This window comes from Massilia sp. CFBP9012 (genome assembly GCF_034045115.1).
Taxonomy (GTDB): domain Bacteria; phylum Pseudomonadota; class Gammaproteobacteria; order Burkholderiales; family Burkholderiaceae_D; genus Telluria.
In genome coordinates this window covers 172,495-228,023 of sequence record NZ_JAXCWM010000004.1, presented here as the reverse complement: position 1 = coordinate 228,023, position 55,529 = coordinate 172,495, and the positions used below count along the sequence as shown (strand labels likewise).

General features: G+C 66.2%; 53 protein-coding genes (2 of these 53 only partly in view). 26 read left to right on the top strand and 27 right to left on the bottom strand.

The genetic code is table 11. The features are described from left to right. Together ugpQ and SOM61_RS08095 are read right to left on the bottom strand one after the other, a co-directional pair. A protein-coding gene (gene ugpQ / locus SOM61_RS08100) for a glycerophosphodiester phosphodiesterase (protein ID WP_320473790.1) crosses the window boundary here: on the bottom strand, positions 1-360 show its 5' portion. Its footprint begins 393 nt before the window's first position; 360 of the gene's 753 nt are visible here — the first part of the coding sequence; its start codon is at positions 358-360; the stop codon falls past the left edge of the window. A gap of 31 nt (positions 361-391) precedes the next feature. After that, positions 392-736: a DUF1294 domain-containing protein gene (locus tag SOM61_RS08095; protein WP_320473607.1), complete on the bottom strand. Its 345-nt coding sequence runs from the start codon at positions 734-736 to the stop codon at positions 392-394. Between the two features lie 697 nt (positions 737-1,433). Between SOM61_RS08095 and SOM61_RS08090 the strand changes: the two genes are divergently transcribed. Then, complete coding sequence (locus SOM61_RS08090) at positions 1,434-1,874, top strand: DUF3597 domain-containing protein (protein WP_320473789.1); 441 nt, start codon at positions 1,434-1,436, stop codon at positions 1,872-1,874. A gap of 326 nt (positions 1,875-2,200) precedes the next feature. On the opposite strand, the gene SOM61_RS08085 is transcribed toward SOM61_RS08090, so the two are convergent. After that, positions 2,201-3,250 (bottom strand): zinc ribbon domain-containing protein, encoded by a 1,050-nt coding sequence (locus SOM61_RS08085; RefSeq protein WP_320473606.1) that lies wholly within the window; start codon positions 3,248-3,250, stop codon positions 2,201-2,203. 116 nt (positions 3,251-3,366) lie between these two features. Beyond that, positions 3,367-4,404 carry a tryptophan--tRNA ligase gene (trpS, locus tag SOM61_RS08080; RefSeq protein ID WP_320473605.1) on the bottom strand — a complete coding sequence of 346 codons (1,038 nt, stop codon included), beginning with the start codon at positions 4,402-4,404 and terminating at the stop codon, positions 3,367-3,369. A 303-nt stretch (positions 4,405-4,707) separates the two neighbouring features. Between trpS and SOM61_RS08075 the strand changes: the two genes are divergently transcribed. Then, a complete protein-coding gene (locus SOM61_RS08075; protein ID WP_320473604.1) occupies positions 4,708-7,026 on the top strand; it encodes a family 1 glycosylhydrolase in 2,319 nt (772 codons plus the stop codon). A 109-nt stretch (positions 7,027-7,135) separates the two neighbouring features. Further along, entirely contained in the window at positions 7,136-8,389 is a 1,254-nt protein-coding gene (locus tag SOM61_RS08070) for a CaiB/BaiF CoA transferase family protein (RefSeq protein ID WP_320473603.1), read from the top strand. 4 nt (positions 8,390-8,393) lie between these two features. Here the strand turns inward: SOM61_RS08070 and SOM61_RS08065 are convergent, their stop codons facing one another. Both SOM61_RS08065 and SOM61_RS08060 read right to left on the bottom strand, forming a co-directional pair. Continuing rightward, positions 8,394-8,717, bottom strand: coding sequence for a hypothetical protein (locus tag SOM61_RS08065; RefSeq protein ID WP_147933947.1), 324 nt, complete (start codon positions 8,715-8,717; stop codon positions 8,394-8,396). 126 nt (positions 8,718-8,843) lie between these two features. Next, positions 8,844-9,758 carry a LysR substrate-binding domain-containing protein gene (locus SOM61_RS08060; protein WP_320473602.1) on the bottom strand — a complete coding sequence of 305 codons (915 nt, stop codon included), beginning with the start codon at positions 9,756-9,758 and terminating at the stop codon, positions 8,844-8,846. A gap of 104 nt (positions 9,759-9,862) precedes the next feature. Here SOM61_RS08060 and SOM61_RS08055 point away from each other — a divergent pair, with 104 nt between their 5' ends. Both SOM61_RS08055 and SOM61_RS08050 read left to right on the top strand, forming a co-directional pair. Continuing rightward, positions 9,863-11,056 carry an MFS transporter gene (locus SOM61_RS08055; RefSeq protein ID WP_320473601.1) on the top strand — a complete coding sequence of 398 codons (1,194 nt, stop codon included), beginning with the start codon at positions 9,863-9,865 and terminating at the stop codon, positions 11,054-11,056. A gap of 203 nt (positions 11,057-11,259) precedes the next feature. Beyond that, positions 11,260-12,909, top strand: a complete 1,650-nt coding sequence (locus SOM61_RS08050; RefSeq protein ID WP_320473600.1) for a DUF4394 domain-containing protein — start codon at positions 11,260-11,262, stop codon at positions 12,907-12,909. Between the two features lie 30 nt (positions 12,910-12,939). On the opposite strand, the gene SOM61_RS08045 is transcribed toward SOM61_RS08050, so the two are convergent. The 4 genes from SOM61_RS08045 to SOM61_RS08030 form a co-directional block, all read right to left on the bottom strand. Further along, a complete protein-coding gene (locus tag SOM61_RS08045; protein WP_320473599.1) occupies positions 12,940-13,638 on the bottom strand; it encodes an anti-sigma factor in 699 nt (232 codons plus the stop codon). Beyond that, positions 13,635-14,192, bottom strand: coding sequence for a sigma-70 family RNA polymerase sigma factor (locus SOM61_RS08040; RefSeq protein ID WP_320473598.1), 558 nt, complete (start codon positions 14,190-14,192; stop codon positions 13,635-13,637). Before SOM61_RS08040 ends, SOM61_RS08045 begins: the two co-directional genes overlap by 4 nt. A gap of 96 nt (positions 14,193-14,288) precedes the next feature. Continuing rightward, complete coding sequence (locus SOM61_RS08035; protein ID WP_320473597.1) at positions 14,289-16,019, bottom strand: response regulator; 1,731 nt, start codon at positions 16,017-16,019, stop codon at positions 14,289-14,291. Continuing rightward, a complete protein-coding gene (locus tag SOM61_RS08030; RefSeq protein ID WP_320473596.1) occupies positions 16,006-17,484 on the bottom strand; it encodes an ATPase domain-containing protein in 1,479 nt (492 codons plus the stop codon). Before SOM61_RS08030 ends, SOM61_RS08035 begins: the two co-directional genes overlap by 14 nt. Positions 17,485-18,035: 551 nt before the next feature. On the opposite strand from SOM61_RS08030, the gene infA reads away from it, so the two are divergent. The 4 genes from infA to SOM61_RS08010 all read left to right on the top strand — a co-directional run bounded on the left by infA (position 18,036) and on the right by SOM61_RS08010 (position 19,720). Beyond that, on the top strand, positions 18,036-18,305 hold the full coding sequence (infA, locus tag SOM61_RS08025) for a translation initiation factor IF-1 (protein ID WP_123071346.1): 270 nt from the start codon (positions 18,036-18,038) through the stop codon (positions 18,303-18,305). A 177-nt stretch (positions 18,306-18,482) separates the two neighbouring features. Next, positions 18,483-18,725 (top strand): hypothetical protein, encoded by a 243-nt coding sequence (locus SOM61_RS08020; RefSeq protein ID WP_320473595.1) that lies wholly within the window; start codon positions 18,483-18,485, stop codon positions 18,723-18,725. A 111-nt stretch (positions 18,726-18,836) separates the two neighbouring features. Then, complete coding sequence (locus SOM61_RS08015; RefSeq protein ID WP_320473594.1) at positions 18,837-19,163, top strand: hypothetical protein; 327 nt, start codon at positions 18,837-18,839, stop codon at positions 19,161-19,163. Positions 19,164-19,246: 83 nt separating this feature from the next. Continuing rightward, positions 19,247-19,720 (top strand): hypothetical protein, encoded by a 474-nt coding sequence (locus SOM61_RS08010; protein ID WP_320473593.1) that lies wholly within the window; start codon positions 19,247-19,249, stop codon positions 19,718-19,720. A 343-nt stretch (positions 19,721-20,063) separates the two neighbouring features. Here SOM61_RS08010 and SOM61_RS08005 read toward each other — a convergent pair whose 3' ends face one another. The 5 genes from SOM61_RS08005 to SOM61_RS07985 form a co-directional block, all read right to left on the bottom strand. Next, entirely contained in the window at positions 20,064-21,269 is a 1,206-nt protein-coding gene (locus SOM61_RS08005; protein ID WP_320473592.1) for an MFS transporter, read from the bottom strand. Positions 21,270-21,271: 2 nt separating this feature from the next. Continuing rightward, the gene (locus SOM61_RS08000; RefSeq protein ID WP_320473591.1) at positions 21,272-22,150 is read right to left on the bottom strand and encodes a hypothetical protein; all 879 of its coding nucleotides are present in this window, start codon (positions 22,148-22,150) and stop codon (positions 21,272-21,274) included. A 17-nt stretch (positions 22,151-22,167) separates the two neighbouring features. Further along, a complete protein-coding gene (locus tag SOM61_RS07995) occupies positions 22,168-22,953 on the bottom strand; it encodes a hypothetical protein (RefSeq protein WP_320473590.1) in 786 nt (261 codons plus the stop codon). Then, positions 22,943-23,452, bottom strand: coding sequence for a hypothetical protein (locus tag SOM61_RS07990; RefSeq protein WP_123071342.1), 510 nt, complete (start codon positions 23,450-23,452; stop codon positions 22,943-22,945). The genes SOM61_RS07995 and SOM61_RS07990 overlap by 11 nt, the downstream gene beginning before the upstream one ends. Positions 23,453-23,535: 83 nt before the next feature. Then, positions 23,536-23,829: a DnaJ domain-containing protein gene (locus SOM61_RS07985; RefSeq protein ID WP_123071341.1), complete on the bottom strand. Its 294-nt coding sequence runs from the start codon at positions 23,827-23,829 to the stop codon at positions 23,536-23,538. 165 nt (positions 23,830-23,994) lie between these two features. Between SOM61_RS07985 and SOM61_RS07980 the strand changes: the two genes are divergently transcribed. The 4 genes from SOM61_RS07980 (at position 23,995) to SOM61_RS07965 (ending at position 31,192) form a co-directional block, all read left to right on the top strand. Next, positions 23,995-25,749 carry a glutamine--tRNA ligase/YqeY domain fusion protein gene (locus SOM61_RS07980; protein ID WP_320473589.1) on the top strand — a complete coding sequence of 585 codons (1,755 nt, stop codon included), beginning with the start codon at positions 23,995-23,997 and terminating at the stop codon, positions 25,747-25,749. A 163-nt stretch (positions 25,750-25,912) separates the two neighbouring features. Beyond that, positions 25,913-28,117 carry a metallophosphoesterase gene (locus SOM61_RS07975; protein WP_320473588.1) on the top strand — a complete coding sequence of 735 codons (2,205 nt, stop codon included), beginning with the start codon at positions 25,913-25,915 and terminating at the stop codon, positions 28,115-28,117. Positions 28,118-28,328: 211 nt separating this feature from the next. Continuing rightward, a complete protein-coding gene (locus SOM61_RS07970) occupies positions 28,329-30,179 on the top strand; it encodes a sensor histidine kinase (RefSeq protein ID WP_320473587.1) in 1,851 nt (616 codons plus the stop codon). A 74-nt stretch (positions 30,180-30,253) separates the two neighbouring features. Further along, positions 30,254-31,192 carry a glycine-rich domain-containing protein gene (locus tag SOM61_RS07965; RefSeq protein WP_320473586.1) on the top strand — a complete coding sequence of 313 codons (939 nt, stop codon included), beginning with the start codon at positions 30,254-30,256 and terminating at the stop codon, positions 31,190-31,192. Positions 31,193-31,265: 73 nt separating this feature from the next. On the opposite strand, the gene SOM61_RS07960 is transcribed toward SOM61_RS07965, so the two are convergent. Together SOM61_RS07960 and SOM61_RS07955 are read right to left on the bottom strand one after the other, a co-directional pair. Beyond that, positions 31,266-31,538 carry a hypothetical protein gene (locus SOM61_RS07960; protein WP_320473585.1) on the bottom strand — a complete coding sequence of 91 codons (273 nt, stop codon included), beginning with the start codon at positions 31,536-31,538 and terminating at the stop codon, positions 31,266-31,268. 137 nt (positions 31,539-31,675) lie between these two features. Further along, positions 31,676-32,581, bottom strand: a complete 906-nt coding sequence (locus tag SOM61_RS07955) for an NAD(P)H-binding protein (protein WP_320473584.1) — start codon at positions 32,579-32,581, stop codon at positions 31,676-31,678. Between the two features lie 181 nt (positions 32,582-32,762). Here SOM61_RS07955 and SOM61_RS07950 point away from each other — a divergent pair, with 181 nt between their 5' ends. From SOM61_RS07950 to SOM61_RS07940, 3 genes are all read left to right on the top strand, one after another. Then, complete coding sequence (locus tag SOM61_RS07950; protein ID WP_320473583.1) at positions 32,763-33,791, top strand: CDP-6-deoxy-delta-3,4-glucoseen reductase; 1,029 nt, start codon at positions 32,763-32,765, stop codon at positions 33,789-33,791. Between the two features lie 174 nt (positions 33,792-33,965). Then, the gene (locus SOM61_RS07945; RefSeq protein WP_320473582.1) at positions 33,966-35,366 is read left to right on the top strand and encodes an eCIS core domain-containing protein; all 1,401 of its coding nucleotides are present in this window, start codon (positions 33,966-33,968) and stop codon (positions 35,364-35,366) included. Between the two features lie 94 nt (positions 35,367-35,460). Beyond that, the gene (locus SOM61_RS07940) at positions 35,461-36,708 is read left to right on the top strand and encodes an MFS transporter (RefSeq protein ID WP_320473581.1); all 1,248 of its coding nucleotides are present in this window, start codon (positions 35,461-35,463) and stop codon (positions 36,706-36,708) included. Between the two features lie 17 nt (positions 36,709-36,725). On the opposite strand, the gene SOM61_RS07935 is transcribed toward SOM61_RS07940, so the two are convergent. Next, positions 36,726-38,348, bottom strand: coding sequence for a methyl-accepting chemotaxis protein (locus SOM61_RS07935; protein WP_320473580.1), 1,623 nt, complete (start codon positions 38,346-38,348; stop codon positions 36,726-36,728). Positions 38,349-38,658: 310 nt separating this feature from the next. Here SOM61_RS07935 and SOM61_RS07930 point away from each other — a divergent pair, with 310 nt between their 5' ends. After that, positions 38,659-39,036 carry an HPF/RaiA family ribosome-associated protein gene (locus SOM61_RS07930; protein ID WP_147933966.1) on the top strand — a complete coding sequence of 126 codons (378 nt, stop codon included), beginning with the start codon at positions 38,659-38,661 and terminating at the stop codon, positions 39,034-39,036. Positions 39,037-39,076: 40 nt separating this feature from the next. On the opposite strand, the gene SOM61_RS07925 is transcribed toward SOM61_RS07930, so the two are convergent. Further along, complete coding sequence (locus tag SOM61_RS07925) at positions 39,077-39,901, bottom strand: helical backbone metal receptor (RefSeq protein ID WP_320473579.1); 825 nt, start codon at positions 39,899-39,901, stop codon at positions 39,077-39,079. 114 nt (positions 39,902-40,015) lie between these two features. Between SOM61_RS07925 and SOM61_RS07920 the strand changes: the two genes are divergently transcribed. Together SOM61_RS07920 and sbcB are read left to right on the top strand one after the other, a co-directional pair. Continuing rightward, complete coding sequence (locus SOM61_RS07920) at positions 40,016-40,978, top strand: GGDEF domain-containing protein (protein WP_320473578.1); 963 nt, start codon at positions 40,016-40,018, stop codon at positions 40,976-40,978. Between the two features lie 99 nt (positions 40,979-41,077). Next, on the top strand, positions 41,078-42,523 hold the full coding sequence (sbcB, locus tag SOM61_RS07915; protein ID WP_320473577.1) for an exodeoxyribonuclease I: 1,446 nt from the start codon (positions 41,078-41,080) through the stop codon (positions 42,521-42,523). 329 nt (positions 42,524-42,852) lie between these two features. Here sbcB and pyrF read toward each other — a convergent pair whose 3' ends face one another. Then, positions 42,853-43,677 carry an orotidine-5'-phosphate decarboxylase gene (gene pyrF / locus SOM61_RS07910; protein WP_320473576.1) on the bottom strand — a complete coding sequence of 275 codons (825 nt, stop codon included), beginning with the start codon at positions 43,675-43,677 and terminating at the stop codon, positions 42,853-42,855. Positions 43,678-43,826: 149 nt separating this feature from the next. On the opposite strand from pyrF, the gene SOM61_RS07905 reads away from it, so the two are divergent. Genes SOM61_RS07905 through SOM61_RS07895 form a run of 3 tightly spaced genes read left to right on the top strand, consistent with a single transcriptional unit; the run spans position 43,827 to position 45,781 of the window. Then, positions 43,827-44,438, top strand: coding sequence for a LemA family protein (locus SOM61_RS07905; protein ID WP_320473575.1), 612 nt, complete (start codon positions 43,827-43,829; stop codon positions 44,436-44,438). A gap of 6 nt (positions 44,439-44,444) precedes the next feature. After that, positions 44,445-45,269: a TPM domain-containing protein gene (locus SOM61_RS07900; protein WP_320473574.1), complete on the top strand. Its 825-nt coding sequence runs from the start codon at positions 44,445-44,447 to the stop codon at positions 45,267-45,269. Next, positions 45,269-45,781 (top strand): TPM domain-containing protein, encoded by a 513-nt coding sequence (locus SOM61_RS07895; RefSeq protein WP_320473573.1) that lies wholly within the window; start codon positions 45,269-45,271, stop codon positions 45,779-45,781. Before SOM61_RS07900 ends, SOM61_RS07895 begins: the two co-directional genes overlap by 1 nt. On the opposite strand, the gene SOM61_RS07890 is transcribed toward SOM61_RS07895, so the two are convergent. From SOM61_RS07890 to SOM61_RS07870, 5 genes are read right to left on the bottom strand one after another with little or no spacing between them, the layout of a single operon-like run. Next, positions 45,771-46,388, bottom strand: a complete 618-nt coding sequence (locus SOM61_RS07890) for a hypothetical protein (protein WP_320473572.1) — start codon at positions 46,386-46,388, stop codon at positions 45,771-45,773. The two genes, SOM61_RS07895 and SOM61_RS07890, sit on opposite strands and share 11 nt — an antisense overlap. Continuing rightward, positions 46,385-46,885 carry an RNA polymerase sigma factor gene (locus tag SOM61_RS07885; RefSeq protein ID WP_320473571.1) on the bottom strand — a complete coding sequence of 167 codons (501 nt, stop codon included), beginning with the start codon at positions 46,883-46,885 and terminating at the stop codon, positions 46,385-46,387. The genes SOM61_RS07890 and SOM61_RS07885 overlap by 4 nt, the downstream gene beginning before the upstream one ends. After that, positions 46,885-48,063: an ABC transporter permease gene (locus SOM61_RS07880; protein ID WP_320473570.1), complete on the bottom strand. Its 1,179-nt coding sequence runs from the start codon at positions 48,061-48,063 to the stop codon at positions 46,885-46,887. Before SOM61_RS07880 ends, SOM61_RS07885 begins: the two co-directional genes overlap by 1 nt. Then, positions 48,060-48,794, bottom strand: coding sequence for an ABC transporter ATP-binding protein (locus tag SOM61_RS07875; RefSeq protein WP_320473569.1), 735 nt, complete (start codon positions 48,792-48,794; stop codon positions 48,060-48,062). The genes SOM61_RS07880 and SOM61_RS07875 overlap by 4 nt, the downstream gene beginning before the upstream one ends. A 10-nt stretch (positions 48,795-48,804) precedes the next feature. After that, positions 48,805-50,202: an alpha/beta hydrolase gene (locus SOM61_RS07870; protein ID WP_320473568.1), complete on the bottom strand. Its 1,398-nt coding sequence runs from the start codon at positions 50,200-50,202 to the stop codon at positions 48,805-48,807. Between the two features lie 140 nt (positions 50,203-50,342). On the opposite strand from SOM61_RS07870, the gene SOM61_RS07865 reads away from it, so the two are divergent. From SOM61_RS07865 to SOM61_RS07850, 4 genes are all read left to right on the top strand, one after another. Then, positions 50,343-51,110: an SDR family NAD(P)-dependent oxidoreductase gene (locus SOM61_RS07865; protein WP_320473567.1), complete on the top strand. Its 768-nt coding sequence runs from the start codon at positions 50,343-50,345 to the stop codon at positions 51,108-51,110. Between the two features lie 623 nt (positions 51,111-51,733). Further along, complete coding sequence (locus tag SOM61_RS07860; protein WP_320473566.1) at positions 51,734-52,036, top strand: hypothetical protein; 303 nt, start codon at positions 51,734-51,736, stop codon at positions 52,034-52,036. A gap of 81 nt (positions 52,037-52,117) precedes the next feature. Then, positions 52,118-52,531 (top strand): VanZ family protein, encoded by a 414-nt coding sequence (locus tag SOM61_RS07855; protein ID WP_320473565.1) that lies wholly within the window; start codon positions 52,118-52,120, stop codon positions 52,529-52,531. Between the two features lie 159 nt (positions 52,532-52,690). After that, complete coding sequence (locus SOM61_RS07850) at positions 52,691-53,296, top strand: hypothetical protein (RefSeq protein ID WP_320473564.1); 606 nt, start codon at positions 52,691-52,693, stop codon at positions 53,294-53,296. A gap of 63 nt (positions 53,297-53,359) precedes the next feature. Here SOM61_RS07850 and SOM61_RS07845 read toward each other — a convergent pair whose 3' ends face one another. After that, complete coding sequence (locus tag SOM61_RS07845; protein WP_320473563.1) at positions 53,360-55,171, bottom strand: glycoside hydrolase family 2 protein; 1,812 nt, start codon at positions 55,169-55,171, stop codon at positions 53,360-53,362. Beyond that, a protein-coding gene (gene galK, locus SOM61_RS07840) for a galactokinase (protein ID WP_320473562.1) crosses the window boundary here: on the bottom strand, positions 55,158-55,529 show its end. 729 nt of this gene lie beyond the right edge of the window; 372 of the gene's 1,101 nt are visible here — the last part of the coding sequence; its start codon lies beyond the right edge, outside the window; it ends in the stop codon at positions 55,158-55,160. The genes SOM61_RS07845 and galK overlap by 14 nt, the downstream gene beginning before the upstream one ends.

The following is a 55,529-nucleotide window of genomic DNA, read 5'->3' as shown; positions in this document are numbered from 1 at the left end:
GTCGAACCCGGGCGCCGGCTTGATCTCGATATTCATCCACACGCCCTGCTCCTTGCAAAGGCGCGCGAATTCGGTAAACAGCGGCACCGGTTCGCCGGCAAACGCCGGGGCGAACCAGGCGCCGGCATCCATCGCCGCCAGATCGCCGGCATCGTGCTCGAATACGCTGCCCGATCCCTTCACCGTGCGGCCCAGGCCGGGGTCGTGCACCACCACCGGGACACCGTCACGCGCCAGCATGACGTCGAACTCGACCGCACGAAAGCCTGCCTGCATGCCGCAGCGCAGGCCGGCATAGGTGTTCTCGGGCGCCAGGGTGCCGCCGCCACGGTGGGCCAGGATGCGGGGGTAAGGCCAGATGCGGGGCCACATGCGCGCCTCCTGTCGACAATCAGGCCGGCACGCCAAGGCGCCAGGCCAGCCAGGCGAAGGCGCCCAGGTTCAGCGCCACCGTCAGCTGGAATTTGCGCTGGAACGATTGCTTGCTGGTCTTGTGGCGCAACCATTGCTGGGCCAGCAGCGCTCCTGGCCAGCCGCCGACCAGGCCGAGGATCAGCAAGGTGCTCTCCGGCGTGCGCCAGCTGTTCGCGCGCGCCGCCGACTTGTCGATGGCGTAGGCGACAAAGCAGGTCAGGCTGGTCGTCAGGTAGGCGGCGCCGACCAGTTGGGACATATCCCACGCCAGGCTGGCGAACAGGTAAACGACGAGAAAGAGGACGAGCGGCAGGTAAGGCATGGCGCCAGCTTACCGCTCCCGGCCCGCAAATGTCCACTGGGCAAATGCAGCATTTATCGTCGTCCGATGCCGCCCCTGGGTTCGTCATCGAACAGAGCCGACGATACCAAACACCTACGCTGAGTTCTCACAGGTATCACATCACGTAGGAGATGACATGGCTTTCGATTTGGGTAACTTATTGCAGCAATATATCGGCGGCGCCGGCGCCGTCGCCAACAATGGCAAGGCTGCCGACGACTTCGACCAGGTGGCGCAGAACGCGCCCCGCGCCAGCATCGCCCAGGGCATCGCGAGCGCCCTGCGCTCGGACCAGACCCCGCCCTTCCCCCAGATGGTCAGCCAGTTGTTCGGGCAGAGCAATCCCGACCAGCGCGCCGGCATGCTCAACAGCCTGCTGGGCGGCGCGGGTGGCGGCTTGCTCGGCTCCGTGGCCGGCGGCGCATTGGGCAAGATCTTCGGCGGCAACGCGCCATCGAAGGTCACGCCGGAACAGGCGGCGCAAGTCTCGCCTGAGCAAGTGCAAGAACTGGCCGAAAAGGCGCAACAAGAGAATCCCGGCATTGTCGACCGTATGAGCGACTTCTATGCCGAGCATCCAACCTTGATCAAGGCTGCCGGCGGCGCCGCGCTGGCGGTCGCGCTCGGCTATATGGCCAACAATATCCGTAAACAATCACCAGAAAAGGAGGGTCCCGTGGGTATCCTGAGCAATATTTTCCATAAGATTTTCCCAGGTAAGAAAGATGCGGCGCCTGCCGCCGCAACTGCAGCAGCGCCAACTGCGGCTCCTGCCGCTCCGGCCCAGCCGCAAGCAGCGCCGGCGCCGAGCGCACCGGCCGCAGCCCCTGCTGCTCCGGCCGCCGCTGCGCCGGTCCAGCAGGTCGACGTCGAGCAGATCCTGAACGATATGCAGAAGTCGTCCGGCCAGCAGTTGAACTGGCGCACTTCGATCGTCGACCTGCTCAAGCTGCTCGGACTGGACAGCAGCCTGGCGTCGCGCAAGGAACTTGCCGCCGAACTGAACTACACGGGCGATACCAATGACTCGGCCAAGATGAATATCTGGCTACACCGCCAGGTGATGAACAAGCTGGCCGCGAATGGCGGCAAGGTGCCGGCCGACCTGCGCGACTGATAGGCATGCACTTGGACCCCGGCCTGCGCCGGGGCTGTGCTTCGCCCCAGGCCTGCGCCCACTAGCGTCCGGAATAATTTCGGGCGCTTGCAAGAAGCCACTTCATACAACAGACCACGTCGTTCCCGCGAAGGCGGGAACCTAAGTTTGACCGACCAGCAGCTCAAGAAATCACCTTCGGCAAGCGGCAAGATTACGCTAAAGCATGAACATTCTGTGATTCAGCATGGATCCCCGCCTTCGCGGGGATGACGATGCATGCTTTGCGTATAAATATTCCGGACGCTAGTGGGCCTGCGCCGGGGTGACGGTGGATGCGCTGGCGATCAGTCAGCCAAGGTCGTATTGGCCGCCGTCCCGCACGCAAAGCAAAAGCGCGCGAACGCATTCTTGCGAGTCGTGCAAGCGCCGCACCGGTTGAACAGGCCGATGCCGCAGTGTGGGCAGAAGTCGGTCTTGCCATCCTTGAGGTCGACGGCGCGCTCGCAACCGGGGCACACGCTTTTCGCCAGGCGCGCCTGGACGAGGTCGTAACGCATGCCCTGGCGCCGCTCGGCGTCGGGCAGCGCCTCGGCCTGCTTCTGGCGCGCCAGGTAGCCCTGCAACCAGACGATGGCGTAACGTCCTGCGACCACCGTCAGGATGATGCCGACGATGTAGCGCACGTAGCCGCCATAGCTCGGCAGATAGGGCACCAGCTCGAAGAAAAAGGTGAACAGGGCAAAGATGATGAAGCCCCAGGCGAACGGCCAGTCGGCCGTCTTGCGCTTGTGCCTGAACAGCCAGCCGGCCGCCAGCAGCAGCGGCAAGGTCAGTGCCAGGCGGTAGAGAAAGACGCGCAGCTCGCGCGCCTCGATTTCGTCGGCGAAGGCCTGCTGGGCCGGTTCTTGCAGGGCGTCCCAGCGCAGCTTGGCGCGCTCGTGGGCCTGGGTGGCGTCCAGCATGGTCTGCTGTTCGCTTTCTACCGCCGCGAGGGCGGCGCGTTCAGCGCGCTCCAGGGCCTCCAGGCCCTGGGTACGCTTGATCAGTTCGGGGTCTTGCTCGGGCCGTGCGGTGGCCTGCCGGGTCGCCAGCCAGTTGTCGAAGGTCGAGCGCGCCGAGCGCGTATTCGACTGCGCCACCGTGTGCTTCTGGCTGGCCTGCTCGAGGCGCGAGCGCGCGCCGTCGATGCGCGCCTGCTCGCTGGCCATCTCGGTGCGCAGCTTGCCGACCTGGGCCGGGTTCATGAACTCCTCGACCGTCAGCGGCGCTTCGACGTCGCGCAGCTGCTGCACGACCAGGCCGCCAAGGCCGATCAGGAAAGCGGCGAAGACGAAGGCGACGAGCCACAGAGCCCGCTGCATCCATTGTTCGGTCAGGCGCAAGCCTTTGCTCATGAAGCGCTCCTCTGCGATGACAAGCCCGCAGCTTGCCATCGTCGGGAATATCATGCTACTGGCAGTTGACACAGGCCCGCTATGCGCTACTACCAGTATCGCCCTGCGATACTACGTTAGAAGTAGGACAGGCCCAGCGCCTTCTTGACTTCGTCGGTCGTCGCGGCCGCCACTTCGCGCGCCTTGATGGTGCCTTCCTGCAGCATCTTCATCACCTGGGCCGGGTCCTTGGCGAACTCTTCACGACGCGCACGGATCGGCGCCAGCAGGTCTTGCAGGATGCCTTCCAGGCGCTTCTTGACGATACTGTCGCCCAGGCCGCCGCGCTGGTAGTGCGCCTTCATCTCGGCCAGCCCTTCCTTGTCGGTATCGAAGGCATCCAGGTAGGTGAAGGCGACGTTGCCCTCGATATGGCCCGGATCCGACACCTTCAGGTGCAGCGGGTCGGTGTACACGTTCTTGACCGCAGCGCGGATCTCGTCGGCGCTGGCGCCCAGGTTGATGGTGTTGCCGAGCGACTTGCTCATCTTGGCCTTGCCGTCGATGCCCGGCAGGCGGCCGACTTCCGGCACGAAGGCCTTGGCCTCGACCAGGACGTCGCGGCCGACGATGCGGTTGAAGCGGCGCACGATCTCGTTGCACTGCTCGATCATCGGGATCTGGTCTTCGCCCACCGGCACCACGCCGGCCTTGAAGGCGGTGATGTCGGCGGCCTGGCTGGCCGGATAGGTCAGGAAGCCGGCCGGGATGTCGCGCTCGAAGCCGCGCAGGACGATTTCCGCCTTCACGGTCGGGTTGCGCTCGAGGCGCGCCACGGTCACCAGGTTCAGGTAGTAAAAGGTCAGCTCGGTCAGTTCCGGGATCTGCGACTGGATGAAGATCGTGGTCTTGGTCGGGTCGATCCCTACGGCAAGGTAATCGAGCGCCACTTCCACCACGTTCCGGTGTACCTTACTCAGGTCATCCATATTGTCGGTCAGCGCCTGCGAGTCGGCCAGCATGACGAATTGGCGGTACTGGTGCTGGTAGGTCACGCGATCGCGCAGGCTGCCCACGAAGTGACCGAGGTGCAGCGGACCGGTCGGACGGTCGCCGGTCAGGATAATCTGGCTTCCCGGAGCAGGAGCAGTAGCAGGAGTTTGTTGCAGGGTCATCGAGGTTCCTTGGTAGATGCCTCGATCGTCCTGCGTCAATGAATGAACGCCACCCAAATCGAGGCGGCGTTAGCTGGAATGCACATCATTTCCGGGGCCGCGCGCTAGGAGCGGCGCCACCAGGCAAGAATGAGATGTGCTTTCGGAAAGATCATGGACCGCATGGTTGCAGGTTGGCGCGCCGCTGTCAACCGCTACCCGTACCGTGACTCGGCAGGCAAGGCTCTCCCCACGCAGTGTGAACCCCGGTAGCGCCGCATTGTCGACATTTTGTTGCAATAAAATCAAGGATTCAGAACAACCATGAACAAGAGCACGAACAGCCCAGCACACCCCCTCGAACTCTGGGGCGGCCTCGAATGCACGGTCAACCGCGTGCAAGACAGCTATTTCAGCCAGCTGGACCGCAACGGCCACAGCGGGCGCGCCTGCGACATCGAGCGCTTCGCGGCGCTCGGCATCCGCGCCATCCGCTACCCCATCCTGTGGGAACGCACCGCCCCCGACGGCATCGATGGAGCCGACTGGCGCTGGCCGGACGAGCGCCTGGCCGCCCTGCGCGAGGCTGGCGTCACCCCGATCGCCGGGCTGATCCACCATGGCAGCGGTCCGCGCCACACGAGCCTGGTCGATCCCGGTTTTGCGCAAGAGCTGGCCGACTACGCCGGCGCCGTCGCCGCGCGCTATCCCTGGCTCGAGTTCTACACCCCGGTCAACGAGATCTGCACGACGGCGCGCTTCGCCGGCCTGTACGGCGTCTGGTATCCGCACGGCCGCGACGACCGCACCTTCATCGACGCCCTGCTTAACCAGTGCCGCGCCACCGTGCTGTCGATGCGCGCCATCCGCGCCGTCAACCCGGACGCGAAACTGGTGCAGACCGATGACCTCGGCAAGACCTACAGCACGCCGGAGCTCAGCCACGTAGCCGAGTTCTACAACGAGCGCCGCTGGCTGGGCTGGGACCTGCTCTGCGGCATGGTCGGGCCCGGGCACAAGTTGTGGAATTACTTGCTCAAAAGCGGCGCCACAGCCGAAGACCTCCTGTGGTTCCGCGACAATCCCTGCCCGCCCGACCTCATCGGCGTCAATTACTACGTCACCAGCGAGCGCTGGCTGGATCACCGTCCCGAGCGCTTCCCCGAAAACCATCGCGGCATGGCCGACGGCATCCCCTGCGCCGACATCGAAGCCTCGCGCGTGCTGGCCACGCCGACGCCGGGCATCGCCCCGCTGCTGTCCGAGATCTGGGAGCGTTACGGCATCCCGCTGGCCATCACCGAAGCCCATATCGACGCCAACCGCGAAGACCAGATGCGCTGGCTGCTCGAGATCTGGGAAGCGGCCCAGCAGTCGCGCGACAACGGCGTCGACGTGCGCGCGGTCACGGTGTGGGCCCTGCTCGGCTCCTTCGACTGGAACAGCCTGGTGACGGTCGAGCGTGGCTACTACGAACCGGGACCGCTCGACGTGCGCTCGCCGCTGCCGCGGCCGACCGCGCTGGCCCGGATGATGCGAGAACTGTCGGACGGCGCGCCGCTGTCGCACCCGGTGCTGCGCGCCCAGGGCTGGTGGCGCCGGCCGGGCCGCTTCCTGTGCCAGCAGCCGGTGGCCACGCCCGCCGCGCTCACCTCGATCGCGGCCGACGGCCACCGCCTGGTGGGCAGCGACGCCGCGCCGATCCTGATCCTCGGCGCCAGCGGCACCCTGGGCCGCGCCTTCGCCCGCATCTGCGACAAGCGCAACCTGGCCTACAAGCTGCTGTCGCGCCAGGACATGGACATCGCCGATGCCGACTCGGTCGAGCGCGCGCTGGCGCAGCACAAGCCGTGGGCCGTGGTCAATACCTGCGGCTACGTGCGGGTGGACGACGCCGAGCACGAGATGGAGCGCTGCCAGCGCGAAAACACGCACGGCGCCGCCATCCTGGCCGCCGCCTGCGCGCGCCACGACATCCACCTGACCACCTTCTCGAGCGACCTGGTGTTCGACGGCCGCAACGAGCGCCCCTACGTCGAATCCGATACACCGAATCCGCTCAACGTCTACGGCCGCAGCAAGCTCGATGCCGAGCGCGCGGTGCTGGCCAATCATCCGGGCGCACTGGTGGTGCGCACCAGCGCCTTCTTCGGCCCCTGGGACGGACACAACTTCGTGACCCTGGCCCTCGATGCCCTGGAGCGCGGCGACGCCTTCGTGGCGGCCAGCGACCTGACCATCTCGCCGACCTACGTGCCCGACCTGGTGCACGCCTGCCTCGACCTGGCCGTGGACCGCGAAGCCGGCATCTGGCACCTGGCCAACCAGGGCACGCTGACCTGGGCCGAACTGGCGCGGCGCGCGGCCGAATTGGCCGGTGTGGATGCGGCGACGCTGGAAGCCAAGCCGGCCGCCGAGTTCGGCTTCACGGCGGCGCGGCCGGCCTACTCGTCGCTGCACAGCGAGCGTGGCGCGCTGCTGCCGGCGCTGGACGATGCGCTGCGCCGTTATGTCGAGCTGCGCATTGCCGACAAGGCCGAACGCTGCGCGCTGCAGGCGGAGGCTGAAGGCCGGCAGCAGGTGGCCGGTGGGGATACCCAGGCCGAGGCGGACACGATCGCTGCGGCACAGTCCGGGACCTGATCGCCAACGGATGAGGCGCCGCGGCGCCTCGTCGGGATGCGGCTGGCAAGCGCCGTGCTTCTGGATAGCTATAATCAACGCTTTCCGATAGCACAAAAAATATCGAGACATGACGCAATCCAGCCCACCTTCCCCTTCCTTGCCGAAAGCCCTCGGCCACATCCGCGTACTCGACCTGTCGCGCGTGCTGGCCGGCCCCTGGTGTTCGCAAAACCTGGCCGACCTCGGCGCCGACGTGATCAAGATCGAGCGTCCCGGGGCCGGCGACGACACCCGCGCCTGGGGCCCGCCGTATGCGAAGGATGCGCAGGGTAAAGACACGCTGGAAGCCGCCTATTACCTGTCGGCCAACCGCGGCAAGCGCTCGCTCACGGTCGATATCGCGAGCAGCGAAGGCCAGGCCCTGCTGCGCGAGCTGGTGGCCCATTGCGACGTGGTGCTCGAGAACTTCAAGGTCGGCCACCTCAAACGCTATGGCCTCGACTATGCATCGCTCAAGGAAATCAGGCCCGACCTGGTCTACTGCTCGATCACCGGCTTCGGCCAGGACGGTCCGTATGCCCACCGCGCCGGCTACGACTTCCTGATCCAGGGCATGGGCGGCCTGATGTCGGTCACCGGCGAGCGCGACGACCTGCCCGGCGGCGGTCCGCAAAAGGCCGGCGTCGCCCTCACCGACCTGATGACCGGCATGTATGCCACGGTCGCCGTGCTGGCCGCCCTCACCCACCGTGACCGCACCGGCGAAGGCCAGCACATCGACATGGCCCTGCTCGATACGCAGGTGGCGATGCTGGCCAATGTCGGCAGCAATTACCTCAACAGCGGCAAGCCGCCCAGGCGCTGGGGCAATGCCCACGCCAATATCGTGCCCTACCAGACCTTCGCGTGCGCGGACGGCCACCTCATCGTCGCCACCGGCAACGACGGCCAGTACCAGAAATTCGTCGATGCCGGCGGCCGGCCCGAATTGGCGGGCGATCCGCGCTTCGCCACCAATCCGCTGCGCGTGCAGAACCGCGAGCTGCTGGTGCCGCTGCTGGCCGAGATGGTCAAGCGCAAGAAGCGCGACGAATGGATCGCGCTGCTGGAAGAAAAAGGCGTGCCCTGCGGGCCGATCAACGACGTCGGCGAAGTATTCGCCAACGAGCAGGTGGTGGCGCGCGCGATGGCGATCGACCTGCCGCATCCGAGTGCGGGCCAGGTCAAGCTGGTGCGCAATCCGATCCGGATGTCGGCCACGCCGGCAACGAGCGGGATGGCCCCGCCCCTGCTGGGCCAGCACACGATGGAAGTATTGCGCGAAGTGCTGGGCAGGAGCGAGGAAGAGATCGCGGCCTTGCGCGAACGGGGTATTGTCTGAAAGCTTAGTGCAGCTGGTGCTTCAGGTTCGACAGCTCGTCGTGCACGCGCACGATGACGGATTGGACTTGCGGTGATGGACGGGTCGAGGTGCAGACGCGCTTGGCCTCGTCGCCCATGGCTTCCAGGTCGTCGATGGCCTGGATCATGCTCGACTGGTCGTTCGATTGCATGACGCTTTGCGCGCGCCCGGCTTCCTCGGCGATCTTGTGGATGCAGTCGCGGATCTCGCTGGGGACGCTCCCGTCGCTCTGGCAGACTTGCTCGGCCTGGTTTACGACCTGCTGGACGCTTTTAAAACGTTGCTGGATTTCGGCGGTTTGCAGCATGATGCCCTCCTGAAAAATACGTGGAAAAACCACTGGAGCCTTCCAGCTTAGGATGGATCCCTGGTTTATCAAGCATCGATTTCGCCTGTTCCGCGGGACAATGGCGGTGCGTTCCCCTTTGCACTTTTATGTCATCGGCTCCGACAGCGCCGCGCGCAAGACGTCGACCAGCTCACGCACGCGCGGCACGTCCTGTTTCGCCTTCGGCCACACCACGTGCATCGTCAAGCCGGGCGTCGCATAGTCCGGCAGCACCTCGACCAGGCTGCCGTCCTTCAGATGCCGCTCGATCAGCCAGGTCGACATCTGGGCGATGCCCAGCCCCGCCACGGTCAGCCCGGCCTGGACTTCGGCGTCGCCAGTGACGATCCGCGCGTCGAATGCGCGCTGCTCGACCAGGGCGTTGCCGCGCCGGATCAGCAAGGGACTGACGCGGCTGTCGGCCTTGCCGTACATGATCACGGCATGTTCCACCAGCGCTTCGACCGAGGCCGGCGCGCCGTGCGCCGCGAGGTAGGAAGGCGCCGCGCAGAACACCTTGCGGTCCTGGCCCAGCAGGCAATGGCCGAGCGCGGGCGACCAGGCTTCCGGGCTGCCGATGCGCACCGTCACATCGATGCCTTCGTCCTCGAGATCGACATAGCGGTCGGTAAAGGACAGCACCGGCTTGATGCGCGGATAACGCTGCAGGAATGCCGTCAATACCGGCAGTACGACCAGGCGTCCGTAGGTGGCCGGCAGGTCGACCCGCAACCGTCCGGCCAGCAGCTCGCCCTCGGCGTGCAGGGCATGCTCGGCTTCCTCGAGCTCGCCAAGCACCCTGGTGCAGGCGGCCAGGAAACGGGTCCCGGCATCGGTCAGCGCCAGCCGGCGCGTGCTGCGCTCGAACAGGCGCGCGTCCAGGCGTGCTTCGAGGCGGGCGATGGCCTTGCCGACGGCCGAGCCGGTCAGGTTGAGGCGCTGGGCCGCGCGAATGAAGCTGCCGGCCTGGGCCACGGCCACGAAGACGTCGACCCCTTTCAAGCGTTCACTATTTTGCATGATTGATTAGGGAAAAATATTCCGCCAAGTATAGAAAAAATGCCCGAGATAGGAAATAGTATTTCAAATAGGATGGCGACCTGCTCAATCCCAATAAGAAAACCATGTCCCATTCACCCTCCGCGCTCGCGCAGCCGGCCCCGGCATCCTCATCGTCCGGCGCGCTGTCGATATTGATCTTGGCGATCGCCGCCTTCGTCATCGTCACCACCGAATTCCTGATCGTCGGCCTGCTGCCGGCCTTGTCGCGCGACCTCGGCATCTCGATCTCGCTCGCCGGCCAACTGGTGACCTTGTTCGCCTTCACCGTGATGCTGTTCGGTCCACCGCTGACGGCCTGGCTGTCGCACCTGGACCGCAAGGCGCTGTTCATCGGCGTGCTGGTCGTGTTCGCGCTGTCCAATGCCCTGGCCGCGCTGGCGCCCAATATCTGGGTGCTCGCGCTGGCGCGTTTCATTCCGGCGCTGGCGCTGCCGGTGTTCTGGGGTACCGCCAGCGAGACCGCGGCCGAACTGGCCGGCCCCGACAAGGCCGGGCAAGGCGTGGCGCGGGTCTACCTCGGCATCTCGGCTGCCCTGCTGTTCGGCATTCCACTGGGCACCATCGCCGCCAACAGCATCGGCTGGCGCAATGCGTTCTGGATCCTGGCCGCGCTGTCGCTGGCGATGGCGCTGGCACTGATGTTCCTGATGCCGGCGGTGGCGCGCGCCAGGCGCGTGGACTTCCGTTCCCAGGCGACCCTGTTCCGCGAGCCCTATTTTTTGGCCAACGTCGGCCTGTCGATCCTGGTATTTACCGCCATGTTCGCCGCCTACACCTACCTGGCCGACATCCTCGAGCGGGTGGCCGGCGTGGCGCCGCTGGACGTCGGCTGGTGGCTGATGGGCTTTGGCGCGATCGGCCTGATCGGCAACTGGGCGGGCGGCAAGGTGGTCGACCGCGCGCCGTTGAAGGCCACGGCGCTGTTCTCGGGCCTCCTGGCGCTGGCGATGGCGCTGGCGGTGCCCACCGCCAGCTCGACGATCCTGTTCTGCGCGGTGCTGGCGCTGTGGGGCATCGCGTACACGGCGCTGTTCCCGATCTGCCAGGTACGGGTGATGAAATCGGCCACCCACTCGCAGGCGCTGGCCGGCACCACCAATGTATCGGCGGCGAATGCCGGCATCGGCATCGGCGCCATGCTGGGCGGCGCGGCGATTCCGCTGCTTGGCCTGGACAAGATCGGCTATATCGCGGCGGGCTTCGCGCTGCTGGCCGTGCTGCTGGCGCCGCTGGTGGCGCGCCTGCGCCGGAGTTAAGGCATCTCCACAGCATGGCGGCATGCCCGCCGGCACGAATTACGTGACTTCCACCACGCCGCACACCTTGTGAAAATATTTTTTTCACAAGGTGCATCCATTCCTGCATCTGGCGAGTAGTACAAGCGCCAACATTGCAGGCCGACCCGGCCGCGATGCGCTCCTAACGAATTCAAACAAGCAATTCTTACTGAGGACACATCATGACCCAACCACAATTCGCCAAGCTCGTTCTCGTTTCCTCGATCGCCCTGGCCCTGGCCGCCTGCGGCAGCAGCAGCGACGACCACCACTCCGACACGACCCCGACCACCCCGCCGCCACCGGCCGCGACGGTCGGCGACGTGGTCGCCCTGACCGCCAGCAACCGCCTGGTGTCGTTCGACCGCGCCACGCCGGGCACCATCCGCAGCAATGTGCTGGTGACGGGCCTGCAGAGCGGCGAGAACCTGGTCGGCATCGACGTGAGGCCAAAGGACGGCATGCTGTACGGCGTCGGCTCGACCGGCCGTCTGTACACGCTGGACGCCGCCACCGGCGCCGCCACCAATAAATCGCGCCTCGCCGCCGATGCCGCCGACACCACGGAACCGTTCACCGCCCTGGCCGGCGCCAGCTTCGGCGTCGACTTCAACCCGATGGCCGACCGCCTGCGCATCGTCAGCAATACCGGCCAGAGCCTGCGCATCAACGTCGACACCGGCGCCACGACCACCGACGGCAGCATCAATGGCGGCGCCGCCAACACCGCGATCTCGGCCTCGGCGTATACCAACTCGTTCGCCGGCACCGGCTCGACCACGCTGTACGGCATCGACAGCGCCAATTCGACCCTGTACACCCAGAACCCGCCGAACGACGGCACCCTGGCCAAGCCGGTGCCGCTGGGCGTCACCATCGGCGCGGCGAACGGCTTCGACATCGATGCGCGCACGAATATGGGCTATATGGTCGCCACCGTCGGCGGCGCACGCAACCTGTATGGCGTGAACCTGGCCGCCACCAGCGCCCCGACCAGCCTGATCGGCGCGCTCGGCGTGACCGAAGACATCCGCGGCATCGCACTGCGCGCCGTGGCGGCGCCGGTGATCCTGGGTCTCTCGAACGACAATCGCCTGCTGGGCTTCAAGGTCGCTTCGCCCAACACCATCGACACCAATGTCGCCATCACCGGTTTGGCCGGCGGCGAAACCCTGGTCGGTATCGACGTGCGGCCGAAGGACGGCATGCTGTACGGCCTGACCTCGACCGCGCGCCTGGTCACCATCGATCCGGCCACCGGCGCCGCCACCGTCAAGGCGACGCTCAGCGCCGACGCCGCCGACACCACCGCGCCTTACACCGCCATGCAGGGAACGTCGTATGCGGTCGACTTCAACCCGGCCGCCGACCGCCTGCGCGTGATCAGCGACAGCGGCCAGAGCCTGCGCATCAACGTCGACACCGGCGCCACCACCACCGACGGCAATATCAACCGCGCCGGTGTGGCCCCACGCGTCGTGGCCGCCGCCTACACCAACAGCATCCCGAATGCGGCCTCGACCCAGCTGTTCGACGTCGACGGCGCAAGTTCGGTGCTGGCGCTGCAGAATCCGCCGAACGACGGCACGCTGGTCAATGTCGGAGCGCTGGGCGTGACGGTGGCGGGCGATGGCGGCATGGACATCGGTGGCGGCGAGAACGGCCTGGTGCTGGCGGCGCTGCGCACCACGGCCGGCGGTCCAAGCTCGCTGTATCGGGTTAATTTCACGACCGGTGCGGCGACCCCGGTCAATGGCGCGGCAACGCCGGCGACTTCAGTGATCGGCAGTGGTACGCCAGGCGTGCGCGATATCGCGATCTGGCTGCGCTGATGATCCAGGCGGCAGCATGCGGGCTGCCGCCTAGATCCTGACCGCGCGCCCGATATAGAGTATGGGCCCGGTCGGACGGCCGATCGGTGATCCGGCGGCCGGTTCCAATGTGATCTCGAACAGCTGGTTCGGCACCACCTTCGGCAGGTTGGCGAGCTTGACCTCGACCGACTCTCCCGGCTTGACCAGGCCCAGCGAGACCGGACCTTCCCAGTCGTCGGCCTTGGTCCACAGCTGCAGCGCGCGATCCGCGGGCACCTCGGTCGTCACCAGCGGTTGCAGGCGCAGCGTGTCGTCGGCCACCAGCTCCAGCACCCAGCCCGGCCCCGCGTTCTGCGGCGCGGCCAGCACCACCATATAGCGCGGCTGCTCGACCTCGAACTGGCGCACGCCGACCACGGCGACCATGACCGCGGCGGCCGCGAAGCCGCCGGCGGCCAGGGCGCGCCACAGGCCCAGGCGTTCCCACCAGCCCGGACCGGCGGCCGCGGGTGCGGGTGTGGCCACGGGCCCAAGACTACGCTCGATGCGCGGCCACAGCGCGCCTGATGGCACCACCGGCCCGACCAGCGCGTTCAGGGGCATCAGCCGTTCTTCCCAATAGGCGACGGCGGCGCGCAGCGTGGCGTCGTTCGGCAGCATGGCGTCAACCTCGCGGCGCCGTGCGCGCGACAGTGTGCCCAGCACGTATTCGCCGGCCAGCTCGTAGGGGTCGTGGACCGGATTCATACCATGCACTCCCGCAGCGCGCTCATGCCGCGCTTGATCCAGGCCTTGACCGTCCCCAGCGGCGACTTGAGGCGTTCGGCGATTTCGCTGTGCGAGAAGCCGTCGACATAGGCATGCAGGATGCTGTTGCGCTTGGCGACGTCGAGCCGGTTAAGGCAGTCGTGCAGGCGCCCCATGTCCTGGCGCAGTTCGAAGGCATCCTGCATGCCGGGATCGAAGGCATCCGTGCCCAGGGCATCGAACGCTTCCTCGTCGACGTTGATTTCGCGGGCGCCGTCGCGCACCGCATCGAGCGCCGCATGGCGCACCACCGTATACATCCAGCCGCGTCCCGAACCACGGGTGGCGTCGAAGCCGGCGGCGCGGGTCCAGATGCTCACGAAAGCATCGTGCAGCACATCCTCGGCCGCCTGGCGTTCGCGCACGATGCGCAGGGCGACGCCCAGCAGGCGCGGACTTTCCTGGTCATACAGGCGGCGCAGGGCTTGCCGGTCGCCGCGCGCACAGGCGGCGAGGTGCGCTTCATAATCGAAGTGGTCGGGTGCAGTTGTCACGGCGGGCCGTTCTCGGGTGGATGGTCCGGGACCTCCCGGCTCCCGACGAACGGCAATTATAGTTGGGCAGGCGAAAGCGGCTTGCACGCTTGCGCCTCAGTGGACACCAGCCGTCCCGCCGTCGCCCTGGCGCTGGCGATCGAGCGCCTGGCCGACGCTGATCGCCAGCTCGGCCAGCTGGAAGGGTTTGCGCAGCACCACACCATCGCCGATCACCTGCTCGATCGCCTTCATGTCGGCGTAGCCGGTGGCGATGATCGTCGGCAGGCCGGGGAACATCGCGCGCGTGCGCTGCACCAGTTCGGCGCCGGTCATGCCCGGCATCAGGTAGTCGGTGATGAGCAGGTCGGGCCGTTCGTCGTGCAGCGCGCAGAGGCCCGCCTCGCCGTCGGGCGCCTGGCGCACCGTATGGCCGAGCGCTTCGAGCGAGGACACCATCGACTCGCGCACGAAGTCGTCGTCCTCGACGATCAGGATGCGCGCGGCCTGCCTGACGGCCGGTATGCGTGCCGGCGCCGCCGGCTCGGCGTCTTCCTCGCCGCCCGCCTTGCGCAGCCAGATTTCCACCGTGGTGCCCACGCCCGGCTCGCTGAAGATGCGCGCGGCGCCGCCCGACTGCTGCGCCATGCCGTACACCTGGCTCAGGCCCAGGCCGGTGCCCCCCACGCCCTTGGTCGTGAAGAAGGGTTCGAACACCTTGGCCACCAGGTCGGGCGCCATGCCTTCGCCGCTGTCGGCGACGGCGATGCGCACGTAGTCGCCCGGCGGCAGGAAGCCCGGCGGCGGTTCGCCGCAGGCGGCGACGAACACCAGTTCGCCGCCATCCTGCATCGCGTCGCGCGCATTGATGGCCAGGTTCAGCAGCGCCATCTCCATCTGGTTGGTGTCGGCCAGTACCGGCGGGCAGTCGGTATCGACCTCGAAGCGCAGCCGGATACGCGAACCGAGCGAGGTGGAGACCAGTTCGCGCACGCCGTCGAAAAGAAAGCCGATCTCGGTCTCGCGCAGGTCCAGGCTCTGGTTGCGGGCGAAGGCCAGCAGCTGGCGCGTGAGCTTGCCGCCGCGCTGGCAGGCCTTGCGCGCGATTTCCGCGCGGCCCTTGGCGACTTCGTCCTTCGACATCAGGAGGATCAGGTCCATGCTGCCCTGGACCACGTTGAGCAGGTTGTTGAAGTCGTGGGCGATGCCGCCGGTCAGGCGCCCCACCGCTTCCATCTTCTGGTACTGCGCCATGGCCTGCTGCACCCGTTCGCGCTCGATGATCTCGTTCATCAGGCGGTCGTTGGCCTGGGCCAGGGCGCGGGTGCGCTCCTCGATGCGCGACTCCAGCGTTTCGTTCAGCGCCACCAGCTGCTGGCGGCTGTGCTGCAGGCTGGCGGCGGTGCGCTCGCGGTCGGCCAGCACGTCGCGCGCCTGGTACTGGCGGCGCCGCGCGCGCAGCGCCGACACGGTGGCGCTGCGCAGCGTCTGGACGTTGAGCGGGCGCTCGAGCAGGATCACGTTGCCCAGGTCGCCCAGGCGCGCGCGCGACGCGCCCTGCTGCAGGCCGATCGTCTTGCCAAGCAACACAACGAAGGGAAAGTCCGACCACGGCGCCTGGCTCCCCAGCCAGGCGTGCAATGCCGCGACATCGGCCCCGTGCAGGGCTTCCTCGGCCAGGATGGCGGCGCCCGCGCCCTCGCCGATGGCGCTTGCCAGGTCGGCGAAGTCGGTGGCGACCTCGTATCCGAGCCCGTCGCGTTGCAGCACCGAGGCCATGACCTCGGCATCGCGTCCAAGGGGCGCGAAGATCAGTATCCGTTCTTCGTGCAGGCTACTCCGGTGCATGCCCGGCCTGCGCCATCAGCGGCGTGTCCCCACGGTAGGTTGGCATACCCGACAATACGCCCTCGAACCCGTCCAGCGGCGCGCCGATGACCACCCCGCCCTGGCCCAGCAGCAGCTCGTGGATGGTCGTGGCATGCTCGGTGGTGCGGCTCTTGATCACGCTGATCGCGCGCCGCACCTTGCCGCCCGCCTCGAAGAAACGCAGCAGCACCGTGCTGTCGCTCAGGTAGCTCAGGTCGACGTCGGTGCGCGCATCGGCCATCAGGCCGTGCTGGCCGAGGATCATCAGCGTTGTCACGCCCTGCTGGTTCAGGTAGGACAGCAGTTCGTGCATCTGCAGGATCAGGAAGTGCTCGCCCGGCATCGCCTGCAGATAGGCGTTCAGGCTGTCGATGACGATGAAGCGGCTGCGGCGCCGGTCGACCGCGTCGCGCAGCTTCTGGGCGAATTCGCCGGGAGACAGCTCGGCCGGATCGAAGTGGTCGATGGTGAGCTGGCCATTGTCGAGATAGGGACGCAGGTCGAGGCCGAGCTGGGTGCTGCGGGCGAAGAAGGTGCCGAGCCCTTCGTCGAACAGGTAATACGATGCCTTCTCGCCGCGCTCCAGCGCCGACAGCAGGCAGCCCGTCGACAGTGTCGTCTTGCCGATGCCGGACGGCCCCACCAGCAGGGTATTCGTGCCGCGCACCAGCCCGCCGCCGAGCAGCGCATCGAGGTCCTCCGAACCGCTGGAGTCGACCTGCGGCGAGAAATCGCGCACATGTTCGGCGGCGACCAGGCGCGGATACATCACGATGCCGCCGGTGTCGAGCGTGTAGTCGTGGAAGCCGCCCCGGAAGCGGATGCCGCGCATCTTGATGACGTTGACCCGGCGCCGCTCCTTGCCATACTCCCTGGTGATCTGCTCCAGGCTGATGACGCCATGGGCCAGGCTGTGCAGGTGCTGGTCGGATTCGGCGGTTTTGTCGTCGAGCAGCAGCACGGTGCAGTCGCGCGCCGAGAAGAACTGCTTGAGGGCAAGGATCTGGCGCCGGTAGCGCAACGGGTTCTGGGCCAGCAGGCGCACCTCGGACAGGCTGTCGAACACGATGCGCACCGGCCGCAGGGCGTCGACCTGGTCCATCACCTTGCGCGTCGTTTCACCCAGCTCGACTTCGGACGGATGGAACACCGACTGCTGCGAGTCGGGGTCGAGGTCTTCGTCGCCGGCCAGCTCGACGATCGCCAGGGCGCTCAGGTCCCAACCATGGCTGTGGCCGACCGCGACCAGCTCGTCGGTGGTCTCGGACAAGGTGATGTACATGCCGCTCTCGCCCCGGGCGACGCCGTCGAGCAGGAATTGCAGGCCGAGGGTGGTCTTGCCGGCGCCGGGGGAGCCCTCGACCAGGTACAGGCGTTTTGGCGTCAGGCCGCCCCCCAGGATGTCGTCGAGACCGGGGATGCCGGTGGATGTGCGGTCGTTCATGAAGTGCAGCCCTGGCTGTAGGCCGGTTCACGCGCTTCCGCGCCTGCGCACGAGGGACGGGATGGGGATGGCCTGGATGGAAAGTGTCGCGCGCGGTGCAGCTACGGCGCAACGGATATTGCTGGGATTATATCCTCATCAAGGCTGGGCCGGGACAGCACAGCATCAACCGTGCTACACTATCGACTGTGCGGCATCGATCAAGCCTCTTGCGCTCGCGCGTTGGGCTGGCGACACGAGATTGCCTCTGGTAATTCCTGATTCCGTCCCCATATCGTGTGACTGCGGACGAATACTGCGCCAGCAGCGCAGCCCTGAAGCGCGACGCGGAACGCGGGCCGTCGCACCCAACGAAGTAACCGTCATACCTGACATCGAAGTGAAGCCGGCCGCGTGTGCGGGCTTTCTCATTCCCCGGCATGGCGCCTGCGCCGCGCCGCCACGGTCACCTTACACAGCCTGCTCGCGCGGGCCGCCTCACCCGCCGGCCCGGGCGCCTTCGCGCCAGGCCGGCCAGATATACTCGTATTCAATCTAACAGGAGCCCAATCATGGCAAAAGAAGAACTCATCGAAATGAATGGCGTCGTCTCTGAAGTGCTGCCCGATTCGCGTTATCGCGTCGATTGCGAAAACGGCCACAAGCTGATCGCCTACACTTCCGGCAAGATGCGCAAGAACCACATCCGCATCATCGCCGGCGACCAGGTCAGCCTGGAACTGTCGCCCTACGACCTGAGCAAGGGCCGGATCACCTTCCGCCACCTCGGCAAGACCGGCACCGGCCCACGCCCTCCGGTGAACCGCGCGGCACGCCGCTGATCGGTACGGCTCATCGCCAAGCAACGCCACGCCCAGCGTGGCGTTTTTTATTGGCGCGCACTTTCAGGACCAGGCCGGCAGATCGTCTTCGCAGCAGCTTATCATCGCGGGACGCGTGGATGCCAACCGAGCCATCCGCACCCTACAGGAGTGATGCAAAGGTGTGGTGAGATGCAAATGCGGCAACGACGCAGCGCTGAAACCACCGCGAACGCCGTCGCGCGCGGCCTGAACATCCTGGCCGTGCGCGATGCCCCCCAGGCGCAGCGCTATATGGAATACAAGAACGTGTGGCGCTACAAGAAAGTGCGCCACAAAATAAGAAAATTAGTCACCTATCAAGAATTTTTGACACGATGGCCAGCGCTTGCCAGAGCGGCTTCAGTTGCTTATCCTGGCAGCAACAACTGCTTACACTGAACCATTCTGGATGTCCGCTATCGACCGAGACCGGCCAGAGCCGGACTTTGGTGGCCGCATCTGGACTTCAACGTTTGCGAAAGAAGAATGCTTACCAAAGGAAAACAGGGAATGAACGACCTACGCAATGGACTATACGGCACGGTATTGGTGTTGGCGGCAGCAGCGCTGGGCGGCTGCGCCTCCTCGGCCGCCATGACGGGCGAGCCAGGGGTACGCATGGGGGACAGCTATGAAAAAGTGCTCGCCGTGGTCAGCCGCGACAATACCGTGACCAAAAAGGTTGATGGCCAAGGCTTCCGGGCGGAGGGTTACTCGACAATGTTCAAGGATTGTCGCGCCAAGTACTTCCTGTTCCAAGGTGCCGATGGTTTGCAGGGCGTGAAATATGAGCCAGCGCCGCATCTGTCGGTTGACCAGAACTGCCGCCAGCCTTGACTTCCCCTTGCGATGAATTTCCGCTGTCGGCCACAAGCGGTCGTTGCTGACCGACCGATAAACTAAATTTTCAGGCACGGCACATGGTTCCGTATGGCTTGACTCAAGCACAATTTCAAACGATGTATCGGCGCAAGCTTGACGGTCTTTCCAAGCGTGCTATCGCCCATATCAGTACGCTTTTATCTATACCGGTATCACCAGACGTCGATGAGGCGCACGTCGAAATTTTCCCTGGAGAGGACGGCGGATCACCAGACGTTTGGATGTATTGGCGTGGTAAAAATAATAAGGTCGATCACGCGGACCTGAGTCTATTTGCCGGCAGATCAATGTATTTGGAACTCGGCCTTGAAATCCTTGCTGAGCTCGACGAGCAATATTTCCTCAATCCGGACCAGTTTCCTGGACTTGAGTTGGCTGTGCCTATCTTGTCACGCTGGCTGTCTGAATGTTGGTGGAAGGCTGGCGGGTGGCGGTACCCAGTGCCGGTCACGCTAGCAGTTCACGATTTCGGGACTTGCGGCTCAGTGTTGCTTTCCGAAGGCGGTGCCTAACTCAGGTGTTCAATGTCCGGTATGGGTCGGTAGCGGACTCTCGCGCACCCAACGCGCTGTCCAGGCTGTGGCAAACTTTATTGTTGCAAGCGAACGATGCAAGACCGTTCGCCAGGTTATTGTGGCAACCATTATTTGCAAGAACAACATGCCAGAATCGGCCCGCCTCATAGGGGGGCTTGTGGCACCTTTATGGTTGGTCCACAGAGCGTACCCTCGTCCGTGATCGAGCGCGTCCTGCGAAGTCCGGATGCGTGCAGCCTGCTGACGCCGGAACAGCAGGTATCCGAGGCGATCCTGCCGCTGCCGCGCAACGGCCGGTTTCCGGGTTGAGCGGCGCCGCTCAGCGCACCGGCACCGGCGCCAAGGTGCGCAGGCGCAGCGCGATCAGCAGGCCGATGCCGAGGATCGCACCCAGCAGCGCCACCACTCCGGGCCAGGCCCAGTGCTCGTATACATAGCCGGTGAACCACCCCACCACGCTCGAGCCGAGATAGTAAAAGAACAGGTAGATGCCCGAGGCCAGCGCCTGCGGCGGCTGGGCGCGCCGTCCGACCCAGCTGCTGGCTACCGAATGGGCGGCGAAGAAGCCGAACGTTGCCAGGCCCACGCCCAGCACCACGGCGACGACCGAGTCGACGAGGGTCACCAGCAGGCCGGCGATCATCACCCCCATCACCAGCCACAGCACGTTGCGCCGGCCCAGGCGGTCGGCCAGCTTGCCGGCCCACATCGAGCTGAAGATGCCCAGCAGGTAGAGCAGCGACAGCAGCCCCACCGCGCTCTGGCGCAGCCCGAACGGCGGCGCCAGCAGGCGGTAGCCGATGTAGTTGTACAGACTGACGAACGCCCCCATCAGCAGGAACGGCAGCGCGAACAGCCAGGGGAGGCCCGGGTCGCGCAAATGGATGCGCAGGCCATCGATGAAGCCGGGCCCGCGCGCCGGCAAAGCGCCGCCATGGCGCGACGGCGGCAGGCTGCGCGAGAATTCCCAGGCCGCGTACAGCCCGGCCGCGCCGAGCAGCCCGACCGCCACGCGCCAGGACGCGAAATCGCTGACGAAGGCCGAGATCACCCGCCCGCTCATGCCGCCGAAGGCGCTGCCGCTGATGTACATGCCCATCGACAGGCCGAGCGAGGTCGGTTCGATCTCGTCGCTCAGGTAGGCCATGGCCACGGCCGGCAAGCCGCCCAGCATGAGGCCCATCAGGCCGCGCACGGCCACCAGTTGCGTGTAGTTGGCGGCGAACGCGCAGGCCAGGGTCAGCACGGCGCCGCTGATCATCGAGGCCACCATGACCGGTTTGCGGCCGAAGCGCTCGGCCACGCTGGAAGAACCCAGCAACGCCAGCGCCAGGGTGGCGGTGGACACCGACAGCACCAGGCTGCTCTGGGCCGGCGACAGCATGAAGTCGTGGCCCAGCAGCGGCATCAGCGGCTGGACGCAATACAGCAGGGCGAAGATGGAAAAGCCCCCGAACGCCATCGCGCGGTTGATGCGCCGGAAGGCCGGACTGCCGGCCGCGATGCGTGCGCCCGGGCTACTCATGCTCAGGGATATTCCGGGTCCACTTCGGAACCGGCGTAGTTCTCCAGCTCGGTCATCAGCTGGGCGATCGTGGCCTTCGTGCCGATCTGTTCCAGCACCGTGCAATGCTTGCGATAGATGTCGATGCGTTCGGCGATCACCGGCTGCAGGGCCGGCGGGATGCGCGCCAGGAACTCGGCCCAGCCTTGCTCGAAGTCCGGCTGGTGCTTGCGCAGCGCCTTCACGAAGCGCTCGAACTCGCTCTGGCCGGTGCGCGCCGTGATGCGCGCGCCGCCCTCGGCCGCGAAGATGATGGCCAGCGCGATCACGCCCTCCGAGTTCAGGTCCGGATCCTTGACCGGGCCCTCGTAGTGGTTCTTGCGCAGCCACTCGGCGGCCTTGACGGTCGCCTGGACCTGCTGGCGCTGCTGGACCTGGCCCAGGAAGCGCTCGTAGCCCGACCACGATTCGCCCGGATCGGCGGTGCAGATGTCGACGAACAGCTCCTTCAGGCGCCGCTGGGAATACACCGGATCGTTGTCGTACTCGCTCACCAGGCTGTCCTCGGGCAGCGCGGCCAGCTCGCGGATCATGCGGAAACCCGCCTGGAAGGCGTGCTCGGCGCCCTCCCCCACCAGGATGTCGAGCGCGTCCAGGTCGCCCTCGTCCACACTCTCGATCAGGTGCTCCAGGCCCAGGGACACGCCCCCCACCGTCAGCAGCAGCGCGCGCGCTATCCCTTCGGCGGTGCGGTCGTTGGTGAATTTCTCGGCCACCATGGCAGTGATCCCGGACAGCTCGTCGGCCAGGATCGCCGCTTCTTCCGGCGTGGCTTCGCCCGGCAGCAGCCTGATCGCGCGGATCAGGCGCGGCGGTTGTTCAATGACGATGGCCGGCAGCATGTTTGCAGCGCCTCCGCTCACGAGAAGATGTCCGAGCCCATGCTGCGGCGCGGACTGCGGCGCGGCATGCTGCGCACCGACGGCACCTGCTTGCGCAGGCGCAGCAGAAGGTCGCGGGTCGAGCGCTGCATGAATTCGGACTCTTCGTCCGGATCGTCGGGCAGCTCGATCTCGGCCATCTCGGCGCTGTGGCGGAATTCCGGGAACAGCTCGAGCAGCGAGCGCTCCCAACCGTCTTCGGTGGCCTTGGCCAGGTCGACCGCCAGCGGCACGATGTCGCTGTCGGCGCTGGTCTGGCCGCTGACGTAGCGGCCTTTCGACAGGATCTCGCCCGCCACTTCCAGGATCTCCTTCGGCGCCAGCGACCACAGGATCGCGAACACGGTCGCGCCATGGTCGGTGGCGGAGGCGGCTTCGAGCAGCTCGTTGCGGCGCTCTTCGTCGTCCTGGGCGTAGACCACGCCGTGCACGTGGTTGAACAGGTTCTCGGCGATGCGCTCGGGATCGTCCTCGATCAGGTTGTCGGGCCAGGTGGCGGCAATAAAGGCCAGGCTGTCGGCCCAGGCCTTGGGCGGCACCAGCATGGTGGCCAGCGAAGTCTTGCCGCCATCGAAGCCCGACAGGTGCAGCGCGGTCACTTGCGGCGGCAACTCGGTCAGGACCTGGGCCACGGCATAGTCGCCATGCTCGTCGGCGGCCTTGGAGAACACCTCTTCGGCGTGCTCCAGCGAACCGGCCAGCACCAGCTCACCGACCTGGCTGACCAGGGCCGGCAGATTGGCTTTGCTGCTCTCATCGCTCATCGCGGTCTCCTTCGTCGAACAGGCCGGTGAAGTCGTCGGTGGCGTCGCCGTTGTCGTCGACATCGTCGCCGTCGTCGTTGCGGCCGAGCTGCTCGAGCGACTGGTCCTCGTCATCCCAGCGGTTCTGGTTCTTGAACAGGAAGGCGGTGATGATGGCCTGGCGCGCCAGTTCAGGGTAGTTGGCGGTCATGCCCTCGTACATGGCCTTCCCGTCGTCGCCATTGCACTCGGCCATCGCGAACACGCGCGCCGGGTCGCCGTCGGCGTAGTCGGCCGCTTCGCGCATCAGGCCCTTCGGATCCAGGAAGCGGATCTTGTCGACCAGGGCGAACGCCATCATATTGACGTCGTCGATGCCGCCGCCGTCGGCGTATTCGGACACCAGCGCGCCGACCATCATGTCGTAGTTCTTGCGGTTGGGCGGGTCGCCCAGGGTGCCCTCGATCTGGCCTTCCAGTTCACGCGACTGGAAGGAGAATTCGGGATGTACGTTCTTCATGTTCTATCCTGTTGATGGGACGCGGCGGTGTGGGCCGCGTCCGGTGCTTGCCATGTGTGCGTATGGCGCCGTGGGGCGCCGGGTCAGTTCGCCGGCAGGTTCACGCCGTTGAGCGCGAACAGCGAGCGCCACAGTTCGAAAGCCTCGGCCTCGGCATCGAGCACGATGCGGTGGTTCACGCTCTGGTTGTATTCCTCGCGCTTGGCACGGTCCGAGAGGATCTCGTAGGCCTTGGTGACGGCCTTGAAACGCGCTTCCGCGCCTGGCGCCTGGTTGCGGTCCGGGTGGTAGCGCATGGCCAGCGAACGGTAGACCTTCTTGATCTCGTCGTCGGTGGCATTCGGCGCGACGCCGAGGATCGCATATAAATTTTCCAACAGAAACTCTCCCGGCAACTATCTTAAGAATGCGTAAATAGAGATTATCCTATAGAAAACGCCGGACGTGGCGCGAGGGCCGATGTCCGGCTCGCGACGTGGGCAACCTCAGCCGCCTCCGGGTACGGTAAAATGCCCCCCAACTTACCCTTCCAGAACTATTTCATGAGCAACGACAAGAATACCCCGGCGTCGGGCAATGCACCGTCGTCGAATTTCATCCGTGCGATCGTCGAATCCGACCTGGCCGCAGGCACCCACCAGCGCGACGGCCTGCCGCCGGTCATTACCCGCTTCCCGCCGGAACCGAATGGCTACCTGCACATCGGCCACGCGAAGTCGATCTGCGTGAACTTCGGCCTGGCGCGCGACTACGCCGGCCTGTGCCACCTGCGCTTCGACGACACCAATCCGGAAAAGGAAGACCAGGAATACGTCGACACCATCATGGATAGCGTCAAGTGGCTCGGCTTCTCGTGGGAGCGCGAAGGCCAGCAACACCTGTACTTTGCCAGCGACTATTTCGAGCAGCTGTACAAGATGGCCGAGTACCTGATCGAGAAGGGGTATGCCTACGTCGACAGCCAGAGCGCCGAAGACATGGCAAAGAACCGCGGCAACTTCGGCACCCCGGGCACCAACTCGCCGTTCCGCGACCGCCCGGCCGCGGAATCGCTGCAGCTGTTCCGTGACATGCGTGCCGGCAAGTACAAGGACGGCGAGCACATCCTGCGCGCCAAGATGAGCGAGGATGCGATGGCGTCCCCGGTCATGACCAACCGCGACCCGGCCCTGTACCGCATCCGCCATGCGCACCACCACCGCACGGGCGACGCCTGGTGCATCTACCCGATGTACGACTACACGCACCCGATCTCGGATGCGATCGAGAACATCACCCACTCGCTGTGCACCCTGGAATTCCAGGACCACCGTCCGTTCTACGACTGGCTGGTCGCGACCCTGGCCGAGGGCGGCTTCTTCAACAAGCCGGTGCCGCGCCAGTACGAATTCGCGCGGCTGAACCTGACCTACGTTGTCACCTCCAAGCGCAAGCTGCGCGCGCTGGTCGACGACGGCACCGTGACCGGCTGGGACGACCCGCGCATGCCGACCATCGTCGGCCTGCGCCGCCGCGGCTACACGCCGGAATCGATCCAGCTGTTCTGCGAGCGCATCGGCGTCTCGAAGGCCGACGGCTGGATCGACATGGGCACGCTGGAAGGCGCGCTGCGCGACGACCTGGATCCGAAGGCGCCGCGCGGCATCGCCGTGCTCCGTCCTTTGAAACTGATCGTGGATAACTTCCCGGAAGGCGAGTCGGTGGAATGCTCGTCGCCGGTCCACCCGCACCATCCGGAAATGGGCAAGCGCACCTTCCCGTTCACGCGCGAGCTGTGGATCGAGCAGGAAGACTTCATGGAAACCCCGACCAAGGGTTATTTCCGCTTCACCCCGCCAGTGGGCGACCAGCCGGGCAGCCGCGTGCGCCTGAAGTACGGCTATGTAGTCGAGTGCACCGGTTTCGACAAGGATGCCGACGGCAAGGTGATCGCCGTGCACGTGAAATACTTCGAGGATTCGAAGTCGGGCACGCCGGGCGCCGATAACTACAAGGTCAAGGGCAATATCACCTGGGTCAGCGCGGCGAGCGCGCTGGAAGCCGAAGTGCGCCTGTACGACCGCCTGTTCCTCGATCCGCAACCGGATGCGGGCGGCAAGGACTTCAAGTCGGTGCTCAATCCGAACGCCCTCGAGACCATTACCGCCTACCTGGAACCGGGGCTGAAGGATGCCGTGGCCGACCAGCGCTTCCAGTTCGAGCGCCATGGTTATTTCGTGGCCGATCGCGTCGATTCGCAACCCGGCAAGCCGGTGTTCAATCGCGTGACCACCTTGAGGGATAGCTGGGGCAAGTAAGCGCTCTCGGCTCCGAACGATCCCGCCCCGGCATTGCCGCGGCGGGATTTTTACTTCGTGCTGAGGTCGAGCAAAACAAAGGTGACGCCAGCGACGCCTCCTTGTAACAAAGCGGTCATGCAAGAATGTCATGATGCCGGCCATCTTTCTGATCGGAGCCTGCATGACCTCCTTACCCTCGACCCGCTTACGTTTGACCAGCGCAGCTTCCTGCGCCACCGCACTGATCCTGGCCCTGCTGGCCGGTTGCAGTCCCAGCGATCCCGCTGCACCGCCGGTGACCACGCCTCCGCCAGTGCAGACGCCGGACCCGACACCACCCCCTCCGGTGCCGACGCCGGTCGCCTTCATGAGCGACGTGCACTTCCAGAACGTCTACGGCGACTTCAAGAACAGCCAGTTCGCCGGCATCCCGACCAAGGATGGCAAGAACGCGACCATCCGCACGATGTACGCGCAGCTGACCTCGACCCGCCTGTTCAACGAGAATTACTTCGCCTTCTTCGCCGCGCTGGACGACGCCTACGCCAAGGGCATCCGCGTCGTGGCGCTGCCGGGCGACTATACCGACGACGCCCAGCCGATGAACGTCGACGGCATCGCCGAGATCATGAAGACCTACCAGGCCAAGGGCATGCGCTTCTTCCTGGCGCCGGGCAACCACGATCCGGTCGAGCCCTACGACGACAACGAAGCCGGCAAGAACGACTTCCTGACCAAGGAAGGCAAGGAACAGAAGATCTTCGCCACCGGCAATCCAGCCTGCGTCGCCAAGGACCCGACCGTGATCTGCACCGACCAGATCATGGAACAAGGCACGGAACGCCTGATGACCAAGATGGCGGAATTCGGCTTCATGCCGAACAAGGCCGACCTGCTGTGGGAAACCCCGTTCAGCAAGTACAGCGGCGGAAAATACACGTATGACGAAGCGCTGGCCCAGGCCGCGGTGAAGAACCGCCAGTTCGAGATCTGCCTCGAGGGTTCGGGCGGCGCCTACAAGGCGGCCGGCGAAGCCAAATTGGGCAAGGCCTTCACCAAGTGCACCGAGATGATCGACAGCACCTACCTGGTGGAGCCGGTCAAGGGCCTGTGGCTGCTCTCGATCGACGCCAACGTCTTCGTCCCGAACGCGAAGTTCGATCCGGCCAAGCCGCACGACTTCAAGGGCTACGATGGCGCCGGCAACGCCGGCTGGAACAAGGTGATCACCCACAAGATGTTCCTGATGGACTACATCAAGTCGGTCGCCGCCCGCGCCAAGGCGGAAGGCAAGCAGCTGATGGCCTTCTCGCACTACCCGACCATGGACTTCTACGCCAACCAGACCGCGGCCATGAAGGCCGTGTTCAAGTCGGGCGCCTTCCAGACCGCGCGCGTGCCTGACCAGACCGTCGCCAACGCCGTGGCCGCGACCGGCCTGCGCCTGCACGTCGGCGGCCACATGCACTTCAACGGCACCAACGACCACCAGGATGCCGGCGGCAACTACCTGGTCAACGTCCAGTCGCCGTCGCTGGCGGTGTATGGCGCTGCCTACAAGATCGTCACCTACAAGAACCAGGACACGATCGACGTCCAGACCATGCCCCTGAACACGGTACCGCGCTTTGCCGAGCTGTTCCCGCACTACGTGGTCGAGAACGACTACCTGAAGGGCAGCTCGACGCCCGCCGACGCCGCCAAGCGCTGGGACCGCGACATCCTCGAGACCCGTTCCTACGGCGAATACACCCATCAGTACTTCGGTGAACTGTCGCGCCTGCGCTTCATGGACGAATACTGGCCATGCGAGATGAAGGAAGCGGCGATGGCCCTGAACGGCAAACAGATGCTGATCCTGGCGCAGCTGCAGACGAAGGTGACGCTGGCCCAGCTGAAGGACGCGCCCGGCGTCGTTCCATTGACGGCTGCCTGCGCCGCACCGGGTACCGCAGCCGGCGCCACGGTCGCCGCCTCGACCCTTGCCGCCGACTGGGCTGACGCCACCGCGCGCGCCGACAAGCTGGCCAGCGCCGCCGGCCTGCGCCTGGACGACTTCGCCGGCATCTCGGCCTACGATTTCTATGGCGACTTCCACCGCACCGTGTATGCGGGCGAACTGGCCCTGCGCGACATGGGCCAGCAGCGCGTGAACCAGTACAAGCTCTTGATGGCGGCCTTCCCCGCCACCCCGGCAGCCATCGTCAAAGTGGGCGACAAGCCATCCGACCAGAACCCGGTGCACGTGCCGTTCCAGAACCAGTTCAAGCAGGTGTTCGCCATCCTCAAGGGCCTGGGCTCGGCCAAGCCGAGCGACCATTTCACGGTCGACCTGCAAGGCAAGAAGGTCAGCAACGCCAGCAATAATGGCCTGAGCTTCAACTGATCGCCCGCTGGTCACTGACCAGCCCGAAGGCGCCGCGGCCCATGGTCGCGGCGCCTTTTCTTCGCCTATCGCCTCACCTCTAGACGTCGTGTTTTTGTAAAACCTAGTAAACCTGATAGCTCCTGTCTCGTCATACATTGCTTAGCGTAATAACTTACCGTATTGACGTCTAGCACGCTCACGCGCCGCCCTGTATTTTCGAGACCACCGCATGCCTCCAGATCGCCCTCCCGGAATGTTCGCGCCGGCCACCCTTGTGACCGGGTTGCTGCTGTCGCTGGCATTCGGCGCCGGCGCCTGGTTCGCCACCTCCGAGGCGATCGAGAGCGATGCCCACGCGCGTTTTCGCAGCATGGCGCGCGCCTCCCAGTATGCGATCGACGCCCGCATCAAGGGTTATAGCGATGTGTTGCGCGGCGCCGCCGGCCTGTTTCGCGCCGCGCCCCACACCACGGCCGACCAGTTCCGCCAGTACGTGCAGCAGCTGGACACCAAGCGCAACTTCCCGGGCATTGAAGTCATCAATTACGCGCGCACCATCCACACGCCAGGCCTGCCGGCGCTGAACGAGGAGCTGCGCGGACGCCTGGCGCGGCGCGGCGTGCACCACTACGAGCCGCTGGTGGCTCATCCCGACCGCAATACCTATACGGTGCTGGTCTATATCGAGCCCCTGCTCCCGCTCTCGCTCACCAAGCTGGGCATGGACCTGGAAGCACGCGGCACGACCCGGCGCGCGCTGGCCAGCGCACGCGATTCCGGCTTGCCGAGCGCCTCGGGCACCCGCATCGAGCTGTTTTCGGGTCCCAACCAGAACGGCCTGGCGCTGCGCCTGCCGGTGTACCGCAGCGACATGCCCACCGACTCGGTGGAGGGGCGCCGCCTGGCCTATATCGGTTCGGTCGGCATCGGTTTCGGCGTGGCGCGCCTGGTGGGCGGGGTGCTCGACGAGTTCCCGATCCGGGGCGCGCGCCTGATCCTGACCGAGCTGACAGCGGTGACGCCCGAGCCCGGCGAGACGCTGCCACGCGCCACGCTGTACGACAGCCTGGCCAGCCCCGAGCGCCCCAACCCGCCGCCGCCGCTGGACGACAGCAGCGTGTTCGCGACCAGCCTGCCGATCGAATTCAACCAGCGCATCTGGCGCGCCGACTTCAGCATCCCGAAGTCGGTGCTGTACACGCGCTTCGACATGTACTACCCCTGGCTGGCCGCCTTCGCCGCCGGCATCAGCACCGCCCTGCTCTACGCCCTGTTCCAGATCCTGGCCTCGTCGCGCCGCAACGCCCTGCGCATGGCCGAGGAAATGACGCGCGAACTGCGCGCCAGCCAGGCCAAGCTGCAGGCCAGCCACGAAAAGCTGCGCCTGCTGGCGGCGCACGCAGAGCAGATCAAGGAAGGCGAACGCAAGCGCATCGCGCGCGAAATCCACGACGACCTGGCGCAGAACCTGCTGGCGCTGAAGATCGAGGCCGAGCTCCTGGCCAACCGCACCCGCGGCGGCCACCGGCGCCTGCACGCGCGCGCCGACGCCACCGTGCGCCAGATCGACGTCACCATCCGCAGCGTGCGCCAGATCATCAACGACCTGCGCCCCAACGTGCTGGACCTGGGCCTGTCGGCGGCGGTCGACTGGCAGGTGGCCGATTTCGCGCGCCGCACCGGCATCGAGTGCGAGCTGGTCGACGACGACGGCGAGCACCGCATCGACGACCACAGCGCCACTGCCTTCTTCCGCATCCTGCAGGAGTCGCTCAACAACGTGGCGCGCCATGCACGCGCGACCAGGGTCAGGATCGCCTTGCAGCAGCAGGCCGACATGCTGACCATGACGATCCGCGACAACGGCGTCGGCATGCAGCCGGGAAGCCGCAACCGCCACGGCTCGTTCGGCCTGGTCGGGATCGAGGAGCGGGTAGGCATCCTCGGCGGCTCGTTCTCGATCAGCAGCGGCCTGGACGTCGGCACCACGGTGGTGGTGTCGATCCCGGTCACGCCCATGTTCGGCGACGACGATGTGATGTATGGGGGGCCGCTGTCGACGGTGGCGGTGGCCGCATGACGACCTGCGATGACGCAGTGTTTCAAAAAATATCGTTATTTACGGCATGAGTTTGATCAAGCTCAACAGATGCAATGACTATCCGCATGAAAATTTTTATCACCGTCAAGGGTCAAGACGAACTTGGCGGAAGTAGATTCGACCAGGAGGCCATGACGCAAGCCATTACCACCCGCTTCAATCGCACGACTGCCATGCCTTACAGGGATAACGCAGCGCCATTACAATCTAACGAGGTGATAACGATGTCGACCAATACCGAATTCTCAGTGTTCGAAGCTCTTGACCTGACACCCATCAAAATGAAACTGATGCATGCGGAATCGGGCGAAGGCTGGTCCGAACGCCGTGCCAACGCGGTCGAGGCCGAGTACCGGCGCTTCTTGTTCCTGATGAAAAAGTACCCGGACGACGGCGCCTCGCCGACGGTCGATGTCGACACGTTCTGGCACTACCACATCCTCGACACGATGAAGTACGCACGCGACTGCGAAGCGACCTTCGGCTTCTTCCTCCATCACTACCCCTACGTCGGCATTGGCGCCGGCGCCAACGAAGGCGAACGCGAACGCGCGGGCGAGCGCATGCGTGCAATCTACGAAGCCGAATTTGGCGTGGTCATCAAGGGCGACGCAGCCTGGTGCGCAATTTCGGGCAAGCAAGCCACCCAGGCCGGTGACACCGCCTGGTGCGCAATTTCGGGCAAACAAGCCGCACAAGCCAGCGACACCGCATGGTGCGCAGCGCCGGGCAAGCAAGCCGCCCAAGCCGCTGACGCCGCATGGTGCGCAGCTCCGGGCAAGCAAGCCGCCCAAGCTGCTGACACCGCATGGTGCGCGGCGCCGGGCAAGCAAGCCGCCCAAACCGCTGACACCGCGTGGTGCGCAGCCCCGGGCAAGCAAGCCGCCCAGGCCGGTGACACCGCATGGTGCGCAGCGCCAGGCAAGCAAGCCGCCAAGGCTGGTGACACCGCCTGGTGCGCAGCCCCGAGCAAGGCCGCGCAAGCCGCCTGACCGTCTGAATTAACGTCAAGGTCCGGCCCTCGCAGCCGGCATCGCGGTCGTGGCCGCCATGCCGGCTGTCGCTTTATATGGCGCCAGACCTCATCGCCTCGCTCCCCTTCCTGATCATCAGCGCCCGCAATTCGCTGATGCTGAAATCGCTCTCCTCATGCATCCGGATCAGCAGCGTGGCGCCGATCGGCAAGGTGTTGTGGCGGATCTTGCTGATCACGGGCGGCGCCACTTCGAGCAGCTGCGACAGGGCTGCGTCATTCTTCAGGCGCAGGCGGGAGATGATGGCGTCGAGGACCCGGTTGGGGTCGTACTCGGCGCCAGGCGGAAGGCGGCGGATCGGCATGACTCTTTCAATTAATTATTATTGCTGTTTAAGACGCGACGCCGCGAAAAATTAGCAGAAAGAGGCAAACCATCGGCATTTATACGGCTATTTTCGCAGGACGCGAAATTATACAGATAGTCGATAAATAATGTTTACTAATCTATCTCATTAACTGATAGCCCGGATGCCAGACGCGCCAGCGTCGTGGCGACGTCGGGATGGCGCAGGCGCACCCGCAGTTCGCGTCTCAGGCGCGTGTCGTCCAGTTGCCGCGATTCCGACATGAACGACAGCAGCATCGGCGACACCACGGCCTGCAGGTCGGCGCGCGCCAGGCGCGGCGGGCGGTTCATGCCGAAGGCGTCGGCCACGGCATCGAAATAATCGGCCATCTTCATGCGCGTGCGGTCGACCGCGTGCACCACGCGGCCGGGCCGTCCGTGCAACAGCGCCGCCAGCACGATGCGCGCCAGGTCGTCGGCGTGCACGTGGCTGGTGTAGACGTCGTCCTCGGCACGCAGCGCCGGCGTGCCCTGCTCCAGCCGGCGCAGCGGCAGGCGGTCGTCGGCATAGATGCCCGGCACACGCAGGATGGACAGCGACGCGCCGGTTGCCAGGGCCCAGGCGCGCAGCACGCGTTCGGCGTCCACGCGCCGCCGCGCACGGGCATTGCGCGGCGCTACCCGCCGGTGCTCATGGACCAGCGCGCCGCCGCAATCGCCGTACACGCCGCTCGTGCTTACATACACCATGCGCTCGATCTTTCCCAGCGCCGCCACCAGGTGGCGCGTGCGCCGATCATGCTCGCCATCCGGCTGCGGCGGCGCCAGGTGCAGCACCCACGGCGCGATCCGCCGCAGGCGCGCCAGGGTCGCGGGCCGGTCCAGGTCCGCCACCACCGGCACCGCGCCCAGCGCGCGCAGCTCGGCGCGGCGCTCGGGCTGGCTGGTCAGGGCGAACACCCGGTATTTCGCGGCCAGCAGCGGCAGCAGGCGCATGCCGACGTCGCCGCAGCCGACGATGAGCAGGCGGGGACGGGCGAAGGAGGATCGGTCGGGCATGGGTTCTGGGGCGGTGGAGACGGACCGCGGCACTGTAGCACAGCGGTCGCGCCGACGCCGCCGCCGGGCCGGGCCACCCGCGCCCGGCAAAACCGGGGCCGGTGTAAAATAGCGCCGAGTTGCGGAAAACCGCCATTGGATCAACCACTTGCGCTAGCTTGCGCGCCAACCACCGAATCGCATGACCTTCCAGATCACCGTCCAGCCCAGCGGCAGCCAGTTCACCTGCGAAGCCGATGAAACCGTCCTTTCCGCGGCCATCCGCGCCGGCATCGGCCTGCCCTACGGCTGCAAGAACGGCGCCTGCGGTTCGTGCAAGGGCAAGGTGCTCGATGGCGCGGTGGAGCACAAGCCGCACCAGCAGCGCGCGCTGTCCGACATCGAAAAGACCGGCGGCATGTCGCTGTTCTGCTGCGCCGTGCCGAGTGGAGACCTGGTGATCGAGGCGCGCGAAGTGGGCGGCAGCTCGGACTACCCGCTGCGCAAGATGCCGACCCGGATCGCCGCCATCCGCCGCGCCGCGCCCGACGTTGCGATCGTCAACCTGCAGCTGCCGGCCAACGAGCTGCTGGCCTACCGCGCCGGCCAGTACATCGAATTCCTGCTCAAGGACGGCAAGCGCCGCGCCTACTCGATCGCCAATGCGCCGTCGTTCGAAGGCCCGCTCGAGCTGCATATCCGGCACCTGCCGGGCGGCCTGTTCACCGACCACGTGTTCGGCGCCATGAAGGAACGCGACATCCTGCGCTTCGAGGGCCCGCTGGGCACCTTCTTCCTGCGCGAAGAGTCCGACAAGCCGATCGTGCTGCTGGCCTCGGGCACCGGCTTCGCCCCGGTCAAGGCCCTGGTCGAGCACCTGATGCACCTGAAGTCGACCCGCCCGGTGCGCCTGTACTGGGGTGGCCGCCGCCCGCAAGACCTGTATATGGACGAACTGTGCCGCGCCTGGGAAACCACGCTGCCCGACTTCACCTACGTGCCGGTGATCTCGGACGCGCTGCCAGAGGATGACTGGACGGGCCGCACCGGCTTCGTGCACGCGGCCGTCATGCAGGACATCATCGATTTGTCGGGGCACCAGGTGTACGCCTGCGGCGCCCCGGTGATGGTCGATTCGGCGCGCCGCGACTATACCGCCCTGTGCGGCCTGCCGGAAGACGAGTTCTTCGCCGATTCGTTCACCACCGAGGCGGACCTGGCCCAGGGCTGACGCCAGGACGAGGGCGCGCACTCGCGCCGCCCCATCGGGCTGGGTGGCCCATCGAAAATTTCCAACAGCCACAGGACGTTTCTCAGTATCCTGTCAATCGCCCCCGGTGTCGGCCGATCCACTCGGCTGCCATCGTCTTCGTGACCGCCCGCTTCGGTGGGCTCGACGAGCGACATGATGAAGACCTTCGAGAATCCTGACACGCCGGCGCGGATCGACCGCCAGGCCAGCGCCCCCGAACGGAGCGTACGCGACATCCCCGGCACGCCGGTCACGGACAGGCGCGCCGCCGCATCGGCGCTGCGCGGCTTCCAGGCCCTGGCGGACAGCTCGCCCAGGGCAATGCAGCTCAAGCGCCAGGCGGCGCTGGCCGGGGCCGGCCCGGCGCGGGCGGCGAAGGCCAATCATACCGGCCTGCCGGACCAGCTGAAATCCGGCGTCGAGACCCTATCCGGCATGAGCATGGACCACGTCAAGGTCCATTACAACTCGGCCAGGCCCGCCCAGCTGCAGGCGCATGCCTTCGCCCAAGGGAGCGACATCCACCTGGCGCCGGGCCAGGAGCGGCACCTGGCGCACGAGGCCTGGCATGTGGTCCAGCAGGCGCAGGGACGGGTCAGGCCGACCGCCCAGCTCAAGGGCATCGTGGCGCTGAACGACGACGCCGGACTGGAAGCCGAGGCGGATGCGATGGCGGCGCGCATCGCCGGCATGGGGCCGGTCCAGAAGCAGCGCGCCCTCCGGCCAGGGAGCGCCGCCAACGGCGCGGTCGCCCAGCGCGTGGTGTCCGTCAGCACCCTGAAGTACATCCCCACCGGGACCAGCCTGGCGCTGATCACCGCGCTCGACAATCAGATCGTGACCGCCGAGACGGACGCCGAAGCCGACGTCAGGAACGCAGCCAAGGCCACGCCGCATTCCAGGTATCAGGCCTCCTACATGCGCACTCCAAACGCAAGGGGATGGGGCTACTGCGTCGAGGAGAAATTGAATGTCTGGGCCGCGAACAACGGTTGGTCGATATCGAACCTGGGCGGCAACTCCAATCCCGACTACAGCAGGATGGATGGGACGACCAAGGTCTGGGCCGACCTGACTACCGTGGCCGAGGCCGGGGCAGGCGGGAGCCACGTCATCGACAAGCTGGAGCGCAAGGTCAACAAGGGACAGATCGACACCGGATGGGTCGCGGCCGACCTGCTGCATGCGGGACGCAACCCCTTGTCCACGGGTCCGCGCATCGCGCCTGTCACCAGGGGCACGGTGACCGCCAACCACAATAGGGCCTGGCAGGCTTACCGAAGCTTCGAGAGGGGCGACGTGTATGACCACATGATCGATCTGCGCAGTAAGTACGTCCCGCCGCTGCCGAGCTACGCGACCTATACGCAGTCGTGGACTGCGGACGAACGCGACGTCTTTTCCCGCTGGATCAATGGCGACAACGATCATCGCCTTGGCAGGAATCTGGACGACGACCTGTCCAGCGACGACGAGGAAGAGGAACGCCCCAACAAGAGGAAAGCGACGAAGACGAAAGCGAAGAAGAACAAAAAGAAGGTGAAGCGGCTGTGATCCGGGCGGTGCGTTTCGGCGCCGCAAGACGCCGAAGCGCGCCACTCCGTCTTCAGGCAGAATATCAGGCTCGTCCGAATCGCCCGAACAATCCATGTCCCTGCTGTCTCCCTCCGGCCGCCTCGGCGTCCTGCGCAACCGCAATCTCGCCTTCTATCTCTCGGCGCGCTTCCTCGCCACCTTCGCCGTCCAGATGCAGAGCGTGGCGATCGGCTGGCAGGTGTACCAGATCACCGGCAGCCTGTTCGATCTCGGCCTGATCGGCCTGGCGCAATTCGCGCCGTTCCTGTTGTTTATCCTGTGGGCCGGCCACGTGGCCGACCGTTACAACCGGCGCCTGATCGTCATGGCCTGCATGGCGGTGCAGCTGGTGTGCAGCGCGCTGCTGATCGCGTTTACCGCCAGCGGCAGCACGGTCGTGTGGCCGGTGTTCGCGATCCTGGTGGTGTTCGGCAGCGCGCGCGCCTTCATGATGCCGGCCTCGCAGGCGGTGCTCAAGAACCTGGTGCCCGACCGCGAATTCAGCCAGGCGGTGGCGCTCGGCTCGTCGACCATGCACGTGGCGATGATCCTGGGGCCGATCGTCGGCGGCCTGCTGTATGTGTTCGGCGCGCAGATCGTGCACATGACCTCCGCCAGCCTGCTGGCGCTGGCGGTGCTCCTGATGACGAACACGCGCAGTATCGGGCAAATCATCAACAAGGCGCCGGTCAGCTGGCACACGCTGCTCGAGGGCCTGCGCTTCGTGCGCTCGCGCCCGATCGTGCTGGGCGCCATTTCGCTCGACCTGTTCGCGGTGCTGTTCGGCGGCGCCACCGCCCTGCTGCCGGCCTACGCCCACGACATCCTGGGCGCCGGGCCCACCGGCCTCGGCTTCCTGCGCACCGCGCCCGGCGTCGGCGCCGCCCTGTGTTCGATCACGCTCGCGATGTTCCCGATCACGCGCCGGGTCGGCGCCTGGATGTTCGGCGGCGTCGCGCTGTACGGCATGTGCGTGATCCTGCTCGGCCTGACCGACAGCTTACCCGTAGCCATGGCCGCCCTGTTCCTGCTCGGCGTGGGCGACATGGTCAGCGTCTACATCCGCCACCTGCTGGTGCAGTACGAGACGCCGGACGAGATCCGCGGCCGGGTCAGCGCCGTGAACTCGGTGTTCATCGGCGCCTCGAATGAGCTCGGGGAATTCGAATCGGGCGTCACCGCCGGCTGGCTGGGCCTGACGCGCGCCATCCTGCTGGGCGGCGTCGCCACGCTGGTGGTCACCGGGCTGTGGGCGGTGCTGTTCCCGGTGCTGTCAAGGATGGACCGCTTCCCGCACCACGAAAAAGAGCGCGGAAACTAGACTCCCGCGCCCTGGCTTCAGGCTACCGCCAGCGCGCGCCGGTGTGACGCCGACGCTACCGATGCCGGACGGGCCGCGCCGGCATTGCGCTGGCCGGTCCCCAGGTTGAACACGCTGACCGTCTCGGCCAGCAGCGCCGACTGTTCCTTCAGCGACTGGGCGGCGGCGGCGGCCTCTTCGACCAGGGCCGCGTTCTGCTGGGTCACCGCATCCATTTCGCTGACCGCCTGGTTGATCTGCTCGATGCCGTTTTCCTGCTCGTGGCTGGCGACCGTGATCTCGCCCATGATGTCGGTGACTCGTTTGACGCTCACGACGATCTCGTCCATGGTGGCGCCGGCCTGGCTCACCAGGCGGCTGCCTTCGTCGACCTTGTTCACCGAGTCGTCGATCAGGGTCTTGATTTCCTTGGCCGCGCTGGCCGAACGCTGGGCCAGGTTGCGCACCTCGCTCGCCACCACGGCAAAGCCGCGGCCCTGCTCGCCGGCGCGCGCCGCTTCGACGGCCGCGTTCAGCGCCAGGATATTGGTCTGGAAGGCGATGCCGTCGATCACCGAGATGATGTCGACGATCTTGCTGGCCGACGCATGGATGGCGCCCATGGTCTCGACCACGTCGGACACCACCGCGCCGCCGCGGGTGGCGACGTCGGAGGCCGAGCGCGCCAGGCCATTGGCCTGGCGTGCGTGTTCGGCGTTCTGCTTGACGGTCGAGGTCAGTTCTTCCATCGACGACGCGGTTTCTTCCAGCGAGCTGGCCTGTTGTTCGGTACGGCTCGACAGGTCCAGGTTGCCCGACGCGATCTCGTCCGAGGCGGTGGCGATGGTGTCGGTGCCTTCGCGCACCTGGCTGACGATGTCGCGCAGGTTCGTGTTCATGTCTTTCAGCGCGCCCAGCAGCTGGCCGGTTTCATCCAGCGAGGTCACCTCGATGTGGCTGGAGAGGTCACCGGCGGCGACGGTGCGCGCCACTTCCACGGCCCGGTTCAGCGGACGGGTGATCGAGCGGGTGATCAGCCAGGCGATGGCGACCGCCGCGATCAGGGCGAAGCCGCCGACGCTGAACATCAGCACGCGCGCCTGCGCATAGGCGTCGCGTCCACGCGCCTGGTCTTCGTTGTTGCGCGTGCTCTGCAGCGTGATGATGTCGTCGATCGAGGTGGTCCAGCCGCGCATGGCCGGCACGAACTCGCCGCGCAGGAAATCCCGGCCAGCATCGAGGTCGTTTTGCCGCGCCAGCGCTTCGCCCTTGGCGATCAGCGGCAGCACTTTGGCGGCGGCCGCAGCGGTATTGGCCAGCTGGGCCTTGCCTTCGTCGGACGTGATCGACCCATCCAGCAGTTTGGCGCCGGCCTCGTAGGCGTCGCGCGCCTTGGCAATCGCGCTCGACTGTTCCTGCATCTGGGCTTCGTCCGAAATGATGGTCATGTCGCGCACGGCGATCGAGATCCGGCGCAGGTTGTCGCGCATCGCGCCGGCGGCGTCGATGCGTGCGTTGTTCACTTCCACGACCTTGACCAGCAAATCGTTCATGGCGCTCAGTTTTTGAACGCCGGTTGCCAGTACGACGGCCAGCAGCACCAGTACCAGGCCAAAGGCGAGCGCCAGGCGCTGGCCGATTTTCAGTTGCTTCAATTGCATCTTGTAATTCCTGTTCCTGTCATTGCATCGGCCGTGTAACGCGAAGCCGTCTGCGTGTTTTATCGGTTTTTACACGCGCAACCTTTTTCGAATCTTGTGACTTTCGGACCTCAAGGTGAAACAATTCGATAGAATTGGCGGATGCAGGCAATTTTAGTAGGACTCTTCCTACAAAACGAGGGAATAATTTCTATGTGGCAATTCAGCAACATCGATAAAGAATTGGAATTAGCAAGACGCCAACAGAGCGGGCGCGGCGAAAATCGCGAGAGGTGTAAGATGAAGCCGTAACGACTTACAGGAGCCATCCATGCAGATCAATGTAAATACCGACAACACCATCAACAAGCATCAGGGCCTGGACGAGCACGTGCAGGAAGTCGTGCGCACCTCCATCGGTCGTTTTGGCGACCAGGTCAACCGCGTTGACGTTCACTTGAGTAATGAGAACAAGGAGAAAAAGGCGGACGGCGGCAATTCGTGCATGCTCGAAGCACGCCTGACCGGCATTGCGCCGATCGTCATCCATGAGCACGCCACCGACCTGCACCAGGCCATCAACAACGCTGGCGGCAAGCTGGCGCGCGCCCTCGACAGCGCGCTCGGCCGCCTGCACGACAAGCAGCGCGCCGCGTCCATCACGCACACCGAAGATCCAACCGCCGACAAGCACCTGACGGATATGTGATCGTGCTCCAATGAAGCGCAGGCCCGTCCGGGCCTGCACTTCAGCCTGCGCTTCCTTCCAGCATTGCCCTCACTTCGCGCAGATAGCGCAGGCCCGCCAGGGCCCGGCTTCCATACCACGACATCATCTCGCCATCGACCAGCAGCACGGGAATCCCGATCTGCTTTTCCAGCGCGTCCGCGTGCGCCTCGGTAAACCGGTAGGGTTCGGTCGACAGCAGCACGGCGTCAAGCCCGTCCACCAGGGCTTCGGACCAGTCGAAACGGGGATAGCGCGCCGCTCCCAGCGCGGGCACGCGCCAGCCCAGTTCGGCCAGCATGGCGGCGATATACGTGTCCTTCGACACGCTCATCCAGGGGTCTTGCCAGATGCAGTACAGCACCGTGCGCGCCGGGCCGGCCGGCAAGGCGCGCAGCCGCGCCAGTTCGTCCCCGAAGGCCGCGCACCAGGACGCGGCCTGCTCCCGGGCGCCGAAGATTCCGCCCATCAGGCGCGCCAGCGCCAGGTTGTCCTGCGGGACCAGCGGATGCGTGACCACCACGTTCGGTACGAACTGCGCCAGCGCGTCGACCGTCGGCTTCTCGTTCTCGTCGATATTGACCACGACGTGGGTCGGCGCCAGCTTGCGGATCTTCTCGAGGTTGACGTCCTTGGTGCCGCCCACCTTGGGGATGTCCGCCACCACCGCCTTCGGGTGGATGCAAAAGCCCGTGCGGCCGACCAGCTGCGACGCCAGGTCGAGGTCGCACAGCAGCTCGGTGATCGACGGCACCAGCGACACGATGCGCGCGTCCGGGGCCGGCCGATGCGCATGCCCGAGCGCATCAATGAGCACATCATCCAGCGAATTGTCAGAATCAGTCATGCAGCCATGTCACCATTGTTGTTTAAGGCGCGCCGAATACGCATTCCAGGTCCGATAGGCTATCATTTCAATGCTGTAAGGACTCAACCTTACGCGATTCGCTCGAGGCCCCACTTGGAACACATCGGCACCTTCGGTGCTTCCCGCACGACCATCCGCGACCTGCACCTGTTTCGCGACGAGACCGACCCGGCCATCGCCGCGATGGTGGCCGGCTGCGCCGTCGTGCGCATGGCGCGCGGCCGCCGCATCGACGATGGCGGCCAGGCGCGCCTGTACATCGTGCTGTCGGGCGCGCTCGAGATCGCACCCGACGCCCATGCCGGCGACGAGGGCAACACCAGCCGCATCCTCCCGGGCGAGAGCGTCGGCGAACAGGCGGTGCTGGACGACGCGCTGAACCTGGCGGCGATGACGGCGCTCGAGGACACCGAACTCCTGGTGATCGAATCCGATATGGTGTGGACGCTGATCGAACGTTCGGGTGTGCTGGCGCGTAACCTGCTGCGCCTGCTGTCGTTCCGCATCCGCGCCACCAACGCCCTGCTGCGCCGGCGCCAGAAGCTGGGCGAATTCTACCGCCAGCTCTCGCTCAACGACCCGCTCACGGGCCTGTACAACCGCGCCTGGCTCAACGAGATGCTGCCCAAGCTGGCGACGCGCGCGGCCACCGACGGCAGCTCGCTGTCGCTGGTGATGATCGACCTCGACCACTTCAAGCGCTTCAACGACACCCACGGCCACATCGCCGGCGACGCTGCGCTGGCCACCGCCGCGAGCGTGATCCGCGGCGCGCTGCGACCGTCCGACTTCGCGGTGCGTTATGGCGGCGAAGAGATGCTGGCGGTGCTGCCCGACACCACGCCGGAGATGGCCACCGGGGTCGCCGAACGCCTGTGCCGGCGCCTGCGCCTGGCCGTCGTGTTCCCCGATATGCGCCTGCCGCTGCCGCACCTGACCGGCTCCTTCGGCGTGGCCAGCCTGCTGCCCGGCGGCGACGAGCGCAGCCTGCTGGCGGCGGCCGACGCCGCCCTGTACCGCGCCAAGGAAGCCGGACGGGACCGCGTCTGCGCCTGACGCAATATCCAAGACCTTTGCCGCCGGCCGTGACTGATCCGCGCGGATGTGCCACCATGCCGGTTGACGCTGTGATTGCAGCAAACACAACAACAACACATGAGCACGCATACCTTCCTCTGGCACGACTATGAAACCTTCGGCGCGGTGCCGCGCCGCGACCGCCCGGCCCAGTTCGCCGCGATCCGCACCGACGCCGACCTCAACGAGATCGGCGAGCCGATCATGCTGTATTGCCAGCCGGCCAACGACTTCCTGCCCGACCCGCAATCCTGCCTGATCACCGGCATCACCCCGCAGCACTGCCTCGAACGGGGAGTGCCCGAGCACGAATTCGCGCGCCACATCGAAGCCGCCTTCAGCGAGCCGGGCACGATCGGCGTCGGCTACAACACGATCCGCTTCGATGACGAGGTGACACGCTTCCTGTTCTGGCGCAACCTGATCGATCCGTATGCGCGCGAATGGCAGCACAACTGCGGCCGCTGGGACCTGCTCGATGTGGTGCGCATGGTGTACGCGCTGCGCCCGGAAGGCATCGAATGGCCCACCCGCGAAGACGGCAAGCCGAGCTTCAGGCTGGAACACCTGAGCGCCGCCAACGGCCTGGCCCATGAAGCGGCGCACGATGCGCTGTCCGACGTGCGCGCCACCATCGCGCTGGCGCGCCTGATCCGCGACAGGCAGCCGCGCCTGTTCGACTTCTGCCTCGAACTGCGCCGCAAGGACCGGGTCGCCAGCGAGATGGGACTGCACCTCGACCCGGGCCAGCGCCAGCCTTTCCTGCACGTGTCCGGCATGTTCCCGGTGGAGTACGGCTGCCTGGGCCTGGTCTACCCGCTGGCCCAGCATCCGACCAACAAGAACGAGGTGCTGGTCTGGGATTGCCGCCACGACCCGTCCGAACTGTTCGCGCTCGACGCCGACACCATTCGCACCCGCATGTACACGCGCGCGAGCGAATTGCCCGAAGGCGTGACCCGGCTGCCGATCAAGAGTGTGCACCTGAATAAATCGCCGATGCTGGTCGGGAACCTCAAGACCCTGCGGCCCGAGCTGGCCACGCGCTGGGACATCGACCTGGAACGCGGCCGCGCGCACGCCGCGCTGGCGGCCGGCGGGCCGGACATGAAAGCGATCTGGGCCCAGGTGCTGGCAAAACCCGGTGCCGGCGAAGCGGTGGACGTCGACGAAGACCTGTACGGCGGCTTCGTCAGCCGCGACGACCGCCGCCAGCTGGAATCCCTGCGCATGCAGAAGCCCGAGGCGCTGGCAAAGCGCGTCAGCTTCGAGGACGAGCGCCTCAACGAATTATTGTTCCGCTACCGCGCGCGCAACTTCCCGCATACCTTGTCGGAAGACGAGATGCAGCTGTGGGAGGCGCACCGCGCGGCGCGGCTGTTCGAGGGCGCGCATGGGGCGCGCACGGTGGACCAGCTGTTTACCGAGATCGATGCGCTGTCGGAGACGGCGGATGAGCGTGCCGAGGAGATTCTGGGGGCGCTGTATGACTATGTGGAGTCGATTGCGCCGGATCGGTATTGACCTAGCGGGTGCTCTGGAGACTTGGGTTCCCGCCTGCGCGCACTAGCGTCCGGAATATTTATACGCAACGTATGCATCGTCATCCCCGCGAAGGCGGGGATCCAAGTGAAGTCACAGAATGTTCATGCTCTTGCGTGACCCGAACGTTCATCGGAGGTCGATTTTTAGGCCACTGGCCGTGCACACTTGGGTTCCCGCCTGCGCGGGAACGACGTGCCAGGCGACGTAGGCGAAGTTGAAGCCAACGCTCACCGCACACTCCAACAACGTCGTTCCCGCCCTCGCCGGGCGCCTTGGCGGGAACCTAAGTACTCAGCGCCGCCGCGCTATCAACCGTAGCGATGCGCGTTGATCGCATCGCGCGTCTCGCGCGCCACCCGGCGCGCGGCGGCGGCGAAATCTTCACCCTGCTGCGGCGTCGCATACAGGATCGCGCGCGACGAATTGATCATCATGCCCGCCCCACCAGCCGTGCGGCCCGCCTTGACGGTCGCCTCGACGTCGCCGCCCTGGGCGCCCACGCCCGGGATCAGCAGCGGCATATCGCCGACCAATTTGCGCACCTGCGCGATTTCGTCCGGGAAGGTCGCCCCCACCACCAGCGCGCACTGGCCGTTGCGGTTCCATTTTTCGGCGACCAGCTGGGCCACGTGCTGGTATAGCGGGCGACCCGCCACGTCCAGGAACTGCAGGTCGGAGCCGCCCGCGTTCGAGGTGCGGCACAGCACGATTACGCCGCGGTCCGGCCACTCCATATACGGCTCGACCGAGTCGAAGCCCATGTAGGGGCTGACCGTCACCGCGTCGGCGCCATAGCGCTCGAAGGCTTCGCGTGCGTACTGGTGGGCGGTGGCGCCGATGTCGCCGCGCTTGGCGTCCAGCACCAGCGGGATGTGCGGGTAATTCTCGCGCAGGTAGGCGCAGATTTCTTCCAGCTGGTCTTCGGCGCCGAGGGCGGCGAAATAGGCGATCTGCGGCTTGAAGGCGCAGGCCAGGTCGGCGGTAGCGTCGATGATGGCCTTGCAGAACTGGACGATGGCGTCCGGCTGGCCCTGCAGATGGGCTGGCAGGCGCGCCAGGTCCGGGTCGAGGCCGACGCACAGCAGCGAGTCGTTGCTGGCCCATGCGGCGGAAAGTTTGTTGATGAAATTCACCTCTAGCCCCTTGTATCTTTGTAAATGCAAACCCATTATTGTACCCGCCGGCGGTCCATCGCCGCCAGTCGGCGCCCGCCCGGACGCCCAAGCATGTCTGTTTCAGGTATATTTTGATCATTCGACAACTTGTACACACAAACATCATCATGACCAATTCCTTCTTCTATCGCTGGACCCGTCTTCTCGGCGGCGCCGTCCTGGCCGGCGCCCTGCTGTCCGGCTGCGGCTACAACGACTTCCAGACCAAGGACGAGGCCACCAAGGCGGCATGGAGCGAGGTGGTGAACCAGTACCAGCGCCGCGCCGACCTGATTCCGAACCTGGTCAACACCGTCAAGGGCTATGCCTCGCACGAGAGCGCCACGCTCGAAGCGGTGACCCGCGCCCGCGCCCAGGCCACCAGCTTCCAGATCACGCCCGAGGTGCTGAACAACCCCGAGGCCTTCCAGAAGTTCCAGCAGGTGCAGGGCGAGCTGTCGGGCGCCCTCTCGCGCCTGATGATGGTCTCTGAAAAATACCCCGACCTGAAGGCCGATGCGAGCTTCCGTGACCTGCAGTCGCAGCTGGAAGGCACGGAAAACCGCATCACGGTGGCGCGCCAGCGCTATATCGCCTCGGTCCAGGATTACAACGTGACCGTGCGTCAGTTCCCCAAGAACTTGACGGCGATGGTGTTCGGCTATGAAACCAAGCCGTCGTTCACGGTCGAGAACGAGAAGGCGATTTCGACCGCGCCGACGGTCGACTTCGGCAAGTAAGCCGGCATGACCGCACTATCGCGTTTCTTCTGCATCCTGCTGCTCGCGCTGTTCACCGGCACGCCGGCCTTTGCGCAGCTGCAGCCGGTGCCGACGCTGACCACGCGCGTCACCGACCAGGCCGGCATGCTCGACGCCGCCCAGCGCCAGCGCCTCGAAGCCGTGCTGGCCGACTATGAGGCCAAGACCGGCAGCCAGATCGCCGTTCTGCTGGTGAAGTCGACCGAGCCCGAGGCGATCGAGCAGTACAGCATCCGCGTCACCGATGCCTGGAAGCTGGGCCGCAAGGGCGTGGACGACGGCGTGCTGCTGCTGGTGGCGCGCGATAACCCCAGCGCGCTGCGGCGTCTGCGCATCGAGGCCGGGCGCGGCGTGCAGGGCGTGCTGACCGACGCCCAATCGAAGCGCATCCTGCAGGACGTGATCGCGCCGCATTTCAAGCAAGAGCATTATTACGAGGGACTGGTCGCCGGCGTCGGCGCCATCGCCACCCTGCTCAACCAGGAAGCTTTCCCGGCGCCGCCACCGCAGCAACAGCAGCGCCAGGCGGCGAGCGACGGCGGCTTTCCGTTGTGGGCGATCTTTTTGATCATCATCGGCGCCTCCATGCTGCGTTCGGTGTTCCGGCCGCGCGGCCGCACCATCGGCACCCGCCGCGGCCAGTCGCACTGGGGCAGCGCCACCACCGGCTTCGTCCTCGGCAACATCATCGGCAATATGAGCCGTGGCGGCGGTGGCGGTTTCGGTAGCAGCGGCGGCGGCTTCGGCGGCGGCGGCTTTTCGGGCGGCGGCGGTGGCTTCGACGGCGGCGGCGCCTCGGGAGACTGGTAATGGGATCGATGACACACAAGATGCGCCGCGCCTGGCGCCACTGGAAGAGCAGCGCGAGCGAGGCGAAACAGGCCTTCCCCGACACGACCCTGGACGCGATCGCCGAGGCGATCGACCTGGGCGAACAGACCCACCGCGGCGAGGTGCGCCTGATCGTCGAGAAGTCCCTGCCTTTCGAAGCGGCCTGGGAAGGCGTCACCAACCGCCAGCGCGCGATCGCGCTGTTCGCCGACTATGGCGTGTGGGACACCGAAGACAATTGCGGGGTGCTGATCTACGTGAACCTGGCCGAGCACAAGGTCGACATCGTGGCCGACCGCGGCATCGACCGCAAGATCGACGCCGCCACCTGGCAGGCCGTGTGCCGCACCATGACCGAGGGTTTCAGGCAGGGCAGCTTCCATGAAGCGACCCTGGCGGCGGTCAACCATGTCAACGAGCTGCTGCGCCAGCACTTCCCGGCCAGCGGCGAGCGGGCCAACGAGCTGCCGGACCGGCCGGTCATGCTGTAGTCGTCCCGTCCTGCGACTCGTCCTGCGGCTCGTCCAGCCATTCGCGCGCCAGGGCGTCGACCTCGGCCAGCTCGGCCTTCATGCGGCGCGCCTTGTCCCACGCCCACAGCCAGCCGCCAGCCAGCAGCAGGCCCACCGCCGCCGACGTCCAGGCGGCAGACCATGCGTCGCGCCCCGTGTACAGGGTGAGGAATGGGGCCGGCAGCATGGGGATGGTCGACCAGCGCGTCAGCCGCACCAGGCGCAGGCTGAGCAAGGCGCGGCGGCGGCGTAATCCGAGCCAGTCGCGCAGGCTGTTCCCTGGCGGCTCGCGCAGCGCTTGCAGGCGGGTCCAGGTGTAGCTGATCATCACGGCGACCATGAACAGCAGGAAGTACACCCACCACAGCAGCATGAAACCGTTGGCCGTCGCCCGCGGCCAGTCGCGGATCAGCATCCCCGCACCCACCGCCGCCAGCATCCACTCGCCCAGGATCGTCAACACGATGAGCCGCCGCTGGCGCCGCGCGCGCGCGATCATCGCCGTCACGTCCGGCGTCAAGGGAGCAACCGGCGCATCCGCGCCCCAGGCATCCTGCAGCCTGGCCCATTCATCCGCATCGTTCATCGTTCCTCCAGCCTTTCCTTGAGCGCAGCCTTGGCGCGGTTCAGGCGCACGCCGACATTATTCACCGAGATGCCGAGCAGCTGCGCGATCTCTTCATAGGACATGCCCTCCAGCGCCAGCAGCACCAGCTGGCGCTGCCCGACCGGCAGCTGGCGCAATGCCGTCAACAGGCGTTGCTGCTGCTGGTTCAGGCCGGCCAGGGTTTCCGGCCCCGGTTGCTGGTCGGCCCATTCTTCGTCCAGCTCCTCGTGCTGCGGCTGCGCCACCGCGCGCATCACGTGGCTGGCGCAGCGCCGGTGCGCCACGCCGACCACATAGGTCTTGATGCTCGATTCGCCGCGAAAGGCCGGCAAGGCCTGCCACACCGCGAGCATGATGTCCTGCACCAGGTCGTCGCGCGCGTGGCGGTTGCGTTCGAAGCTGGCGGCGAAGCGCACCAGCATGCCTCCATGCTCGGCCATCAGGCGTTTGAACTCGGCGTCCTGCAATCGGCCCATCACAGCCCGAACACGAAGCGTTCGCTGCCCAGGCGCCGGCTGCCGAAGGCGATCAGCAAGGCGGCGCCGCCGATGCAGCCGGCCACCGACAGGGCCAGCAACTGCGGCGCCGGCGCCCCGCCGCTCACCAGCGCGCCCAGGTGCGCGTGCTGGCTGAACATCGGCAGCAGATGGGCGGCGGGCGGGGACGCGGCCCCGATCTGCTCCACCATCAGCATCATCGGCGCCAGTTGCAGCAGGTTCAGGTAGATCTGGCCTTCCTTGTGGGTGCGGGCGTGCAGCGCCACCACGCATTGCAGGGCGCCCACCAGCAGCGCCAGTGGCAGCAGGGTCAAGAGCATCTGTGCCTGCATCGCCGCGTCCGGCGCGAAGGCCATGCCCACTTCGTACAGCGGCAGGCGCTCGAGGGCGACCACTGACAGCAGGAGCGCGGCGGCGCTGCTCACATAGCCGAACAGCGAGGCGGTCAGCCATTTGCCGATGAACAGCGTGCCCGGCGCCACCGGCTGCGCCAATAAAGCTTCGAGCGAGCGCCGTTCGCGCTCGCCACCGGTCGCGTCCAGCGCCACGTGCGAGCCGCCGACGAACAGGCCGAGCAGCCAGAACAGCGGCAGTGCGCCCAGCACCAGCGCCGTGCGGCCGCCCTGCCCGCCCATGTCGCGCAGCTGCAGGTGCAAGGCATTGGCGTGGCCGGGCGCCACCCCGGCGCCCAGCAGGCGCTGGCCGGACAACTGCGCGCCGTAGCCGGCCACCAGCGCCTGCACGCGCTGGGCCTGGCGCCTGGCATCGTCGTCGGACATGTCGGCCCACAAGGCCAGCGTGGCTTCGCGTCCCTGCGCCAGTTCGCGCGGCGCCCCCGCCGGCACTTCGAGCACCACCGCGCCGGGCGAAGCCGCGAGCAGGTCCTCGGGCTTTCCGCTGCGCTCCTGCAGCGTGACACCCGCCGCTTCCAGGTGCCGCACGAGTCCCGGCGCATGCGCCGCGCCGACCAGGTTCAGCGGCCGCGTGCCGGCATCGACCTCGGACGCGATCAGCGCCTTGAGCACGCCCGCCAGCACGAAGGGGCCGAGCAGCGCGAACAGCAGGCCGGCCATCATCGATCGGCGGTCGCGCACGGCGTCCATCACCTCCTTCGACACCACGATCCACAAACTCTCAACGAATTTTTCACGCCTCATGCCGCAATCCCCTCATCGCTGCCGATCACTTCGACGAATGCCTGTTCCAGGCCGCTGCTGCCGGTCTGCGCCAGCAGCGCCGGCGTCGTCCCCGCAAAGCGCACCCGGCCGGCGGCCAGCACCACCACCTGGTCGCACAACTGGGCCGCCTCCTGCATCACGTGGGTCGACAGCAGCACCGCCGCGCCACGCGAGCGCGCCCGCACCAGGGCCTCGCGCACGGCGCGCGTGCTCATCACGTCCAGGCCGCGCGTGGGCTCGTCCAGCACCAGCACGGCAGGATCATGCAGCAAGGCGCGCGCCAGCGCTACCTTGATGCGCTGGCCGGCCGAAAATCCCTTGCAGGCGCGCCCCGCTTCGGCCTCCAGTCCCACCTCCTGCACGACGCGCTCGATGGCGCGTTCGAGCATGGCGCCGCGCATGCCGTGCAGGCGGCCGAAGTAGCGCAGGTGGTCGCGCGGCGTGAGCCGCTCATAGAGCCCGAATTCGTCGGTGACGATGCCGAGCCGGCGCCGCGCGGCGAGCGGCGCGCGCGTCACGTCGATGCCGTCGATGGCGACCGTGCCGCTGTCCGGCGCCAGCAGTCCATACAAGATGCGCAGGCAGGTCGACTTGCCGGCGCCGTTGGGGCCGAGCAGCGCGGTGATGGTCCCGGGCCGCGCGCTGAAGCTCACCTCATCCAGGGCCTGCAAGGCCTGGAAGCGCTTGCCGATATTGTTCACGACGATCATGGGGCGCTCCTTACAGGGTGGGCTGGCCGTCGGCCAGCACGAACGGGGGACGGCGAATCGCCGCCAGGCAGGCGCCATCCACGGCGGCAGGAATGGCATGCTCGAGGAAGGCGGCGATCAGGCGCGGCGCGCAGCCGGCGCCGCTGAAGGTATGGCCGGCGCCGGCGGCCACCAGCACCCGGCTGTGGCGCAGGGTGCGGGCCGCCAGGTGGGCGTTTTCCGGCGGCGTGACCGGATCGAGGCCGCCCGCCAGCAGCAGGGTCGGGATGTCGGACGTCACGGCGCGCGTCAGTTCGGCACTCAGTCGGGGATCGAAGCGCGCGGCCGGCCATACCGCGCACCAGTCGCGCCAGCCCCTGGCATAAGCTTCGCCGAAACGGCTGCCGGCGCCGTCCTCGCGCATCGCGGCGGCATCGGTGAATGGCGCTTCTTCGGCGCACAGCACCGACAGGGTCTGGCCGAAGGTCATGCCTTCGAGGCTCCAGCCGGCCAGTGCGTCGTACAGGGCCAGCAGCGGCTGCGGCCGGCCATTGGCGGCGGCGTGGATGGCGAACGGCAGCACGCTGGCATGCTGGGCGCTGTACATGGCGCCGCGCAGCAGTTGGGGCACGGCCGCGGCCTGGTGCGGGCCCAGGCTCGGCAGCGCCAGCACGGCGTCGAGCTCGCGCGCCAGATTCGGGAAGGCCCTGGCGCAGCCCTCGTCGGCGGCGCAGTCGGCCAGCAGGCGTTCGAGCGCGGCCTGGGCGTGACGCGACGACAGCAGGATGCGGGCATTGGGCGGCGCCACCGAATCGAGCACCATGCCGCGCACGCTGCCGGGGTAGCGCCGCGCATACATCAGCGCGGTGCGGGTGCCGTAGGAACCGCCCCACAGGCTGAACTGGCGGTAGCCGAGCGCGCGCCGCAGGTCCTCGAAATCGGCCAGCGCGGCTTCGGTATGGAAGTGGCGCGGGTCGGCCTCGAGCGCGGCCAGGCAGGCGCGCAGGCTGGCCTGGGCGCTTGCCGTGTCGCCTCGCGCGATGGCCTGTTCGGGCATCGGGCAGCGCAGCGGGCTGGACCTGCCGGTGCCGCGCTGGTCGACCAGCAGGATGTCACGGCGCTTCCTCGCTTCACGGAAGGCGCTGGCCAGGAGCGGCCCGTAATCCGTGGCGGCCTGGCCGGGACCGCCGGCCAGCACCAGCAGTGGGTCGGGCGCCGCCGGTTTCGCGGTGGCCTTGATGCGGGCGAAATGGATGGTGATGCGGCGGCCGGCCGGGTTGGCGCGGTCTTCCGGCACCTCCAGCGTGCCGCACTCGACCCGCTCGGGAAGGTTCGGCAGGTGGCAGGGTTCCAGGGCGGCGGCCAGGCTGGTGTACAGCAGCATCGCCAGGAACAGGGTCCAGGCAAGGGCGAGATGCTTGCGGGTCATTTTTGTTCTCGTTGTGGTGGAGATACCCGCTTAGTAGCGCGCCGCGCGAAAAACTTACACGCAGATCGACGATCATGCATTTTGGGTAGCCACGGCGAGTGGTTAGAATGGCGGACTTTGCCTCTCTACGAAAGCCCGCCATGAAACTCAAGCAGAAAATCGCCATCGTTACCGGCGCCAGCCAGGGCATTGGCCTGGCCTGCGCCCAGCGCCTGGTGCGCGAAGGCGCGCGCGTGATGCTCGTCGACCAGAAGCCCGAAGTCGCGCAGGCCGCCGCCAGCCTGGGCGACGCCGCCCGCTTCTTCCGCGCCGACGTCGGCGTCAAGAAAGAAGTCGATGCGATGGTCCAGGCCACGCTCGACGCTTTCGGGCGCATCGACATCCTGGTCAACAACGCGGGCGTGACCCACGCGGCCGATTTCCTGGATCTGGAAGAAGACGATTTCGACCGCGTGCTGCGCATCAACCTGAAATCGATGTTCCTGTGCAGCCAGGCGGCGGCGCGCGATATGGTGAAACGGGGCGAAGGCGGCTGCATCATCAATATGTCGAGCGTCAATGCCGAACTGACCATCCCGAACCAGGTGCCCTATGTGGTGTCGAAAGGCGGCGTCAACCAGCTGACCCGGGTGGCGTCGATCGCCCTGGCCCACCATGGCATCCGCGTCAATGCGATCGGCCCGGGCACCATCCTGACCGAGCTGGCCAAGCAGGCCGTGCTGGGCAGCCCGGAAGCGCGCCACACCATCTTGTCGCGCACGCCGCTGGGCCGCTGCGGCGAGCCGGAAGAAGTCGCCTCGATCGCCGCCTTCCTGGCCAGCGACGACGCCTCGTACATGACCGGCCAGACGCTGTACGCCGACGGCGGCCGCATGGCGCTGAACTACACGGTGCCGGTACGCGACTGAAAACCCGTACAAGTGGAGCAGATATTACTGTAGCGCATGTCTGGTATCCGAACTCGCAATTGGACACCTGCATCGCCGACCCCGATAATTACACCTGTCTCCACTATTCTCCTCCAAGAAAATAGTTTTAAGCCCGCACAAGAGCGGGCTTTTTTTTTGCCGAAAAAAGCAAGGAAGGCCGTCGCTACGTAGTTCTACGTATAACGCACGCTGATGACATGGCGGGCGTTCGCCGGTCATTTGATACCGTCAGAACTTTGCGCTTCGTCACAATCGCGTCACAAACGCTGCCTATACTAAGAATCACCTGTCATACACGCAACCGATATGCCTGATGACAGCAGGTGTGCGGCGCCCCGGGTGCTCCACACCAACCGATTTGTCGTATCTCTTGGCCCGATCTTGGGTTGTGCCCGCCACCAGCGGGCATTTTTTTGCCTGTCCATCCAGGAACCAGTTCCGTTGCAGGTCGATCTTATTCTCTGCCCCAGCGCAACTCGCGCTAAAAAAATTGTCACAACGCTTGAAGCCGTCGCTGATTTGGCTATCATAAAGTTCGCGCTTCCGATTCGGCCTCGGGTCGGAAGACCTCGTACCACGAAACGTCCAAGGGAACCCGTCCTATGAACTTACGTGTACCAGCCAGCGCCGCGCCCGACACTTGCCGCCGTCAGCATGAAGATGGCGACCTCGTCCTGAGCGAACTCAATCCGCGCGTCGTCGTCGACAGGCTCGACAGCGACAGCACGCCGCTCAACCTGCTCACCTTCGGCAGCGTCCGCGAAGTCTGCCCCAAGTGCCAGCAAACCCACCTGAAGCTGGTCTTGCGACAGGGCAGTGTGCGCATGGCCCACCTGTTCTGTGCCGATTGCGAAAGCTGCTTCGACGCCCATTACGCGGACGGCGCGCCAGCCCTGACGATCTGAACTGGTATTGGCGTGCGGGTGATTGGCTGCATGGCGTGGTAAGGTTGGCGTTTCGAACGCTTACCTTTTCCTTCCGTATCGATGCCCGCCCTGTCGTCCCTGTTGCAGCCTCCAGCCAAAGTCCGCCGCGCCCTGCATGCCTTCGCCCTGCTCGGGCTGCTGGCCATTCTGGTGGCGGGCTCGATTCCCGGCGCCCGCGCCGAGGTCGGCGCCTATGCGTCCGGCGTGGTGCTGCACGGCATGACCTACGCCTTCCTGGCCGCCTTGTGGTTCCTGGGCGCCACCGGCACGCCGCTGCAGCGCGCCCTGAAGGCGATGCTGGCCGTCGCGCTGATGGGCGCCGTCGACGAATGGGTGCAGAGTTTCTTCCCGTATCGCTCGGGCGACGTGCGCGACTGGCTGGTCGATGTCACGGCCGCCACCCTCGCCTCCACCGTGCTGGCGGTGCTGGCCACCCTCGCGCCGCGGCCGGCGGCGGCGCCCGGCCGACACTGACCATCATCCTCCGTTCGGGTTCCGCAAAGAACCCTCCCGCTTGATCGAACCGGCCTCCAAAGGAAGTCAGCTGGAACGCTGACGCACTTCCCGCCTCTTATCCTCGTGGCGCGCGGCATCGTCACATCCCCCACTAAACATCCAAACGAGGAGTTGATCATGAAGCAAACTCACCAGAGCGTGGCCATGGCGGGCCTGCTGGCGGTCGCGCTCGCCATTTCGGGGTGCGCCGCCATGCGTGGCGAATCGTCGAGTGACACTAGCGGCAGCAGCGGCAGCACCGGGACCAGCGAGTACGGCTCGGGCACCAGCGGCAGCTCCGGCACCTCGGGCAGCAGCGGCACGACCACCGATGGCACCCAGGACAGCGCGGGCGTCTCGGGCAGCACGGACACCTCGGACAGCTCGGGCGCCTCAGGCAGCTCTGGCGCCTCCGGCAGCAGCGGCTCCGGCACCTCCAGCATGCAGGACGACCGCGGCGGCAGCGCATCGACCGCGGGCGCCGCCGCGGCCAGCGCGGCGCCCAACAGCACCGTGCTGGCGATCGAGATCCTGCCGGCGTCGAGCGGCATCACCGAGGGCGATTCGTCGATGGGCAGCAGCGGCGCTGCCGGCGCCACCGGCAGCGCCGGCGGCGGCAGCCAGTCCTATCGCGTCACCGTGCGCATGGACGACGGCAGCACGCAGGTGGTCACCCACGGCACCACGCCCGATTTCCGCAGCGGCGACCGTGTCAATGTGACTGGTGGCAGCATCCAGCGCTAGCCGGACGGCGCCGCCGGGTGGGCCGGCCGTCCACCCGTGCGAGAAGCCAGGGGCTTGCCGGGCTCAGGGCGTGCCCGGGTCCTTGCCTTCCTCCACCTCGCGGTGAAACATCGGGATGTTGCGCGTTGCATTGCTGATGACTTCCAGCGGAAGCTTGGGCGTCCGGTCGGCGTTCAGCAAACCATTGGCTTCCTGGAAGGTGTCGGCGAACTGGGTATAGCAGAAGCCGCTGAACATGAAGGTCTCGTTGACCACCTGCAGCAGGCGCCGGTACTGCTTGAGGTAGCTCTCGGCCGTGTGAGCGCGGCTATAGCCCCACGTGCTCTCATCCGGGTTCGGGGTCTGTTTCGGATCGTAGGCGATGCCGCCGAATTCCGTCAGCACGATCGGCTGGCCGCGGTGAGGGAAGCCATCCAGGGTCAGGATGCGCCCACCGGGACGCCGCTGGTCGAACAGGGTGCGCACCGGATCGGTGACGGCGTAGCGCGCCAGGATTTTTTCCGGGTCGCTGTCGTAGTCATGGATGCCGAGGATGTCGGTGGCCGAGGCTTCCCAGCCGTCGTTGCCGATCACCGGACGGGTCGAATCGAGCGTGCGCGTGAGGTGGTACAGCGCTTCCACCGCATTGCGATGGGCCTGGGTCAGGGTCAGGTTGGGCACGCCCCACGACTCATTGAAGGCTACCCACACGATGATGCAGGGATGGCTGTAGTCGCGTTCGATCGCCTCGGTCCATTCCTTGACCATGCGCGTGATGGCGCGCGGGCTGAAGCGGTAGGCCGAGGGCATCTCTTCCCATACCAGCAGGCCCAGCTTGTCGGCCCAGTATAAAAAGCGCGGATCCTCGATCTTCTGGTGCTTGCGTACGCCATTGAAGCCCATCAGTTTGGCCAGCTCGACGTCGCGCTTGAGGTGCTGGTCCGACGGCGCCGTCATGAACGATTCCGGCCAGTACCCCTGGTCCAGCACCAGGCGCAGCTGGTAGGGGCGGCCATTGAGCATGAAGCGGTCACGATTGATCGATACCGAACGCAGCGCCGTGTACGAGCGGATGCGGTCCAGCACCACGTCGCCGCAGCGCAGGGTCACTTCGGCGTCGAGCAGGGTCGGCCGCTCGGGACTCCACAGGATCACGTTGCGCGAATCGTCGATACCGGGGTCGGACAGCGCGATCTTGCGGTTGGCCTCGCCCGCCAGCAGCTTGTAGTAATCGTCCGCCAGCAGCTGGTCGCCGTGCCAGATCTTGACCTCGACAAACAGCTCCTGCTGGATGTCGCCGGCCGCGAACACTTCGCAGCCGATCTCGTAGGTCTCGAACACCGGCGTCCAGCGCAGCTTCTGGATATAGGTCGACGCCACCTGCTCGACCCAGACGGTCTGCCAGATGCCGGTCGTGCGTGGATACCAGATCGAGTGCGCATCGAGCAGCCAGTCCTGCTTGCCGCGCGGCTTGGCCAGGTCGGCCGGATCGTCTTCTACCCACACCGTCACCGTCTGCTTGCCGTCGCCCTGCATGGCGCAGGTGATGTCGGCTGAAAACGGCGTATGGCCGCCCTCGTGCTCGGCCACCAGCTGGCCGTTGACCCACACCTTCGCACTGTAGTCGACCGCGCCGAAGTGCAGTATCGTGCGCCCGTCGTTGGGCATCAGTTCGAACTCGCGCTGGTACCAGACCACGCGGTGGAAACCCGTGTCCTGGATGCCGCTCATCTCGGTCTCGGGTGCGAACGGCACGGTGATCTCGTGGGTCCACTCCTTGACGTCGGACGGCATGAAATACTGGCCCTCGTCGTCGAAGCAGAACCGCCACTTGCCGTTCAGGTTCTGCCACTGGTCGCGCACCAGCTGTGGACGGGGATATTCAAACTGGTTCATCGTGGTCCTTTCTGTCTGTCGGCACCGGCACCAGGATCCGGCCTTGGCGTCCATCTTGGTTATAGGCCGCCAGCGCGCTGGCGGCGGCTTGCCGCGCCTGGCCCTTGCGGCACAGCGCCACGCAGGCGCCGCCGAAGCCGGCGCCGGTCAGGCGCGCGCCCAGCACGCCGGGGGCGGCGCGCAAGGCTTCGCATAGCGCGTCGAGCTCGGGGATCGAGACCTCGTAGTCGTCGCGCAGGCTGAAATGCGAGTCGTTCATCAATTCGCCGAAACGCCCGGCGCTCACGCCCTGCGCCGCTTCGAGCACGCGCAGGTTTTCCTGCACCACGTGGCGCGCCCGCTCGCGCAGCGGCGGCGG

What these genes read in the sequence shown, in the direction of transcription:
- SOM61_RS08095 (WP_320473607.1), bottom strand. Translation starts at nt 736, where the DNA reads ATGCCTTACCTGCCGCTCGTCCTCTTTCTCGTCGTTTACCTGTTCGCC.
- SOM61_RS08085 (WP_320473606.1), bottom strand. Translation starts at nt 3,250, where the DNA reads ATGAGCAAAGGCTTGCGCCTGACCGAACAATGGATGCAGCGGGCTCTG.
- trpS (WP_320473605.1), bottom strand. Translation starts at nt 4,404, where the DNA reads ATGACCCTGCAACAAACTCCTGCTACTGCTCCTGCTCCGGGAAGCCAG.
- SOM61_RS08075 (WP_320473604.1), top strand. Translation starts at nt 4,708, where the DNA reads ATGAACAAGAGCACGAACAGCCCAGCACACCCCCTCGAACTCTGGGGC.
- SOM61_RS08070 (WP_320473603.1), top strand. Translation starts at nt 7,136, where the DNA reads ATGACGCAATCCAGCCCACCTTCCCCTTCCTTGCCGAAAGCCCTCGGC.
- SOM61_RS08065 (WP_147933947.1), bottom strand. Translation starts at nt 8,717, where the DNA reads ATGCTGCAAACCGCCGAAATCCAGCAACGTTTTAAAAGCGTCCAGCAG.
- SOM61_RS08060 (WP_320473602.1), bottom strand. Translation starts at nt 9,758, where the DNA reads ATGCAAAATAGTGAACGCTTGAAAGGGGTCGACGTCTTCGTGGCCGTG.
- SOM61_RS08055 (WP_320473601.1), top strand. Translation starts at nt 9,863, where the DNA reads ATGTCCCATTCACCCTCCGCGCTCGCGCAGCCGGCCCCGGCATCCTCA.
- SOM61_RS08050 (WP_320473600.1), top strand. Translation starts at nt 11,260, where the DNA reads ATGACCCAACCACAATTCGCCAAGCTCGTTCTCGTTTCCTCGATCGCC.
- SOM61_RS08045 (WP_320473599.1), bottom strand. Translation starts at nt 13,638, where the DNA reads ATGAATCCGGTCCACGACCCCTACGAGCTGGCCGGCGAATACGTGCTG.
- SOM61_RS08035 (WP_320473597.1), bottom strand. Translation starts at nt 16,019, where the DNA reads ATGCACCGGAGTAGCCTGCACGAAGAACGGATACTGATCTTCGCGCCC.
- SOM61_RS08030 (WP_320473596.1), bottom strand. Translation starts at nt 17,484, where the DNA reads ATGAACGACCGCACATCCACCGGCATCCCCGGTCTCGACGACATCCTG.
- infA (WP_123071346.1), top strand. Translation starts at nt 18,036, where the DNA reads ATGGCAAAAGAAGAACTCATCGAAATGAATGGCGTCGTCTCTGAAGTG.
- SOM61_RS08020 (WP_320473595.1), top strand. Translation starts at nt 18,483, where the DNA reads ATGCGGCAACGACGCAGCGCTGAAACCACCGCGAACGCCGTCGCGCGC.
- SOM61_RS08015 (WP_320473594.1), top strand. Translation starts at nt 18,837, where the DNA reads ATGAACGACCTACGCAATGGACTATACGGCACGGTATTGGTGTTGGCG.
- SOM61_RS08010 (WP_320473593.1), top strand. Translation starts at nt 19,247, where the DNA reads ATGGTTCCGTATGGCTTGACTCAAGCACAATTTCAAACGATGTATCGG.
- SOM61_RS08005 (WP_320473592.1), bottom strand. Translation starts at nt 21,269, where the DNA reads ATGAGTAGCCCGGGCGCACGCATCGCGGCCGGCAGTCCGGCCTTCCGG.
- SOM61_RS08000 (WP_320473591.1), bottom strand. Translation starts at nt 22,150, where the DNA reads ATGCTGCCGGCCATCGTCATTGAACAACCGCCGCGCCTGATCCGCGCG.
- SOM61_RS07995 (WP_320473590.1), bottom strand. Translation starts at nt 22,953, where the DNA reads ATGAGCGATGAGAGCAGCAAAGCCAATCTGCCGGCCCTGGTCAGCCAG.
- SOM61_RS07990 (WP_123071342.1), bottom strand. Translation starts at nt 23,452, where the DNA reads ATGAAGAACGTACATCCCGAATTCTCCTTCCAGTCGCGTGAACTGGAA.
- SOM61_RS07980 (WP_320473589.1), top strand. Translation starts at nt 23,995, where the DNA reads ATGAGCAACGACAAGAATACCCCGGCGTCGGGCAATGCACCGTCGTCG.
- SOM61_RS07975 (WP_320473588.1), top strand. Translation starts at nt 25,913, where the DNA reads ATGACCTCCTTACCCTCGACCCGCTTACGTTTGACCAGCGCAGCTTCC.
- SOM61_RS07970 (WP_320473587.1), top strand. Translation starts at nt 28,329, where the DNA reads ATGCCTCCAGATCGCCCTCCCGGAATGTTCGCGCCGGCCACCCTTGTG.
- SOM61_RS07965 (WP_320473586.1), top strand. Translation starts at nt 30,254, where the DNA reads ATGACTATCCGCATGAAAATTTTTATCACCGTCAAGGGTCAAGACGAA.
- SOM61_RS07960 (WP_320473585.1), bottom strand. Translation starts at nt 31,538, where the DNA reads ATGCCGATCCGCCGCCTTCCGCCTGGCGCCGAGTACGACCCCAACCGG.
- SOM61_RS07955 (WP_320473584.1), bottom strand. Translation starts at nt 32,581, where the DNA reads ATGCCCGACCGATCCTCCTTCGCCCGTCCCCGCCTGCTCATCGTCGGC.
- SOM61_RS07950 (WP_320473583.1), top strand. Translation starts at nt 32,763, where the DNA reads ATGACCTTCCAGATCACCGTCCAGCCCAGCGGCAGCCAGTTCACCTGC.
- SOM61_RS07945 (WP_320473582.1), top strand. Translation starts at nt 33,966, where the DNA reads ATGATGAAGACCTTCGAGAATCCTGACACGCCGGCGCGGATCGACCGC.
- SOM61_RS07940 (WP_320473581.1), top strand. Translation starts at nt 35,461, where the DNA reads ATGTCCCTGCTGTCTCCCTCCGGCCGCCTCGGCGTCCTGCGCAACCGC.
- SOM61_RS07935 (WP_320473580.1), bottom strand. Translation starts at nt 38,348, where the DNA reads ATGCAATTGAAGCAACTGAAAATCGGCCAGCGCCTGGCGCTCGCCTTT.
- SOM61_RS07930 (WP_147933966.1), top strand. Translation starts at nt 38,659, where the DNA reads ATGCAGATCAATGTAAATACCGACAACACCATCAACAAGCATCAGGGC.
- SOM61_RS07925 (WP_320473579.1), bottom strand. Translation starts at nt 39,901, where the DNA reads ATGACTGATTCTGACAATTCGCTGGATGATGTGCTCATTGATGCGCTC.
- sbcB (WP_320473577.1), top strand. Translation starts at nt 41,078, where the DNA reads ATGAGCACGCATACCTTCCTCTGGCACGACTATGAAACCTTCGGCGCG.
- SOM61_RS07905 (WP_320473575.1), top strand. Translation starts at nt 43,827, where the DNA reads ATGACCAATTCCTTCTTCTATCGCTGGACCCGTCTTCTCGGCGGCGCC.
- SOM61_RS07900 (WP_320473574.1), top strand. Translation starts at nt 44,445, where the DNA reads ATGACCGCACTATCGCGTTTCTTCTGCATCCTGCTGCTCGCGCTGTTC.
- SOM61_RS07895 (WP_320473573.1), top strand. Translation starts at nt 45,269, where the DNA reads ATGGGATCGATGACACACAAGATGCGCCGCGCCTGGCGCCACTGGAAG.
- SOM61_RS07890 (WP_320473572.1), bottom strand. Translation starts at nt 46,388, where the DNA reads ATGAACGATGCGGATGAATGGGCCAGGCTGCAGGATGCCTGGGGCGCG.
- SOM61_RS07885 (WP_320473571.1), bottom strand. Translation starts at nt 46,885, where the DNA reads ATGGGCCGATTGCAGGACGCCGAGTTCAAACGCCTGATGGCCGAGCAT.
- SOM61_RS07880 (WP_320473570.1), bottom strand. Translation starts at nt 48,063, where the DNA reads ATGAGGCGTGAAAAATTCGTTGAGAGTTTGTGGATCGTGGTGTCGAAG.
- SOM61_RS07875 (WP_320473569.1), bottom strand. Translation starts at nt 48,794, where the DNA reads ATGATCGTCGTGAACAATATCGGCAAGCGCTTCCAGGCCTTGCAGGCC.
- SOM61_RS07870 (WP_320473568.1), bottom strand. Translation starts at nt 50,202, where the DNA reads ATGACCCGCAAGCATCTCGCCCTTGCCTGGACCCTGTTCCTGGCGATG.
- SOM61_RS07865 (WP_320473567.1), top strand. Translation starts at nt 50,343, where the DNA reads ATGAAACTCAAGCAGAAAATCGCCATCGTTACCGGCGCCAGCCAGGGC.
- SOM61_RS07860 (WP_320473566.1), top strand. Translation starts at nt 51,734, where the DNA reads ATGAACTTACGTGTACCAGCCAGCGCCGCGCCCGACACTTGCCGCCGT.
- SOM61_RS07855 (WP_320473565.1), top strand. Translation starts at nt 52,118, where the DNA reads ATGCCCGCCCTGTCGTCCCTGTTGCAGCCTCCAGCCAAAGTCCGCCGC.
- SOM61_RS07850 (WP_320473564.1), top strand. Translation starts at nt 52,691, where the DNA reads ATGAAGCAAACTCACCAGAGCGTGGCCATGGCGGGCCTGCTGGCGGTC.
- SOM61_RS07845 (WP_320473563.1), bottom strand. Translation starts at nt 55,171, where the DNA reads ATGAACCAGTTTGAATATCCCCGTCCACAGCTGGTGCGCGACCAGTGG.